This is a genomic window from Candidatus Thorarchaeota archaeon (assembly GCA_021498125.1).
Taxonomy (GTDB): Archaea; Asgardarchaeota; Thorarchaeia; order Thorarchaeales; family Thorarchaeaceae; genus B65-G9.
Genome location: JAIZWL010000005.1, coordinates 115,343 through 173,013 on the forward strand (window position 1 = coordinate 115,343; position 57,671 = coordinate 173,013).

Here is a 57,671-nt window from a genome sequence, read left to right on the forward strand (position 1 = left end):
CGAAGACGGTGGATTGATGTTCGCGTCCCAATTTCTCCAGTGCTTCGATCCAGAGCTTGTGCTGGGTTGTAGATTGGGGGCCGCCCTCGTATCTGAATTTCTCTTCAATGACTTGTAACACCTGTTCTCGCTCAGCAGGGGTGATGTTTACAAACGATGAAAACATTAGCGTAATATAATCTCCAAAGACATTTCGAGCAGCAGTCCGAAACATGAGCCTGCGTACAGTCATATCCTCAGCCTCAAAGAGATCTACCGCCTTTGGTAAGATCCCCTTTCCATTGGGGTATGCCATCATCTTGCCTGCGGCTGAGTACATGACCTTTGCATCAGGAGAGTCAATCGAGGTCCAGATTCCTCGTAACGCACGGATATGCTTCATCTCAAGCTTGTCAATATCAATCTCTTCTGACAGCTCAGGACGCCTCCTTTTCTTTGGTCTTGGACTTTTTCGTGCTACGTCTTTTCTTCGGGGGTCTTTTCTTCGTACTCTTTTTCTTAGTGCCTTTTCTCGTGCCTTTCGTGGAGCCCTCCTTGGAACGGGTTGTCTTGCTCTTCTTTGGTCTCTTCGGGGGTGCGGCCTTATCCTTTGCGATATACTCTGTCAGAGGCACCTGAACATCAGATTCTTCAGAATGTGCCTTTGTTTCAGTTGGCTCCTCCGGTTCTTCTGCCTCGTCAATGATCTCTCCGTTCAAGGTGACCTGCGCGGTCGCTTCGGGATCAATAACATACGAGCTCTCTTCCAACTCCATATCAAGAAGGATATGCGAATGGAGTGTAAGAAGTTCTTCTGCACGAGGATCATCTTTAGCCAGTTTTGTAGCTGTAATGTCAAGTTGGCGTAGCAGCAGGCAACCGAGTAAACATTTTCGTAAGGGCTTTAGATCGTAAGCATCATCTTTGATCTCGGGACGGGCGGCCTCAAAGATCTCCAACCGCTTTCTCATGATATCAGGGACCAGGTATCTGAAACCATCATGTTCCAGTCCTGTGAGTGCAAAAAGTTCCGTCTTTCCAGCATCGATCATTTCTTTGACAAGGGTTGCACAATGGTTTCTGGCAGCCCTTCGACCTGCTTTCCATGATGAATCCTTGAGAACAATGTCGAGTAATTCACGAGTAGTGATGTTCAGAGGTACATTGAGCGAGAGCATATCCAGCGAAGCAAAAAGGCCATCGCGGAGAAGCCCGATGCACTCGGTAATCTCTTTCTCGCTGAGAGTCTTTGGTCCCTTTCGAGCAAGGTCGTTCAAGATACGATGCCATGGATACGCCTTTTTGTCGCGCCAATATCCCTTTAGAGAGTCCACTACCAGATCCATATCGCCTCGTCGGACCATGTCTGCAACCTTGAGGACGAAGGCTATTGTGGCTGGGTGTCGTACTCTCCGGGTGGGCAGAAATTTCATCCTCCACTAATACTGTGGCACATACTTCTATGTTATATTGCTTTTCTGTGGTTATATTGCCCCAGTAATTCTAGCTCTGTTAAACATTGTTGGAACAAGAAACCGCCCTTCAAAAGATTACATTGCTAAATGATTGAGCCACAATCCGTTCAATGGCCTTCGAGTCAAGAGTCAAGTTTGTCAGTGCTCCGTCAGTAGTCCGAAGAACCGGATAGGTCTCGAACAGGTTGTTGGCAAAAGGCGCGTAGCGCGACCATTAACGCGGTATCAGGTTCATCCCCGATTCCAAAAATGCTCACTGAGGCCCGTTTCTCAATGCTTACGACTTTATTCTCGTAATAGATCGAACGAAGAGTCGTGTCCGCTTTTAGAAGGTCGCTGAGTGCTGTCTGCAGGGCCGTAAAGAGCGCAGAGAAGAGCGAGGGATCCTCAAGAGTTGTGGTCTTGAAGTCATACATCAGAACCGGATATCCCGCATCGGTCATCACGAGTAACTTCTCAAACCGACGTTGAGTGAATATCAGATTTAGCGGTCTCCGAAAGGTCAGCAATATCCAGACGGTCCACCCTGCTGCAAAGAAGAAGGGACGGAACTCTCGAACGATCGGTGACGACGTGAATGCAGACATAGCCGCCCATGTCAGGAGAAATATGAGTACTATGAGAAGACTGGCTGCATCCGCCTTCGCCTTTCGATTCTTTGCGAGTCGTATCTTGGTGACGATAGGGAGTAGAAATACAATAATAAATAATACGATGAGGGGAATAACTAGAAAGTTTACTACTGGCGAGTAGGAGGCGGTAAACATTCCCGTGCTGGAATCATAGGACACAGTGAACCAGTCACGATTGATGTAGGCCATCAGGGTCGCTCCACCAAGGATCGATGCGATGTTTGCTCTTCCGGGAAGCTGATTGTATTGAAAGTAAAAGAACGAATAAAAAATGAAAATTATTCCCGAGATTAGGAAAAAGTTTGCTGCACTCCAAGATAATTCTGCTGTCTCCAAGGCAGTAGGATCAATAGTGCTTGTTATCAACCTCATGGCGGAGCTGAATGACAATAAGAGAAATGCACCAATCATATACAGATGCGAAGCGAATTCGTATCGTGAATATGTTCGATACATCAGGACTGCTCCCGAGATGAAAGTTACTTGCTCAAAAATAAATAGAATCAATTCTATCGGTGGTGGAACTGCCATGTTTTATGCCTCTTGTTGTCAAATTCGTAGAGCATTGTGGATTATGAATTTACTGGATAGACAGAGGTATGAACAGGCACGGGCAAATGCCTGTTCAAAGGTCGTAGAAGTGATCGTAGCTTAGAAGAAGGAAGGCTCTTCTTCACTGACTCCCTTGGGAGGCTTCATTTTCATGGTCTCTTCAGGTGAGAGGACCTCTACTAACTCGTATTCCGATGTACCAAGGCCTAACTTCTCAGCGTATCTGACTGCAAGGTATGGATCTTTCATGGGACCATGCAGACGGGCAAAAGGATGCATATCGACCGTTGGGTCAAGATTGGCATTTATGAATGGCGGGATCATCTTCTCGATGAGACCCTCTTTTGCGATAAGGTCCAGTGAGGCCTGCTCAATAGCGACAATGTCGCGGCTTCCCAGTACACCAATGTCATTGACCACATGAGGTTGTCCGAATCCCCAACAGTCACAATATGCCGTGATGTCAAGCAGAAAACTGAGATAGAAGATCTTGTCCTTATCGAATGTATCCAAGACATGTTTTGCACCAAGGGCCATCATCTCTTGGAATACTGAGAAATTCTCTTGTCGGATCTTTAGACAACCCACTCCCTCATCAGCCTTGATACATTCCATGCATTGGTTGCACATGTCAAATGAGATCGTGAGCTTGTGCTTTTCTTCATCGTAACTAATAGCCTTCTGCGGGCAGGATTTGACAAGTTCTTTGGCATGTTTCGGTGTGCACTTGTCAGCATTCCAGTAAGGGATTGATTGACCTACAGTATGATATTTTTTCCAACGAGTCTTTGCTGCGAAACCACCAAGTGCAATGTTCTTGATCGCACCACCGAAACCACATGAGTTGTGACCCTTCACGTGTGACAGGTCAACAAGAACATCGGCATCGTACAGAGCCCCTGCGAGCTCCATCTCAGTCACTCCGTGAAATTCCGTCACGCGAGTGTACGTATAGCCATCCTTTACACCGGAGATGGGAATGATCGGGCATCCGCAGGTCTCCTGAGTGTATCCGCGATAGACTGCATTGTATACTGATGTTGGATTATCTGTGATGAACGGGAACGCGCCTTGTGCCTTTATTGCCTCTACAATCCTTCGCACGAAGAACACGGGTACTGTCTGGTAGCCGTCACCAAAACCAAGGTGCATTTTGACTGCGACCTTTTCCTTTTTCTCAATTGTCGAAAAATCCAGCCTCTTGATGATCTCGTCCACTTTCGCACCGATTGAGGCAAACTTGGCTCTTGCACCATGTTGTATTGAGCCAAAATACACTTTTGCTCGAGAATTGTTCATGTGAAGGACATTCACATTCTTAAATATGGCTCTATCGACTGGCGTAAAAATGCGAACGTGTGCTGCATCACCGGATAATTTTCACGACCGAACTTGGATTTTGGCGTACAAGGATCTCAACGTAGTCGTGACTTCTAATTGCTAAGAGAGCAACGCCTGTTCCGAGATTACCGTCTACGATTCTTATCGATTGACCAAGGCTTGTTGGGCCCAAGAGATACATGACGGCGGCTATTAGAACGATCACTGCTATGAAGACCTGGATCGTAAAGATGTCGAGGGGAAGCCTATCGTACAACCTGAATGCAATATGTGTGGCAATAAGCAGACCGGCTGTAATCGCCAAAAACCCAACTACCACATTTATTGCTGATACATCCTCGTAGCGTCGCATCTCATGCCAGTGATCATCACACACTGAGAGCTTGATCCGGAGTGGTTCGACTGATGGATAGGAGGGCTTCTCAATACCCCAGAGAGTTACACGTGCTGGAGGAGCTTTTGATTTGGTCGATACAGTAAATGGATGAGTTGCAGGTCTGCCACAGACAGGGCAGATATTTGGGAACACGACCTCGTGTAGTTTTACTTTTACAAGAGTGCCTTTCCGTAGAATCAAATGGCTCCACTCCGGTTTACTCTGTAGCGACCTAATTGCGATACAAATAATCTCCTATTCAAGTACGTACGGCCTCAGCAAGCATAGTTACCTTTGACAGTTCTGGACAAGTGATCCGTAGGTCGTGGCACCGCAAGGTTTGGGTCCTGTCGATAATACATGCCTGAGATTGGTCACTCACGTGACACGAGATGCCTCACGATCAGAAGCTATCCAACTCTTTCCACTCTGGAGGAGGTGCAATGTCGTGTGGGAGTATGAAACATTCATGGAGCGTAACACCCGTGGATGAAGTAAGGGATCGCCCCGTCCATAATGCCCCTGGATATTGTCCGATCAAGTAGGCTTGCATGGGGCACGGGAGAACATCCTGAAGAGTGGCGATGTAACTCGTGATCATCTCATACGTTGCTTCTTTGATCTCAGATGTCTCAGTATATTGTCGCAGTCGATCTTTTCTCTTTGGAGTGTCTTTTGCGTCCAAAATAATAACTAAAATACAGATCACGAAAAACACAGCGAATGCGATCAGGAAAGTCATGAGGATTTTGAAATCGGGGGGACCAAAGACTGCTACGAAGAGAGGTAGTCCAAAATAAGATAGAAGCCCAACTATCCCAATAAAAACAAGGACATCATCAATATATGGATTCAGCGGGTTCTCGGCATTGTCAAGAGGGTCTTTAATGACCTGATGCCATTTCTCGAATTCCTCGGGCATTATGATCTTGAGATTTCTAATGGTCAGGTCGATGACAAATGGTTGGTGGAGACCCATGACGTTGCGATCAGATGTTCTCCAGTCTGAGATTCTGGGCAGTCCGTGGTAAAGTTGATCGAGCGTTGAGAGCATCATGGTAAGGGTACTACGGTTCAGGCCTTGATACCCCAACTGCTGGTTCATCTCTGTATACACATTCATACTAAATGCAATCGGTCGGATAACGATCATGGTGACAAGCACAAGTAGTGCCAATATCTCATACGGAAGAAGGTTGGTTGAAGGTTCTTCGAGGTGCATCCCGACAATTATTGCAACAAGTGCTATCAGCCCCAAAAGCAGGAGAGTAAATACAAATGCGACTGGTAGCACATATTTCGGAACTCGTACGGAATTAGACCATGATGTTTCCCCGCAGACGTATTCCTCAAATTCTTTTATGCAATCCTCTCTCTCACTCTTCATCTAATATTCCCCCACTCACGAGAGGGCGCTTTCGAATTTTAGTGTACTGGCGATGAATACAATTGTTCTCACCGAAGTGAACAACTCATAAGGATAATTCTCTACAATTTAATGTACATCATACTTTTAAGATAGATGATGAATGTTTTTTCATTGGTGTTTTGTTATGAGTTCTGAAACGCAATCAATTTATCAATCAATACCACATCTCATTGTATTTGTAGTGTTGTTATTCTATGAGTCTTCATCATTCTCATCATTGATCTTGATGTTATCTTCGAGTGGTAGTGATGTAAATCCCGCATTGATCGTTACGTTCTTACTAGTGATAGTAGTGCTTATTCTTAGTGTTCTTGGTTTATTCTTTATCTGTGCGGATATCTCCAAGTACAAGTTAATCGCTTCAATTAGCTTGATCCTGTTGATGGTACAAATTGCAATTTATGGGATTGGATTAATAATCGCGATGATATCCGGATAGTTTCAAAATATAAGAACAATCTGTTATCTTCCCTCAGGGCTTGGTTAGGCCGCCATAGAAGAATGATGCGGGAAGCTTTGCTTCCCTGAGGGAACTAACGGAATCAAGAAGTAGCAGCAATAAGCCATGTAGAGAGTATATTTAATATAAGATGACTTGGACATTTGTGGACAAAGTGGATAGAAACTTAATTATTCCCATCCTATCTCAAGTAGGATATCTCAAATAGGACCTTTGGCATGATGTGAAGGGAGTTGTTGCCCACAGCCGTTGCTGTGTGAACACGGCGGACGTGACGTCTGTCCAAGACGGCCCATCTTACAATCAACGGTTCATATCACGATAGCAAATAAATATGGCCGTTTGCAATGATATTCAGCAAGACTGGAGGCATACTCTACGAGCGACGACCAAGAGAGCCCCGTACCTTCCCAAGAGAACGATGCTGAACTTGACAACGTTGATGAACGAGATCCCACAATGGTCTTTGGTACTGCTTCATTCTTGAACGATATGGGTTCCGATATGATTGCGCCCATTTGGCCAACGTTTCTCTCTCATCGACTGGGGCTCAATCTCTTTCAGATCGGAATCATTGATGGCATGGCAATCACAATAACTTCTCTGACCAAACTTGCATCAGGGTACGCTTCGGATAAGACCGGAAAGAGAAAGTCCTTCATCACGAGCGGGTATCTATTGTCGCTGATCGGCCGATTCATGTTCATCTTTTCGGCGACCTTCTGGCAGATCCTCTTCTATAAGGCCCTCGACCGAATAGGCAAGATGCGAGGTCCTCCAAGAGATGCGATCGTCGCAGCACATGCTGAGGAAAAGAATCGTGGTCGCGCCTTCGGGGTCCTTAGAGCAATGGACTCGGCGGGTGCAGTGGTCGGAGCAACTCTCAGCTTTTTCCTCTTCATGTACTTGGGATATTTTTGGACATTCATCCTTGCTGCGATTCCTGCCGGTCTCTCAGTCCTCATCATAGTTCTGTTTATCAAGGAACACCACGGGAAAAATGTCTTCAAGGGGGTCTCGTTTCGAGGTCTCAATCGCGACCTAAAGATGTTCCTTGTGGCCTCGATCATGCTGGCACTGGGAACATATAGCTATTCATTCCTGATCCTGTTCAGTGCGGATTTTGGTTACACCGATGTTCAACTTCCATTATTCTATATTTTGTTCACGGCGGTTTACGCAGCCTCCGCGTATCCGTTTGGTCGTGCCTCTGATAGAGTTGGGCGTAGGCCGATCCTCTTGGCTGCGTTTGTCCTTCTAGGAATAACTTCATTGTGGACCCACCTCGTCACCGACTGGTTTACGGCCATCCCACTCATGATCTTCTTTGGGCTGACCAATGGAGCTCTTGACCCAGTTCAGACAAGTTTTGTATCTGACTTGGTAGAGGAAGAGCGACGCGCAAGCATCATTGGCGCATTTCAGATGTCCATCGGATTAAGTGCTCTTCCGGGAGGAATGCTTCTCGGTTGGGCGTGGGATAACATCGGCAAGCTTGCAGCATTTGATCTGTCGCTGTTGCTTTGTGTGTTCGCAACAATATTATTGCTGCTTGTTAGACCAAGGACGATCAAATGAAACAAATCCGGAGCCGTGAGCCCATATTTCAACACAACATCATTCTTGTGTAATCTTTTGACCCAATATGCTAGGATCACAGAACACGAGATGTTTCAACATGATTATGTACTTTGGAAACTTCTGTTGCGAAAAGTTGTAGCTCCGATGGTTCTGCTGGTTTCTACATGACTACGAGCTTCTTAAACCGCTATGTGGAGTGGTGGTGAGCACCCCACATGAGCAGGCCATGCGAACGCCGTGCGCGTCCGCGCCGATTTTTCGACAGGGGCCAGATACCGTTCTTTACCCATTCTAAAAATGCTCACGTTAATAAAGGCCCGGTCATGGTTTCAACACGACAACGTACTTCTGAAACTAGGAAAATACACGAAAACGGTGTCCACAGTCTTTTCTAAGGAGGGGAATAATAGACTAGTAGTAGTAGTGCTCCCGTGTTTTAAAAGGTGTACATAGTAATCGAGATGAATGTAAGGATCAGCCGCAAGATGATCGGATGTATAATTGAAATGGTATATTGTATTGTAATGTACTGCGAATCTCAATGATATTGAAAATTGCAGGTCATCTCATACTTGGTCATCGTCATCCGAATCAATTGGATTGTTTCCTACGGATTCGGAAGGATATTCTTTCTCTTCATTTAGAGCATCGAGAATCGGTCTGGCATCAGCGTGGATTCGTACGAGAAGATGTTCATCTATAAACGCAACAAGGAATATTACAAATAGGATATAGCCAAAAATAGGGGCCGCATACAGAAAAAATGCAATATCTTGAATGATTGGTAATAGGAATATCACTGCAAGTCCTAAAAGTTGCCAGATCCACAAAAATATCACAATAGCACTCCAATTTACGAGAATCACTAGGATTCGCATGTGGCTTTTATATTTGACATAATCATCTTCAACGAATGTGGGCACACCAAGTCTAATTGCAGTAACGTGAGCCGTCTTTTTTATGTATTCGGTACCTGGAATTATCAATATAAAGAGCCCAGCCATGACAAATAGTACGACGCTTCCGGAGCCCACTCCAAATAGCCATACTGACTTTTTCTCCGCAATTGTGAAGAACCAATATGATAAGATTATGCCACCACATATATGCAATAATGCTCCGAAACCATTGAAACGATCTACTGGGTAGCTGTTGGTGTTCTGAGATTGGTCTTCTTTAGTCATGTGATTTCACATGTTCAATTATCATATCAATACGAATCAAAATGGTGATCCTACGGACCCAAGTGTATCAAGGTGTGCCAGTTTTCGGATAAAGCCACCTAAGGATGCGCTCGTTATGAAATACCAGACCCAATAGTAGATTCCGAAGCCGCCCTGTACCGGAACACCAAGCCAACCTACAAAGAAAGGCAAAAGCCTCTGGATGTTGAAGGGAATCACTGCAACAACACTTCCACCAAAGAGTGCTGAGAGAATCCCGAAGATGATCAGGAAGGGAATGTAAAAGATACACATGGGCTTCATGCGTGCACCCATCATCTGTGTCTGGATCCGCATGATACGTTGTTGATCATCCATGACATCTTGCAACAGGACGGGGTTCATAGACTTCCGTGCCTCTTTGAATTTTTGTTGCCACGCTTTGACCTCTTCCATCTGCTCATTTAACTTCTCAACATCTGTGAACTTCTTTGTAGAATATGTCGAGATGAAGACAACAAAGAGGCTCACTATTGTGATGAAGATCATTGACAGAGGCGGGTATAGTAATGGTCCTAGTGCATTGCCTATCGCTGCTATGATGTCTCCGATCAAGTCCATTGCAGGTCAAGATTTCAACTAAATTTCTCGTTTTAAGGTTTCTCCATCAATATGCTTTGCAAAAAATGGGATGTGTCATTGCATTCGGACTTCATGGTCCACCTTGTTATCATTATTTATTTTCTACTTGTGATCATAATGGTCTTCGACTATCGTGAAGCGTATTGTTCTACCTGATTTCTTTAGATGTGCAATACTATTTAATTCACAATTTTGGTGTTCCCGCGTTGACATGATACGATCTCCCTCTTCTTACTCTGAAGCATATGTCAATACGTGTACTCCCTACGATCGAGTACACGTGACAGGCGATATATTATAATTTCTCCTTTTTTTTCCGTATCATACGTGTACTAGTAAACGTGAGACGAAAATCTAGTAAACGTATTCGAAAAATCGAGCTTTCGAAAAATCGGTAGGAGTACACGTATAGGTGTTGCGCGCCAAACGGTGCACGCTCTAGGGGCAGAATTTGATAGTATGATGTACATGTGCCAGAATAACCGAGAATATCGCACAAATTTGCACTAAAATGGAAAATAACGACATTTTTTGCACCTATCATTTTTCATTGAAATCATACGTGTACTCTTTTCGACCTGATGTGTTTATATTTAGGATACGTGTACTCTTTATGTGTCAGCCGCCGGGAGGGCTTGACAGATGCAAATGTTCTCAAGAATGCTAAGAAGACAGGGTTTCTACAGGGTCAAAGGACAAGAGGATCCTGTGTACATGAAACATCACGTTGGAATCGGTGGAATATATGTCCGCATCACGGACAGACGAGCTTTGATCATGGTCCGAGACCTAGGGATCGAAGAGGAGTTCACGCGGGTCAAACGACTCGAGAACTTCATTAACTCGTTAGATGAAGAAGCGTATCGTCAGAAGTGCTTCATTGTATCTAAGATGCGTGCAGGTGGATCATGAGGTTCTCTCAGGGGGTCATACCCCCTCACATTTCTTTTTTATATACATATTCTTCAGTTTACGACTCTTAGTGATCCGACCAAATACGATACGACTGGAGCCAAACTTGCGATGACCAAATCATAGTGTTTCCAGTAATTCTGTATGGTGATCGGGGTTTCATCACGGTTGTGGATCTTACTCTAAGAAGATGTTCACCGCTGATGCAACTGAATAACATATTGTTGAATACAGCTCACTAGTAAGCGAATGATAAAGGTCCTGATCGTTTCCATTGAATGCCAAGTCGTTCCAAGAACCGTTGAATCACCCAGACCGGAATAGCTGTCATTGCCAAGAGGGAACCAATATAGAGTGTGCCCCCAAGTTGGTACGCAATGATCACTCCTGCTGCCACAAGCACCAATGGCATGGCAAGCAATAATGAAAAGTGGCTTGTGGCCTCTTCCTCTTCTATGGGAATTGACATTTTGTAAATGAGTGCGATCAGAGGGAGCACAAAAAAGAGAAACGATAGAAGTGAGAGAGAAAACCATTCCCTGAGCTCGAACAATTGAGCGGAGTAGCCTTCTTGGTGAAAGAGTACCACCGGAACGACCAGCCACACAGTCCAGTGATAGACCTGCAAACAAAATGGATATGATCCTTTACAAGTAGTGGGTTGCTGGGGAACCCCGATCCATGGAACAAATATACTCAGGACCAATAGGACCACAGAGGGGAACCGTGGATCTCTGCTCAGTGACCGCAGGCTACGATGTTCTAATGTTTTTCGTGACCATGCGACCAAAATCACAGCACAATATCCGACCATCAGCATCAGGATGACCTCTCCGAGACCAAGACTCAATCCGAACACTTCGACATAAGGGAGGTTAATCTCAGCACGGAGATTGAATGAACTGTTTGTGTCAGGATCGATGAATGACTTCAGCACTATTGAGTCGGGCCAGATCCGTTGACCTTGTTTAAACGGTTCGACTGGCTCGAGTGGTTCGATCTCTATTCTGAGCGGCCCGGTGAATTCGGGAATGTACAAGGTTCGAACTGGCCAGACATTTGCTAGCATTCCCCACATTTCGTAAAGACGGTTATTAGCAACAGATATGCTCAGTGATGTGAACATGAATTGTGGTGTTCGAGATATATCTATTTTTAATACTTTGAGACCTACAACTACGGATAACTCACGATCGGGAAGAACCACAAGCTTCACCGAGACACGTGATGATTCCAGCCACTTCACATACCCTGTGTAAATACCCGGCGCAAGATAGAATGTCGTCACATTATTCTCTATGAACAAGAGCGAATAGGTCTCATTCACAGTATCATTCTTGATGTATAAGATCGGTGGAGGATAGGCAAAGTATAGAAGCTGATCTTCTAGAAAATTCTCGCCCTCTGAAGTTGTCACCGTGAACGTGACTGGATACAATTCTTTAGTGAACGTTGCTTCTATCAATAGGCTCTCAATGATGATCTCAAATGTATCTGAGGACGTGATCCAGAGGTCTGTCCACACCTTATCTATCCCTGCCAGAGACGAATCACTTATGGGCCCCAATTGTATATTCAAACGGAGAGTTGCTGTCTGATTTTTCTCAACGATCAGATCTTGCCGAATATCTTTATTGTACGTGGGGATACGTACCTCGAAATCGAATTTGGGTGCGCCCGTCTTTACATGGACCTTCAGTGAAGCTGTGACATTATCACAAAACCCGCCTTGGATAAAATTATTAAAATGGAATTGAATATAGTTCCAATCAGTACAACCAGGACACTCTATGTGATACCCATCGTCTTCTGCATGCATTGATGAGATCATGGCCGGTTTAGCAATTACATCTCGCATGTGCAATGGCGCAAAAGGTGTCAAGTTGATCAGCGACACAGTGGTAAAAGCAGGTGAGGTATGAACTTTGGTATGGTAGAATGCAGGTGAGCTAACCTTGGTAGTTGTAACGACCTTTGTATCAATTGGCAGACTGTAACTCAATGACCAAATATATGGCAATTGCACGAGCATGAGCATTAGTACGAGCAACATAGACCATTCACGTTTTCTCCAGACAAAATCACTCTGTCTTGGTACACCATACAATTTTGCGGTATACGTACCGATTCTTCGTACACCATTTCTTGGAAGCCTACATGCTTGACGTACGAACTCGGTGATCCTCTCCTTTGTTATGGTCATTCCCAGCTTAGCCTCCTTTTTATGTTGTCAAACAAGAACTTGGCAATCTCTGTTGGTTGCTTGCCCTGTGGGATCCCAATTTTCCATTCCAAGGCAAGACCCTTGAGAATCTGTTCACACTCATCATGTAATGGGCATGAACTACAATCCCCTTCATGATCGTACCATACTTGGATCTGATATTCAGGAGAATATGTAATGTACGCGGTTGTTTTGTTGGCGGGGCAATATCCTATTGCAAATCCGTATCTCTTACTGATATGCTCCAGCTTTATTCTGTTCATCTTAGCAGTATGAACAAGCAACTTGCTGATCCTCTGCTCAGCTATCCGTTGAGCTTGACTGACAAACGGTCGGGACACTCCTAATTCAACGGCTATTTGAGAGGGCGGAACTTCTTGGCGTCGTTTTAGCCAAATTATGCTCTGGCGCTTTGTGGGATAGCGAAATGAAAACATCAATCATCTCAACCGTTAGTTAATCACTTTCATGCAACTATTAAATCAAAGCCATATAAGTGCTATGCCTTCAAATGTGCTATAAGATCACAAGCATCCCACGCATATCACAAGCTTACGATCAGAGAAGGTACCAATTGTATTATGGGTGCATCAGATTTCAGGCACCAACGAATAAAAAATAAGGAAGGAGAGGCAGGCAGGCCGGAGGGAGGAGAGAGGTGTGTTCTTATGCAGGTAAGAGAGATGGTCCCCGTGGTTTGGTCGCGTGGTGTAAGTTCGGTCTGTTTTGAGATGGGGCCTGCCTTTGCCTCGGATAGTCGAGAGAGAGATCCACGTTGTTGACTGCGGTTCGGAAAGTTTAGTTGACCGGTAAGCAGTCGGTCTCGGATTCGATGCTGCGGTGTTGCGATATTCGCAATTCGGTCCCAACTCATTGCGATTTCTACAAAACCGTCAAGAAATATATGGGAATTCTACAATTTAAGTTCTTTTGTTGTGTATCATTTTTGTTCTCTTTACACACTGCTACCGACTGCTGTTCATAGGTGGCGATTGTATCAGCAATCTTGTTCCTAGGCATCAAGTACACTGCGAATTATGTTCGTAAGACCAGATATCCCAAAGCTGTGATACTTAGAAAGATCCCTGTGGCATAGCTCACGTTAAAGAATAGCAATGATCCCGTCATGCTAGTGCTTAGAAATAACATGGTACTGAGGACCAGAACCCCAAATACCACAAGTACTAGTAACAGACGCTCAATGCGTGATAAGGGTTCGAACTCGGATGAGAAAATACGGATCCAGAGAATAAGAATGACTCCGGCGATCGGTGGGATCATGACGAGAGTCACAGCAAGTAGCGGAAGCAGGACAGCCCCCAAGATCATGCGTAATGAGTCTAAACGGCTCTGATACCTTTCGAACTCACTTGCATATACTACTCCATAGTCTCGATGGATATGAAACTGATACCCTTTCCAGATCTTGTGTGTCCCCTTTGAAATGGCCTCACGCACAGAATCTATTTTCGTCTTTTTTGACTTGGGTTGGTACTGGCCGCGCAACGCAGGTATGACATAGACTGTCAGAAGCAACGACCAGAGACCGTAGATCGCAGTAAGCACTTCGAGGGATGACAATGCTCGTGCATCCATGAGAGTATGCCAGAGAACATACACTGCGTAGGACGCGATCATTATCGCCGGTAGCAAGAGAAAGAGCTTGACCACTTTCAGCCGCCTTTTGTTGCCCTTTAGTGAGGGTCGTGCAACCTTGAAAACAAAAGAACAGAAAGCGGCATAAGTCAGCATAATCCCAAAACCGCTAAGGAACTTGGTCACGGTTCCGGAGATCGTAAGCAAGAGCAGAAGAGTATCGGCGCTCCAAAGTTGCGTGAGTCCACTCTTAATCAGAAAAGGAATCCATGCCAGTATCCCCCCGACAAATCCAATTACATAACTACTCCCTCTATTCTGAGAAACCTTCTTGCACAGACTGGTAATGACTGAACTCATACAGTGCATGATGCAAAACGCACCTGATAAGTTCTCTTGAAAAAACTTGGATAGCAAAAGCTGCAGAAGCAGCATAGCAAAAGCGGATCTCGTTTGGATAAAACCATTAGAGAAGTGACAAAGTACGGCTTCTAGTAGATACATCAGTTGTTTTGATCTTTTTCATGGACGAGATGATGTATAATAATATTTATGAGAGTTCATTTTCAATCAGCCATTCAGGAGGCGCTTCAAAGGTGGATGAAAGAATGAAGCTCTCGTAAACGGTCACTCCCTTCGTGGTAGTAAACTGCTTTCCTGTTCGGTAAATTCGGGGATATTTTCCGATAAGGTTCAACCGGATTGGGCACCGAAGATCCATCTCTAGAACTTGAAGAATAGAATTGATGAGATTCAAAGACTCATTTTGGATGTCAGGATCATTCAATTCGGGTTTCAAACGTTCCTTTGTCGTGTTAGAAAACATAGGCGATGGATTGATCACCGCAGCTACGATAATTGCAATAGAAATGACAACCATGATAATGAGTATTTCAACAGTTGGGGCAAGTTGGATATTTAGCGAGTCCATAATTACAAATCCAAAAAAGATTGTTAGTACAATAATCCAGAATGCAATTGCAACTTTCAGTATATTCTTGCGTCTGGTAGATACTACTGTACCAATATGTGACTCTATTTTGTTCAGCCATGATTTTGATTCGTCCGGAGCGAATACTGAAAGTATCTTCGCATGAGATCTGACAATTTGCGAATCATATAAAGAATGAAATCGTATGTCCTGTCCAATGGCAATTCTACGTTCGACATGCCCGGCCAGGATCATATCGACAAACTCGATTGCATCGGCGATCTGACCACGTGATATATTACGACATCCCCTGTGACCATCTTTGCGCGCCGGGTATTTAAGAATTAATGAACCAGTACCTATCCAGATGAGTGCAGGGATACCAACTGTCAACCATGACAAGATTTCTGAGTCATCAGTAATTGACCTCCCAATGTATCCCAAAATTGGGGATGAAACTAATGCAATAACCAATGAAACTATCATGGAGAAACAGACAAAGGGCACACTAAGTTCATACTCATTACGCCAAGGTTGTTGTCCCTTCAGGTACGCTTCAAATTCCTTGTGGCAGTCATTATCTGCAAAAAACACCATTATCACCGTTATATCCACAATTGGTCAGATAAAATGGTAAAAATATAGATTTAAAGGTTCTGACATTTTGTTGCCATCAGTAATAATTATTGAACTTATGCAATCCTACCTTATTTTATTCAATATTTTTGAACGAACATATGAAGGAGCAATGGCAAAGATCGCCCCTAAAACTGATCTGTTTCCAAGGAGCATCTCAGCGACTATCCGTGAATTTTTCTCTGATGTTAGAAGTGATGCAGCCATCCCCGACGAGTCACCGTGCATGAGGCGTTTCTGGAGCCAAAGACCCCACTTCAGGTCGGATCCAATCTTACGAGACCATGCACGTTCGTAAGAACCGAGCCGTTTTCTTGAGAAATCATTATGCGCCAGTGCGTTGATTGCGGTCTCGGCTGCAAGTTGCCCACCGATCATAGAGTAATAGATTCCTTCTCCAGTTATTGGTGAGCAGTGGGCGGCTGCATCACCCGCAAGCATGATTCTCTCGGAGAAAGAGGGTCTCACAACTCCTGCAAGAGGCATGAGTGCTGCATCACGTTTTATGAGGCGGGCATTTTGTAATTCACTTTTTGCAGGTTCACACTCATAAACGAGGTGGTTCAAATAATCTTCAAGCCTCTTCTCGGACTTTTTTATCTCAGAAACTAGACCTCCGGTTCCGACAACGGTCACATGACCTCGCGGAAAGATCCAAGCATATCCATGTGGTGAGAACTCGGAACCATAATAGAATTCGTTCGTTTGTTCAAATGGGGGCTGGGACGGATCTCTCTCAAAATAAAATTGATTTGCGTAGCCTACAGCATTTGATGGTAGACGGTCTCGTACTAGTGATGTTTTTGTTGATACAGGATTTGCCCCACTACAATCAAGAATCAGTTTACAGGACAGAACGTTCGAACTATCATTGTCCTTGATAGTGACGCGGCAACCGTCCGAGTCAATTGAGATTCCCGTGACCTCTGAGTTCATACGAACATGATCTTGATGGTGTGCTACTCTCTGAAGTAAATGAGTCCCTAGATCACGACGCGCAATATTGTAGCCCTCTACCTCTTCGAATTCTACCGTTATGGCATCCATCGTTGGAAATTTCATTCGTATCGATCGTACTGGAGACCATTCGGGACGGGGTGTGATTCCAAATTCTCTAAGCGCACGCATAGGAAGAAATCCGCCACATGGCTTGTTCTCACCGGGCGCAGAGTCACGATCGATCACAAGGTAGTCAGCATCAATAGTGGATAGGGTCTGGGCCGCCATGAGCCCTGCGGGCCCGGCTCCGATAATGATCACATCAACATCAGTATGCATGTTGCCTATTCACAGGCAGTGACCATAATAAATGGCTGCATTTACTAGTACACGTATGCAAGTTTTGCGATCTATGGTCATTCCGGCATACGTGTACTCATGAGGGTCTAGTACACGTATGATTTTAGAAGTACACGCAAAAATAAGAGCGGGAAATTATGCGTGTACTAGTACACGCATTAATTCAAGAGGTGTGGAGAGTACACGTGTGACGTTGAGAGGTGTTTTTCGTATTTCCCGGCGGAGTGATGTTTTTGGCTTGGTTTTGGAGATTTATACAACGAACGAGCAGTGAGGAGTGATTGTCTGCTGAGCCACGTGTACTAGTACACGTGAGTATTTGGAACCGTGTGATATCCATATTATATCGGGAAATGATTGTGTATCAAGCTACTAGGACCAAGCACATGAAGAGGATCACTAAGAAGATAGGTTGCGGATTTTTTGTGTGGTGCATGATGGATAGTCGTATCACACATCGCATGAATCACATTTAGATCGAGGTGACCTCGGTCCAATTCACAAAGTAGACTGACATTGTGTCACGACCGCAGATCACATTATCATCAAGATGAATATGATATAGAACTGTGTAATGATTTCCGATGGCCAATTTGTAATATATAAATAACTCGTCAAAGAATGCAAAATACGAGCAGTTCTGGCTACGAAGATATCGGAGCGTTTCTGTTCGTGACATATTAGCGTGGAGGATCTCAGGGCTTACGAGACCTGCAAGATCAATGACTCTTCGGCCTGAAAGATAACGAATTGCGCCAACATCATGGGTTGCAATCACCGCATCTTCAGGTGTGTGATCTCGTAACCAATATCCTATGTCAACTTGCATGTCGTTAATATTTTTCACAGAGTTGCCATAGAAATTCGCCTGTTGGATATAGGCTGGAACAATAGGGAGAATCAGAATTCCGATCGTGATAATGACGGTCACTATATTCACGTGGCCAATACGTGGAAGGGACAGATCAGCAAATGCCAATCTATCAAAAACGTTTGCAACACAAATGACTGCGCAGATCATGAACATATCAAAGATTGGAACCAGATATCGAGAATTGTTTATGAGCGCCAAATATGGCATTACCAATCGATATACGAGAGTCAGGACCACAGGATAGGTCCACAGATACGGTTTTGCATGCTTGACTAGAACCAGCCCAAGGAAGATTGCAATCAGCAGAAACGGCCAACTGGCTAGCCAATAGGTCCACCACCAGTCCCACACCGCGATCTCGGCGGGGCCATTCTGATGCACCTTCGCATAGAATGTATCTGGAAGCGGAAGCCCTGTTACACTAAGACAATGAAGAATCCATGGAAGAGCAATAAGCCCTGCGATAATTACTGCGATTGCTACAGTCTTCAAGACATGCCTATACGATTCATGGCCAGTCAGATAGACTGCCCAGATCAAGAAACCAATACCAACTAGTAGTATGCCTTCAGGCCGTGCCAGATAAGAGAGACCCAATAATGCTCCCACGATGTAGCGATCACCAGTTTGGGAACGTTCGTAGACAAAGATGGACCCGAGAAGAAGAAACAAAAAGATCGGGAATTCCATTCCGGATAGCATGAGCCATGTGGTCTTGGGGACGATGACAAATGCGATCATACCGAGAATGGAGTAAATCCCCCTCTCAGTGTGTCGAAGAATCAAGAGACCTACAATAAACGTACAGAGGATATAGAAAAATATTGATATTATATATACCCCTATGATCAGTCCATCTACATCGCTAGCAAGATAAAACAGAGGCACTAGAATGATCGACCAGAGAGGGCTGGTGGAACCTGTGGACGGATGGCCAGGGGAGTATTCCCAAGGTGTTCCCTCATAGATCGTTCGGGCATATTGAAGGTGAATCCACGAATCATCCAGAGAAAAGCCGATAGTAGACCAGGTAGCTAGAGTGGTGAGATAATGGAGTGATGTGAGCAGAGTAATGATGCAAGCGGCGATGAACACATGCCCCTCGGTCGTTCTAAGAAAAGCTAGGGCCTGTCTAATGTAAGAAACAGTTCTACCTATGAAGACCTTTGCAAAAACGCTGATCCTACTTGACATCTATGTTGCTACTCCCTTCTAACACGATGCGGGTCAAATAGAAATAAGTTAAACTTTTCTTAACAGAGAACACTTGGATTGGTTCATGTGATAGGAAATGGTCTGAGCAAGAATATCAAGTCCCACGTAATTTTGGATCACTGATGCCTTCGTTCGACCCGAATGCGGATGTAACGTCATTAAAATACATGTGTGAACTGGGATTTATGAGAATAGTAGATGACTCATTCCATCGAATAATTGTCGGGACATGATGCCTTCTTAACTAAGGGAGATTTTCAGATGCCAGTAGTAGAGGTTCAAAACTATACAAAGTCATTTGGTAGCACTGTAGCTGTCAATAATGTGTCTTTTGAAGTTCGTGAGGGAGAAGTATACGGGATCTTAGGTCCCAACGGCGCAGGAAAGACTACGACCCTCAAGTTGCTCATGGGCTTGTTAGAACCCGACTCTGGAACAGGAAAGATCTTTGGCATGGATTGTATAGAAGACCCCATTGAGGTCAAGAAACTGGTGGGATACGTACCAGAGGAACACATGTTATACGATTCGTTAACGCCACGCGAGTTATACGAGTTCATCGCCTCAATTCGTGATCTTCCGGATATCAAGACCAACAACAAGATTCGAAAGATGGTCAAGGCACTCTCTCTTGACAAGTATTTTGATCAGATGATCCTCACGCTCTCTCAGGGGAACCAGCAGAAAGTACTCCTGATCTCAGCACTCCTCCACTCTCCCAAATTATTGATCCTTGACGAGCCGTTCTCAGGGCTTGATGTCAAGAGTGTACGGATCATGAAGGACATCATTGCGATCCACAAGGAAAATGGTGGAGCAGTTCTGCTAAGCACACATATCATGGAGGTCGCACAGGGTCTCTGTGACCGGATTGGGATTTTGAATAATGGGCGGTTGATCGCTGAAGGAACCCTTGAGCAGCTGAGAAGCCAAGCAGAGCAAGAGGGGGCAACCCTTGAACAGTTGTTCCTCCGGCTCACAAATCAGGAAGATGATGTGGCTCAAGGCGTAGATGCACTTAGGGAGGCCCTCTCGGAGTGAAGTTCACAGAACGTTGGCGGCTCTCAGGGACGATCCTTGCAGAGGCCAGATTTACGGGATATCTTGACTCCAATCCCATGTACCGGACCAGCCTCAAGGAAAACCCCGATAAGATAATTCAATCGATCAAAAGCAACGTGAAGATCAACAATATCTTCCTGATCATACTTCTAATTGGAATGGCTATATCGTCGTTCGCCGCAGGAATGCAAGCGCACCCAGGAGTAGAACCAACCTTTGGGATATCGATCTCGTTTGCAACATACTTGGGATTGATGTATGCCACTCTCTTCTTTCTGAACTTGCTTGCGACAACTGGTTTCTTCAATGCTGAACTGTATACACTCCCTGCGATCCAACCTCTGTCCCGAAGAGAGAGCACAGAACTCTTTATGCTCGCGTTTGTACGAATCTTCTTCTGGCCAGTCATTGCAGCCGTCGCCACGTATCCGCTTCTATTGTTCTTCTCACACGGCATATTGGCTGCACTCATCGCCGTGGTTGCCTGTGCATCAACAGCGATCTTGTCGATCGGATCACTTATTCTTACTTCAAGATGGTTTTACAGAAAAGCCCATAGCTCGACTCAGAGCAAGGCTACTACAGTACTCCGCTTTGTCGCAGGACTGGGACTGGTCTTGGGCATGATGGCAATTTACAGCATGATGTCGGTCATTCCTAGGATCATAGAGTTCATTTTCCAAGCTACGTCTTCATCGTCGACCCTGTCCAATTTCATGATCGTCTTGAGTGTGATGTTCCCCTTCTCCTATGGTCAATTGCTTGCAGTAGTGATCAACCCAAGCGCCCTAGACCCATTGATGATCATTATGACACTTCTCGGGTCGGCACTCTATACAGGCTTGGCTTATGTCGCATATCGCAGAGGAGGAGGCATCTTGGAGTCCGCAACCATCGGAGGTCTGGTCGCGGAGACCACGAGTAAAAGAAAACAAATTGGGATTCGTATTCGGAGACGATTGTTCGCCATTATTTTCAAAGATGTTCGTATCGCCTCTCGAAGCCTCGGCTCTACAATTATTTTCGTGCTTCCGATCTTGATGATTCTCGTTTTTGTTCCTGCAAGCCAAATCTGGGTCGGGTCCTATCTCCGAAGCTCCTTTGTATTGATGGAGATAGTATATGTGCAAATGTTGTCCGGCCTGATCGTTCTCTCACTCCTAGCATATGACACTCAAGGCTCTTCAATAATGGAAGGCTTACCATTGGGATCAACGGACATGGTGTATGCAAAAACAATATTATTTTTCACTATTCAGAGCTCGGCATTCATTGTCATCTCGGTCTTGATTGCCTTTTCAAATCCTATTACGCCCCTGCTCATGCTACTCCCTCTATTTCAGATCCCAGTGAGCTTTGCAATGTGCGCTATTACAATCGTTGGGGTCTATCGACTTAGAGGAAATGGGAGATCTGTTGCGGTATCAATGACGGGGGACGCTCCAATAGTAGTGTTTACAGTTATATTAGCAGGATTAATCGGCAGTATCCCTCTTCTAGTCTATGTAGTTCTACTGTTGCAGTATCATGTGCATCTAATTGCACTCCTTGGACAAGTAGGCATAGGTGTTCTACTTGTACTGTTGGCCGTCAAAGCCACACCACATTTGCTAAAGGATTGAGGTGCCGATTTCTGACCATGTGTCGTTGATCGCAAGTTATCCATTCTTGGCAAAACAAGTGTACATCTTAAATTGTCGGAGTGATGCGGATGCATCATCGTTGTGTGTGTTGTGTCCACATATTTTTAACTTCAGGGTGCATTATATGATTATATTCTGTGCTAATATACGATTACATTCCCTCCTGTAAAATTGGTGTTGATAGTAGTGAAATCCTTGACTCTTGATATGATACTAAAATTATTTGAAGAGAACAAACAGGTATTACAGAGAGAATTTGGAGTCAAGAAGATTGGAGTCTTTGGATCATATGCCCGTGGTGAGGGGACCAAACACAGTGATATAGATGTGATTGTTGTGTTTGAGGAGGGACAAAAGACCTTCGATAATTATATGGGTCTTGCATTCTTCCTTGAGCGACTCTTTGGAAAAAAAGTAGATTTGCTAACACCTGAGGGAATCAGCCCGTATATCTTACCGTACATAGAAAAGGAGATAGTGTATGAAGAACTATAGACCATATCTTCTCCATATACTACAAGAGATCGAGTACATCGAACAGGCATCAAAAGATCTGGACTTTGATGGGTTGATCTCTAATGAACACCTAAAACGTTCGATTGTTCGAAGTCTGGAGATAATTGGAGAAGCATCTAAACATCTACCTCAAAGCCTTAAGACACAGTATGACGCTATTGAATGGCGAAAGATTTCGGGAATGCGGGATAAATTGATTCATGGGTATTTTGGGATAGATTACTCAATTATTTGGGATGTAATACATCATTATATTCCAAATCTAAAGAAAACCGTGATTCGTATTCTGGAAAAAAACAACACCGATACATGATTTAGTTTTTTATTTTCTCTCAACCGTTGATTGTAAGTTGGACAGTAGGCCCAGAGTCCGCCCACCAACGGCAGTGTGCAACAACAACAACAACAACCTCACCATCATGACAAAGATCATACGTGAGATGTCGTTGGGAGTATTTTATCGCCCATCTTCAATGTCCCGGAATGTCCAAGTCTTCTGTAGCTGTTGGCAACCCGAGTCGCCACATACCCAATGAGTCGTTCGACCTGTATAGTCTTCTCAGTCTAAGGCTATGACGTTCATTCATGGGACCAACACGACCAGCACAACACCAATGACCGTAGCTATAACTCCAAGCGCAGTCTTGCGTGTTGGTTGCTCGTGGAGATAGTGAATCGAGATCGGAACTGCAAACAGAGGAGCAGTAGAGGCCACTACGGAAGAGATCGCAGCACCAGCATATTGGATTGCATAGACATACAACAGGGCCCCAATGGCCATTCCGAAAAATCCTGCGATTGCCACCAGCTTTGTCACACGGCGTGATGGAATAGCCATGCCCTGTTTATGCGCTATTAGAAAGATAGGTATGAAGATCGCGCCCCCGAAGACCATTCGAATGAAGTTTGCAGTGATCGAGTCGACATTGTAATCTCGAAGGCCGACTTGGATAAGCGTGGTACCAAGAGCGTAGAGAACGGAAGTGATGACGGCAAGGAGAATTCCCCATACATCTATTGATCGATTCTCCTTTTTTTGCTCAGCAGTCTGATTCTGTTCAAGCGCTAAGACAATAGTGCCAGCTACTGCAATTACTGCTCCTATGATCCGTAACGGGACCACAGGTTCGTTAAGGAACGTGATAGTAAAGATGAAGGTGAGTATCGGAAAGGTCATTGCGATCGGAAATGCATAGGTGACTCCAATTCTCTCCTGACTCATGAGATAGAGTGTGTCCCCGACTACAGCACCTAAAAATATTGAGAGTGCGAGAATAATGACAGCCTCTGTTGGTACAGCAAAAGGATTCAGTCCAAGAGGAAGCAGAATTAACAGGGTCATGAACACGACTGAGACCCACATCTTGATCGAACTGACCGCAATTGGATGGATATCATTGCTCTGAGACCTATAGAGTACTACTGATATTGCATATAGGATCGACGCGAGAAGACCTGCTGCCGAGCCAATAAAAATATCCAATCCGGTCTGCATGATTGCTGTATGGTAACGTCTTGATTAAAGAAGGTGCTCCTTGCTGCTATGCTTATAGATTAGGGATGCACCATGCTAACAAGACAAGATTGGGAATGCTTCGATATCTTGGTAGTCAGAACTGCTCGTACTTTGCATTCTTTGGAAAATAATCGTTATATTATACTATGACACTCGAAACTATTACTTCAAAATATACTCGGTTCATCTAGATACTAATGTAGTCTGTGAACAGGATACCATGTCATTCTTTTTGAGAATTGGATTAAAAATTCAAAATATTAGACCTTTATAGTTTATTCAAACGTAGCGCGGGATATATTTAAATTAAAGTGTTCCTAACTTAAGTAGAATTCTGAATTTTTACGTAGTATTAATATCCAAGAAGATAATAGATTAGTGAATGCTTCTAAAAGGTTTATAGATTGTAATTCCGAAGACAATTGGTGGTGTTATCTTAGTGGGCCGCTCTATGGAGATCAGAATTTCACCGGAAATTATGGCTGTTCTTAGAAATAAATGTGGATATACAGTTGAGGAAATAGCAAAAAAATTACGAATTCCTGTTGAAAAGTTAGAAGAGATGGAAGCGAGCAAAAGGAATTATACGTGGTCACAGATAAAAAAACTTGCAGACATCTATAAGGTTCCTTTAATCATCTTTTTTTCTGAGAAAATTGACGATGTGCCATCGGTTCCAGATTATCGGATTAATAGGGATAAACAATTAAAATCGGGAGTATTTTTGGCAATTAGACGCGCAAACTTTCTTTCGGATGAAATTAGTAGGATTTCCAATATCGAAAGTACCATTCCTACTTTTGAAGACATGCCCCCAGATGAATTAGCCATTCGATTTCGGGCCTTTTTAGAACCCGAACCTCCTACTACAAAATCAACTTCAGAAATACTTGAATATTACAAAAACCTACTTGAAAAACGGCTACAAATTATTATTATAGAATATCCTCTAAAAGCAAATGATGTAAGAGCTTTCAGTATACTTTCCAGAGTATCACTTATTGTTCTAAATGAGTCAGATAGACCACAGGTCCGTCTATTTTCGCTATTCCACGAAGTGGCCCATCTTCTTTTGAGAAAACATGGTATTTGTTCTATAGATCCAACTCACGAAATTGACGCAACAGAAAAGTACTGTAATAAATTTGCGGCAGAGTTTTTGGTTCCCACTGCCAAGATCACTGATTCAATTGCAGACAAAGAATATTTCGTGGATCAAGAAATTACAAAACTTGCAAGGAAATATCATGTCAGTACTCAAGTTATGATGCTTAAACTCCTTAATCTAGAATATATCTCCACAAGACAATATAGAGAATTCAAATCACGGTTTGATGTGAAGAAAATAAAAAAATCGGGGGGTCGTAGAAACTGGGAACAGACATATGCGAAAAGAGTGGGCAATCTTGTGTTAGATAAGGTATATGACGCATACAGAGCAGGGGTCATCTCCTTCTTCGAATCAACGAAAATACTTGATGTGAGCCTAAAATATGCGGCTATCCTTCTTGGGTGAGATCTTTGGCTGGTGTAATTTACGTCATAGATGCTAGCTCGATAGTTGAATTGTTTATTCGATATCCTGTTGACAAAAGACATTTTCAAGTGATCTGGCAATCAACTAATAATTTGGTTATTTCGGAACAATTAATGTCGCACTATGAAGTATACCGTGAGCTCACTGAGCACCAGACCCAAGTCAGCATATGGTGTAAGCAGCATCGTGGATTATTCATAGAACTTGATTCTGATCAAATTAACCTGTTACCCGATGTTCAAGCACAATATGACCCAGAATATTGGAGACGTAACCAACTACAAACCGGACCTTGGGCCGATCCATGGATAATTGTACTTGCAATTCTATTGAGAATACGAATGAAATCAATTGATGAAACTATAGACGTAAAAATCGTGACTGAGGAGAATCCTACAAAAACAAATAACATCCCTAAAATCGCAAATCACTTCGGTATTCAATCATTAAAAATTCTAGACTTATTTGACGAAATATGTTAACCATATCAGAGACGATTCGGAATCGATTGTGGCCCTATGTAAAAGGTCGATGAACATGAATGTATTAGGGCCAATTGTTTTGTTTTGTTATCGTATGCTTGCTATATCTGAATGTCCAATGACAAAGAAATGCATGAGATGGCTATTGTAATATCTCGCGTGGGCATATAGTTCAGGCAATTGAGTGTGTGGAGATGGTCGCACATGATTTCAAGGCAAATATGAACCTATATACTTGACAGAACATGTTCCACGATCTTCAACATAGATCGTACTTTTTCATCACTATGCACACGTGACTCTAGTATATTCCGAACCTCCGCAAAACAAGGTCTTGCATCAGGTCCTAGCTCAGCAGGGTTAACAAGTTTACCAAGTTCAACCATGTTCGTGATGTGCCGATCCTGAGCCTCCGGAGGCAGATCATTCAGTCGAAGAACCCATTTTCGAAGGCGCTCAAGATATTCGATGTTTGCTTCAAGCAGCGCCCTATCGGATTGTACAGGATCGTGTCCAGTCACGAGATAGTCCCAGTCCATTGAACGGTATTCTACGAGTGTGGCGATATATTGATCAAGGTCCCCATCGGAGATGTAAGGTATTGGCGATTCCACATTGTCGCCTACGAAGAGGACCTTGTCCACATGATCAAAACAAGATGAAGAATCATAGGTATGGCCGGGAGAATGAAAGAGTTCTATGGCCCCGTTATCTAGAAAGACCACATCTGTGAAGATCTGATTCGGAAGGACAAGTTCGATATCACCGCACTTGTGTGAACTGAACTGGACAAGATCACGTTCTCCATTCTTCTCAAGTGCTTCATAACACGACTTGTGCGCATAGATGCTATCTGTTGAAAAAACACTGTTTCCCCAAACATGATCATAGTGGTGATGTGAGTTAAAGACTATAATCTGCTGATCATTGTTTCTGTGTGCTTCAACAAATCTCTTGACATGTTCCATGGGCTCGGGGCCACACGATGTGTCACAGATGACAATCTGATCCGAACCTATGATGAGGTATGTGTTGTGAAAATACGGATCAGTGAATGAAAAAAGATGACCACGAGATCCAATTGAGCTCTGTTTCACTGGAGATCACGCTTCCTTTGATTACAATGTAATTGGCAGGTATTTACATATTCCTCGAAAGAGCCACCAAAAGAAATTTCGTCGCACAATGCCAAATTACTCGTCTTTTGAATAGTGATTGAATCTTCAGAGATTACAAACGAGTTGCATATTGAAAAATACGGAAGTCATAGAAACGGTTTCGACAGCCCGTTCGAGTTCGGAATAATAGATTAGGTCCTATTTTAGACAGTTGTAATTTATGATAAATACCGCTCTAATCAGAGGAGCCTTTACATTCATCAAAAATGTTATACAGCTTTGCTAGAACGACTAAATGAGGAATAATGCGATCAGGTATATGTCCAAAATGTGGCAGTACGAGAATTGCAGGGCCACACAACCTCCATGCAAGTGACGACCATCTCAAGATTGACCTTCCGGGAATCCGCACGGCAACGCTGCTTGCTCTAACATGCATGGAGTGTGGATATACGGAGTTGTACAGCGATAAGTATGGCCTTGAGAATATTCGAAGTGCGGGTAGGGTCTATAGAAGTTCCAATCCGCCTATGACAAAGTGCCCACATTGTGGCGCACCAATTCATCTTGGAGAAACAATGTGCAAAGAATGTGGGTATGAGTTTTAGGTTTAACTGGCGGTGAAGACGAAGAGGCACAAAATGTGATTAGCGGGGATAACGAGGAGGATTCTGAACCTTCTTCAACAGGCTTTGAAGAATTTCAGCAAGATCTCAAGAAACGACAGAGGAACCAAATGATCCGTGGCATGTTTCTCCTATTAGGGATGTTTTTGCCATTCACGCTAGTGATCCTCAATGTGTCAGATTTTGTTCTGCGTGCTGCTTCACTCGTTGTGGGAATAGGAATTTCATTTATTGGAGTCCTACTGATAGGAATGTCTTTTCATATGGATTCGCCTGTTTTCAGAATCAGGCTACTTTACAAAATAAATCCGAATGTCTTCATCTCTGACAAGTTTGCTGTAACAAAGTATAACGAAGTAATTATTTTTGTACTCTTATCCGGGAATAATAATATTTACCTTGCATCGCTCGACTTGCTGAATGCCGTTCGAGCAGATAAAATAAAAATACCTACAAATGTGTCCCCAAGATACGGAAGCATGTATGCAGGGTTTCAGATCGTAAAACGGAACGGTTTATTCGCGATTCCGACTCCGGAGGGCGTGATTGTTGCTGGGGAATGTAGATTGATCATTGTCCCAGTCATGGCAAATATCCGACATTTGAACCTTCAAAGTTTCTCAAGAATGCACTTCCTTGAATTAGCTGACCTGACAGAGGCAGATGACCAATGAAGAAAAAACATACTGAAGACTTTCAACCAATAGCAATGTCCGAGAGTGAGATCATCGAGAGGCTCGACAGGAATAAAGACAGGCTAATCGCTTTGAGTATTGTCACCGGTGTTGTTTCACCTCTTTGCTTATGGTATTGTATCAGTACAAACTTATTACAAATGGGGGATTCGTGGAACGCTTATTTTGCAGGATTAGTTTTTGTTTCCTTTGAAGTTGTGTTATTGCAGAGAGTCTTCAGGATCAAATCGATCAAAACACGAATTAAGATACTCCAGCATATCAGCACTGATGTTGTGATTATGGACAACTACGCTGTAACAAGATTCGGGGACGGAGTGATTTTCTGTTTCCTGTCTAAAATTAATATGATATATATTACTCAACTCGACTGGCAAAATACAGGTCCTTCTGAGAGAGTTCAGGTTCCAACTGTATTCTTAGGTTCTGAATTTAGAGAAGCGGCGGGATTCACAGTTGCGGTTCGATTGGGGAAATTCTCAATCCCAACTCCTGAAGGTGTAATTAATTCAGATGCAAGTATGCTCATTGCAATTCCAATTCGGATGAACAAATCACAGATAGATCGCAGCAATTTCACACGAACACGAATCCTTGAGATAATTACTAGTCTCGCAAAAGAGACCTAATTGACGTACTTTGATTGCATTATGTCAAGACATAGTTGGTATTACTCATCGTGAATAATCACAGAAACAAATAGTTAACAAAAAGCGGTGTAATTAATTACACCGATTTTCTTGAAGTCTAGTTTCTCAGTGTCTGGGAAATAAAAAGAACAGATAGTCAAGAAGGAATACTCCCTCTTGACTTGTCAATTAGATAGTGAATTTTACACCACAGTTCTCACATTCAACAACATCACCAATAACAAATGACTTTGTGAATGGAGCTCCACAATTCGGGCATCAAGGTAGATCAAGTTCCGCTGAGGCATCTTTACGAAGTTCACGACCTGCTGCAGAGGCGGAGACCGAAGTGAACTCGTCAGTATCTTTGTCAAAAGTTCCTTTTATTTCACCCGAAGCTATCAGAAACAGAGTGGCTCGCCTTACAACGTCAGTAGGAATATTCAAGATTTCTGATAATTCGTTCATACTCACACGTGGATATGATTTCAGAGCACCCAACACAAGTTCCCTGGTTGTCCCTGTTGAAGACGGAATCTCTTCGGGCATTTCTTCTGCACCGATCATACCTGACGGTTCGTGTTTACTAGTCATTTTCCATAGTCCACAAATGACTGCTAATCCTGCAAGCGCCACTATACCGATAATAGTGGTGGCACCAAGTACTTGAGGGGTATCAGGCGTTGTTGAACTGACATATGCCGAAGTTGTGGTTGTAGTTGTAGTTGATCCACCAATTCCAGATGTATCAATGTTGATCCCATAAGAGAAAGTTACTGTATCTACTTCATCTTCAGCTGAAAATACTATGTACCAGTCCCCTGAAGAAGGAATTGTGAAAGAGTCAATAATTGCAATGTGATAACCGTCTTTGCGATCGAACTTGGTTGCATAGCCTCCAGATTTCCACGAGTTGTAGTTGGTCTCGTCACAGATAAAAAATTGAGTCCATCATTTGAGAAGAATGTAGAGAAGTGCCCTGATAGTACGGTCCCCTTTTGGAAATACCCATGAAGCGCAAAATATTCATCTGGTTCCAAAACCTTAGCATAGCCTGTTTCGTCATAGGTTGAGGAAGAATAGTAGGGGGAATTATCATCGTTGATATCGACGCCTAAATCAAATGAAACAGTACTTGAACCGTCTTTGTTGCTGTATACTAAATACCATGAGTCAGTATAGGGGGTAGTGAAAGAAATCCACATAGTATGCATGTTGTCTTTTTTATTATATACAATTGCACTGTAACCTGCTTCCCATTCGCTGTAATTATCTGCATCACAAATGAAGAAATCTAGACCCATAGTATCTTCATCAGTTTCGATGTACCCTGAAACAGTATCGCCTTTTGATAGGTCGAGTTGCTGGTATAACCATGATCCTGCTGGAACACTTTGATCCGTGTGTTCTCCGTCCCATGGTAATGCCTGTGCTGGAGATGGACTTGCCGCTAAAAAAATAGTGAAAAAAAAGCAAAAGCCAATAGGACAGTTTTATGCATTATATGCAAACCTCCTGAAAGAAAATATGGTATAAATTAACAAATGATAAACATATACCTTTCTGTATACGGCGATTCGTGATTTAAATCGCAGAATCGTTAATCGTTCTACTGTTCCTCTTATAAATTTGCTGGGCGGGCGCGATCCACACGATTTCACCAATTTTATTAAAACAAATAGGTAGAATTTTATGTCAAAAGAAAAACTCCTTCTTACAACGCATTATAAATTTACAATTGTTTAGAGATAGTAGGATATATTAAACTCAATCTTAGTATATTATCATGGAATTTAGGAACATCAATCGGCGCTGAGAAAGAATGGCACGAACACATTGGACCAGTATTATTGGAATCCCCATCATGCTACTGGCAGTATATGGCTTTTATCTGAGCGGTCCTCCTTGGAACACAGCACGTGGTGCAGCAGCCATATATTCAGTATTGGCATTTCTATTTGTCACTTTGACGGCCTCACTCGGTTATCTCCAACGAATCGATGATTCACCGGCTCACATTATTTACTCCATGGCAACAGGGTATTCTGCGGTCGTGTTCGCAGGCGCCGCAGTCTTCTACACGTTTCAAGCACAATCAATTGCGATACACACACGATCAGCAGGAATTTTTCTCAATCTAGTAGCGTTTGCAAACGCCGGACTATTGGTCTTGGGATATGCCTACCGGCTGCAGAAAGCCGTGGCTGAAGATTCAAGACGCTATAGTAAGACTACTAATTCGATCATAGTCTTTGTACTTGCAGGTATTTTCGTAATGTTCATGTTCATTGCGAGGTCACCGCTGCCAGAGATCTATTTTCTCATAGGTGGCTATGTCGCAGGGGCAATTGCTACAGGATCATTTCTAATATCAGCGTTAATTTTCTTTCAAAAGCGTAATGAGATGCAACTTCCAGATCCTGTACGACTGTCCAAGTCAATTGTCTTCATCAGCGCAGCATCATTTGTTCTTGTGTTAATCCTACCCGGACCCTCATCGATATGGGTCTTCTCGATGGGTTTTATGGCAATAGGACTCATCTATGCTACTGTCGCAGTTGTACATCCCTATCTTCTAGAAACAGGAGTGAAAAAACGGATTGCATACTTCTTTGCCATAGGTATCAACCTGATTGTTGTACTTCCGTTTTTGGTGGCATATTATATTGAAGGGCTGGTCCCGGGATTCGTATTTATTGACATCGGATTTTCAACCGTTAATCATATTGGGCTGGCACTTCTTGCTGGGGGATCCGCCTACCTTCTACATTCACGATCCGCGAAAAGTCCTGCACCATGGCGGTCACCAATAGTATTATTATTTATATTCTGGTGTGTTGCCGAGTTCGCAGTGGGGGTATCTCCATTTATCACATCAGTCTATCAGAATAGTGAGACCGTAGTGCCATATATTATTGGAGCAATTGTTTCCACATTGCTACTCACGATCGCGTATGGTCGCACACTAGTTCCGAAGCAGGACGTTAATCTTCAACCCACCATGACAACGTATCTATCCATGGTTGCTATTAGCTTTCTTTTACTCATCGGTGGGGAACTCATTAGTTCCATAGGATCGGTGATCATTCCGATTCAGTATCACACACCTCTTGCAGCCGCATTCATGTTGCTCTTTGGATATGCTGCACTATTTGCTCTCCTCAACCTCTCCTTTGCACTTGTAGGCATATATGGGGGACATTTGACTATTGATAGCAATCTTGCAGGACTTAATACAGTGTGGATCATTGGTATTCTATTACGTGCCAATTTCACTGTTTGGACTGCGGGCTGGTGGATGAGCGAACTTGTCTTTTTAGGAGCCACTATGATCAGCATTCTCTATCTTGTCAAGACCTATGTTGAAGTTATCGAGAGGCGAAATGATTTCGAGAGTAGAATGAGAATTCAAAAGAACATCTTGACCTCCGAATTGCTCTCGCGACTGAATGTATCTACTGAGATCATTGAACGACTGGGAACCGAGAGAATGGTTGACAAACGGCTTGATCTTGTATCAAAATCTCTGAGCGAGCTCTCGAGAGCGGAGGATATTGTCCGTTACATGAATGTCATACTTCTTGGCAAGAAATTTGCCCCCGAGGACTTGTCAAATATCGGCCTTGCTGAGATGATCCAGTCAGTGATCACTCAAGAAATCTATGGCGTCACTCCCACTATTGAAACGATCGATGATGATTGTTACATTGCCGCCAATACGTTACTTATCGATGCCATCAAGAGCCTCCTCAAGATTACTATATTGCGCGTAGGAACGGCCAAGGCCATAGAGGTTGTCGTCCAACGTGACGATGACACGACGACATGTATCGCGGATATTTCTATGCGGATCGAGACTGAAAACGCAGTAACAAAACGTGATCTTATCTCGCGGTACGTTCAAGGCCCAACAATTGAAGCCACTGAAATATCATATGCCAAGCGTTTGATCGATCTCTTTGATGCTACGATTCAGTTCACTACGGAGGCAATAGGCGAAGACCAGTTAGAGACCACGATCATCATGCGATTCCCTCTTGCCAAGAATCATGTGCCATAAGAGAGTTTCATAATCTCTTACAAGACTATGATGTTTTTTCGACCAGCCCCTGGAAGATAATAGATGATAGGTAATGTACCTACACAATACTTTTCTTTATGATTTTCTCCATACTTGAGTTGGTTAACAATATTGGAAAGTAATCACAAAGGAAGCATTCTTGGACTCCCCCTCATGCTTCTTTATGTCTGGGCGTTCTACGTGAGTGGACCTCCATGGAACTCCGCTCTAGGTACCACGGCAATCTACTCTGCAATAGCATTTCTCAGTGTGACTCTTACAGTTTCTTTAGTCAATCTCTTACGTACTCAAAATACTATTGCAAACCAGATTCTGACGGGTGTCACCACGTATGGATTCTTGATCTTTGCAGGCTCTGCGATCTCAAACATATGGCGCACAAATAACACCGTTGTTCATGCTCACACATCCGGAGTATTTCTTAACCTGATTGCCCTGATGGTAGCCGGAATTCTATTGTTGGCATATAGTGTTCTAGTAGATAGGCCGGTACAAGGCGAAACCCGCGGGGTCACCAGATACTTGGTGAAGATAATCGTACTAGTTGGCGTCAGTATCTCCATAATCTTCACGTTGATCATACAGGCAGAAATAGTAGAGAGCATCTTCCTTGTAGGAGGATATCTTATTGCGGCAATCGCATCTGTTTCATATCTTAGTGCAGGTCTCCTGATCTTTCGAAAACGACGGACGATTACGGTAAATGATCCTGTCCGCTTGTCTATCGCAATCTGGTTTCTTGGCATCTCGACTATTATTCACGCATTGATATTATCTGCACCATCAGGACTATGGTTACTTTCGATGGGGTTCATTGCGATGGGGTTCATATATGCAATCACAGGCATCACTGTACCCTATCTCATTTCAATCGGGGTCGATTCTAAAAGATCCTATCTCTTCGCTATAGGAATCAATGTAGTCGTCTTGGTCCCATTTCTCGTAGCATACCTGCTCGATTATCTTACTATCGGGTTCTCATTTATTGACGTTGGCCTGACGATGAGCATTCACATCTCTGCTGCATTTCTTGCTGCAGGAGCTGGATTTATCCTCTACATGAGAGCGAGAAAATCACCAGCGGCTTGGCATACTCCAATAATCTTGCTGTTACTATTCTGGGCAGTTGCAGAGATCGAGGTTGGCATTTCACCTATTACTCCAGGATATGCCAATACAGAAACGCTGGTTCCGTACATTACTGGTTCAGTCATCGCTACGTTGCTTCTCATCTTTTCATACAAGAATACGTTCTCGCCCCGACTGAGCGAAAACCTGTGCAGATCAAAATTATTTTTCGGAATGATGGCCATCGTCTTTGTCTTTTTGCTGGGGTTCGCCCAATTCGTCCGCGATCTGATTTTTCTGTTACTTCCAAATCTATCCCAAGCAACATTCGTTCAATCTGCATTAGCCACATCATTTATGATTTCATTCAGTTACCTCTCACTATTTGCGCTCCTCAATCTTTTCTTCGCATTGATTACTATGTCTGGAGGCAAGTTCACATTTGATATGAATATTGCAGGTTTCTCGGCAATCTGGGTCGTAGTCGTGATCTTGCGAGCGAACTTCACTATCTGGTCAACGGGGTGGTGGCTGACCGAGTTTCTCCTCTTCGCAACCGCAATATTATGCATTATGATAGTTCTGAAGAGATATGTTTACGAAGTCAAGACCACCAAAGAATTCGAAAAGCGAGTACTCATCCAGAAGGAATTGCTCTCATCAAATCTTCTCTCTCAGATCCAGACAGTTGCAAAATCAATTGAACTGCTTGGGCGAACGGAGGACATAGACACTCGTCTTGATATTATGTCACAGGCATTGAGCGATCTCTCTCGGGCCGAGAGTATTACCCGGAATATTGATATCCTTCTCTCAGAGGAAAGATTCTCACCGGATAGCCTGCTGCCTGTCGATTTTGTTGACGCCCTCAAATTCGTGATCACTCCAAAATTCTGTGGGTGCGCTCCAGAAATCAGTCAAGTCCGCGGAGAGTATTTTGTCTTAGCTAATGACCTACTCGTTGATGCGATATCTAATGTGATTGGACTCATCGTTACAAGAATTGGATTAATCAACTCTGCTAACATAGAACTCGCTCAAAGGTCATGGAAAGGGATCACTTATGTCGTAGCTAATATGGACTTGACGGTTCTGACCAAAGATGCGACTAAGAAACAAAATCTGCTTCTTCGCTATACTAGTACAACCCTACATGAAGCTGTAGAGATAGCTTACGCTCGGCGCTTGATCTCCCTTTTCGGAGGATCCATTATAATCACCCCAAACACTCTCGACGAGACCCGCCTCTCAATAAAAATAGAAATTTCGCTTATCGCGGCCTCCAAGGAATAGCACGTAAGGTCTTATTCTCTCATATGAGAGTTAAGAAAATCTATTCACTGCAACCAACATCTTGCTGCGAAGACTTGTTATAGAACGAACAGCGTGTAACGACATTAAAGACAATCACAAGGGAGATACCGAAAATTATCAACATGAATAGATCACGTGAGCCGATCAGATCAATGATGCTTGGTAATGTTACCACAATGAGTTGAGTAACAATCAGTGCTACAACAAGTGCAAGTAGTACACTGCTCGAAATTACCAATAGCACGAGCAAAGTCGATCTCGGAGTGGACTGTTGATCATCCTCATCCTTACGGATATTTTTTTCTTCAGTAGAAGTCGGCGGTGCGCCTCTGAAGACGTGGATTTTTGCAGCATCGGGATGAATTCCATATATCTCCATCACAGGATTCGTTTTCTGCTGAATAGTTGGTCTTACCTCTCGTATGAAAGTACAGGGGATAGATACGCCGACTATCACGAGGAGAAAGATCATTTTTACTGGAACGGGTGTGATAAACCACCACAGCATTAGAATAATTGGGCCAATATACAATGATAGGGGAATCCAAATTCGTGATCTCCTATTCTGTTCTAGGTCCAGTAATGCATCGGCCAAAATAGCCTCACCCTCCTCGGGTCGCGTTAGCATGTCTGTGCAAGCAGAGGTTGAGATCACAATAACATTAGAGAGAACTGTTGCGAAATGTACGAATATTGGTTTTGTGGACTCGTAAGACCAGACTTCAACTTCGTCACTGTATCCGATTTTTGTAGCCGCATTATGTAATAGATACTGAAACTCTTCATCCTGACAAGGAATTTTATACCGTATTATTTGATAGAGTTGAATAATTAATATAAACGTCGCCCCAGCAATGAGCTCGCCAATCATAAGTAGGACAAGATCAGCAATGTTTGTATCCAGCAGATATTTTAAATAAAATGGGCTCGGCAAAATGGCCAGACAAAAAGCAGACGATAAGGTCAGAACTATATCTTGATGCAGAAATAGAGGGGCATTATTCGGCCGCGCTGCTGTGCCTTCATCTCCCAAAGTGTACAACTTATCCAGGGCTCATCACTAACACGTGATAACGCGAATCAATGGTTATTACTTTTTCCCGAATAATATATAATAATGCTCTATCTCTTTACTCGCTATAAAGACCCTTGAGGAATAATAATGGCCTCTCGAAATTCGACACCTTCGGTTGTGACAAACGACCGGCCAGTATACACAACTTCGGGGTATGAATTGATCACATAGATACGCAATGGGAAGGGAAACTGCGACTTGAGCAGACGAATTAATTCGATTAGTGTGTCTTGATTTGTGGAATCGTGACGTGAAGGTTCTTGAAGAATGTCAGCAAGCCGCCTCTTGTCGTGATAGTAAAATACTATGGATAAAATAGCGAGCACAAAAAGAAACCCGATTAATAATTCAAAAAGTAATTTTGGTGAGATCGGAAATATATCCGAGTCCAAGACTGAAAAGTCATTATGTATAACTATCAGGAGCATAGATACTATAAAGACACCAACTAGTTCTAGTTTTGGATAAGAAGACCGTGATTTCCACACACGATCAAGTAGGGACTTTGGCCAAGTGACAAGATTTCCCAGGTGGATAATTGCAGTTCTCAACACCATTATGGACTGTATTCTATTAATCATAAGCGCCCGGATCTCGTACGGGACATATGGATCAGAGACCCTTCCGATCTCAGTATCACCAATCTCCCTCAAGTCAAGGAATCCAAGAACATTCCCCAAATTTCTTCGGGAGAGACCATGAAATCTGTAATTCTGAAATTCAATGACAGAGTTATAGACTCCATACAAGAGGGCGGGGATTCCAATTATCAACGCTGCATATGAATATATTAATAGAAACATGGATAGACCATTCAAAGGGAATGGCATAAGAAATAACATGCTTCCAAAGATAACCGTGGTAAAACCAAGAGCAAGAGGCATCGAGCGTTTTTTCATGTCACCATAGACATCAGATGCATTACTCTCGACTCGATCAACAAAGTCATCATGACCTTTGGCACGTAGCAGTTGCTGCCAATCTTCAGAGACCTCGCTATCCTGTGAAGGCGACACAATTGTCTCCTCCTCTGGTAAAGAAACATCAACTTCCATGGATTCAACGGATTGTTCCTTGTCTCTCTTTAGACCAAGAAACTGGATACTGCGCTCAAATGCAGTATCGAACGATAAGCGGACTGCTCTGATAGTGTGATCGTGTCTGACCAAATAGAAGGCGACTGCGATTGTGCCCAGAGCTATCGCGCCCCAAAAATACGATATTTGGCCAGTTGCAGCAAGAACTACCATAGCACCAAGAACTACAATGTTCATCACGAACAGAAATCTATCGCGTATGACCCGACGGCGGAACTCATCATCAAAGAGCATAAATGAATGGTATTGCGGAATACCCGGCCGACCGTAGCGATTTACTCCGAACTGACTCGACTCTGATTCCAAGGCATAGATGATTACGGCCAGAATGACGACCGGAATGACAAACAAGTATCCAAAAAAGAAACGGAGATGAATTGATACACCTAGAGCCAGTAGAGATCCCAGAATGATGATTTTGAAAATTGTCGTGCGATCGTGAAGATTCTTTGACAGCATACCGAACTGGCCAGTGACAGGTTTCAGGATGTCTTGGGCCATCAGGAGATCATGGTCGTGAATAAGATCTTTAAAATCGAACCCAATGACGTTGCCCGCTTGTCCCAGTAGATTTTTTGTGAGATCGTTGAACAGGTAGGACTGGCGTAGTAGTCGAAGCGAGTCTTCATGATTTTCCAAGACCACTCTCCGACCAAGATTGATACATAACCAAAAGGCATTGCTTAATGATGGTTCACCAGTCTGATGACTCTGTGATTCGTTTTTGCCCTTAGTTGCTTCATCTTGAGTAATGCATTTTTCACTAACAAATACTAGCAGCATTAATCCGAAAAGTATTGCAAATAATTGTGTCAGTAGAGTGGTAATTGATTCAACGATGAATGGTATCACCGGTTGAAGCCAACCTATGAGTTCTATATACAACAAAAGACCAAAGACTATTGTTACAGATGACAGGCTGATCGAGACCCCATAGGTCTCCCATAGAATGGATAGAATAAGATAGGAAAATGCCCCCGATATGAGTAAGGGAATGATCGATGAAATAATATTACTTATACGTAGTAACGTTTCAACAAGTGTTGCATAAGGGCCCAGCACAGGATTGAACCATGTGTATACTAGAAAGATCGGGCCTACAATAATAATATTAAAACCGAATAGTACAGCTAGCAGTGAGCGATCAAACTTGGTTAGCTCGTGATGAAAGTGGAAATAGTCTCTTCGACGTAATCCGTCAATTAAGGCACTTGTCAAAAAGGATAATAAAAATAAATGGGCCACCCAAGGCAGTACTGAACTGTCAAAGACCACAATACACACCACTTTATTCTTATAATTGAACGCGGTCAACGAGACTTGAAGTGTTGAGATTGATGAGGATATGTTTCAATCATTCACATAGTATGAGTGTTATACCTACTAGTGATCAGTATCACTCCCGCTCCTTTGATCGCTATGGCCAGTCTTACTTAGTCTATTAAAAAGTATTTCCAACTATAGGTGAGTGATGCATTACTGAACGGACCATTATTTACGTCAGTACGTCTCCCGAGTTTCCAAGACGAGTCGTATCACTACACGGAGTCCTATACCAACCACGGAGCGATCTTTCCCATCGTCCCACAATACTCACATTGGAAAATGCGGTCCTGACCAACCTTCCTCAAGTCGATGGAACCTCCACATCTCGGACATGTTGCTATGGGACACATTCGCTCTTCAAGAATCACAATATGTTCTCGGATATCGTACATGACATCTACAAAGAAACCGCTGAGAATCCGCGGGTCATCAGAATAGATGCTGATCGTGAGAACACCCCCGCGTGCCGAACCCGTCACCTGCATCTCCGCGGCAAACTGATACTTGCCATACCTCGTCTGACCAACATAGCACGCATACCCGAGATAGACCCCATCGTCATACGTCTCCTCAGAGTGATCCACAGGTACAAGTCCGCTTAGTCGTGCCTCGGCCATGTGGAGTACGACGCGCGGCGCGCCAGTGAATTCAAAAGACGAACAATTTCGAGAGAGAGAACCGCTCTTTAACCGTGCAAAGACCTCGTCAGCCCGTTCGGTCGCTGTGAGCATTGGGCAAATATTGACGATCCGTTTGGGTGGAATCTTGACATAGCGGATGACCTCGTTCTTATTCACATAACGAACGGTGCCAGTATATTCACCATCAACACATCGAAGAGGTCTCAGCCAAAAGATCGCGCTCTGAAAACCGTTTGGTTGGATGCGCCCAAGCTTTTGACTCCGCGATGTCTTTCGCACGAACTCAAAACCATCCGGGACATCGACGAAAACCGTCACGTTAGTGATCTGATACGATCCCGTGTTCGTCACTTTTATTGCGAGCTTGAGATATTCGCCAGCAGTATCAAATCCACTCTCTACGTCTATTGGACCACTAACTTGATCTTGCGTCATCTCTGTTGCGAGCACTCTGGGAGCAGTTCTTGATGCTGACACAGATTCAACTCGTGAATGCTTCTCACAAGCCAATAGTTCTTGACCTTCTTGTGTTGTCACTAATCCATAGGGCGATACAATCGAGTCCTCGAAGAGACCATCCAAGTCCGGAAGATCGGGGAATCGTGTAGAATGTTCAGAATTAATATTATAAAATACAGACTTGCCACCATAGAGAATTAGAGCCACAGCCATGAGTGACGCACTAACAACTAAGATTAGTCCAAGAGTTCGCCCTCCAGCCAAAGAGGTCTCACTAGTTGTACTAGTTGTGTTTGGTATAATATAGGTCGGTTCTTGAGTTATGTCCGAACTTGGTGAATACGTCTCTAATGTGACAGAGGCAATTCGTGGTGCTTGTTGGGCAAATTTTGTAATAAATAAGTCATCAATGTACACGATACTATCAGAGAGTGAGAGGAACTTCCAAAATCTAGTGTTGTGGCCATATGAAGCATTCGTGCCAGTGAATGTCCAATTTGACAATCCCTGAAGAACCGAAACGTATGCATATCCATTATCAACACACATCTCTATTGTGGCCCACTTGCAAGGATCCCACGTCAGTGATCTATTACCACCTCCGCCATACCCAATTTCGGCATGAAACCCTTGGACCGAGTCATTAGAACTTGAGAACAAGGTGTATGAAGCGGTCTCCTGTATTGTTGCAGTCTGATTTGAAAAAGACTGATAAAACGAATATGCACTTGCGTTCCGTACACGGATCTTATAGAACACTCTTGCTCGCTCGCTTACCGGATATTTTGTATATAAAAATCCGCTATCTACACCAGGCGCATTACATATTAGTTGACCCTCCACGATCGCATAACTTCCTTGAGAAGTTGATGCCCATTTGTTCGTCCAATCAAGAGAGGATTCGTTAAAATCATCGAATAGCAAGAATGTGTTCTCTCCTGATGACGTTGTTCCAAGATAGTCATCAGTGCCAAAATACATATAAATTATTTTAGAGGTCTCTAAATTGTCGATCACCTTTACCCAGAATGTTGCATTGTCCTTGGGTCTCAAATTCTGAATCCAGTAACTTAACAGGGTGATCCCATCTCTCCGTGTAAAACGAATATCTCCAAAATCGGGCTGACAGAGCCGATTACAAAATACATCATTCCCTTGAAAGGAACCGTTACTGTAATGGACAGTTATTCGGATCTGATAGTTTGACCCGACCCCCTTAGATCCAGTGATGTTAATGGCACGTCTATAGTTCCAGCCTTTGAGCCAGTAAGTGGTATCTGCTATGCCAAAGTTTCCTTGAACATCATGTGTTTTGTTATCAACAGTCAATGAATTAGAAGTCAGGATCACAAATGATGGAATAGCAAGCATTCCCGGAAAAAGAAGTATTATTGCTACCAAACAGAGACTTTTACCCATCTGTTGCCCCTCTATTCGAGACCATTCTACATTCACATGTAAATGGTATCGTCATGAGTTCACTCAATACTATGTTGGCTAAATTTGTATATCTCCTTTTCTCTCATGGTCATGGAATATTTATTTATAAATAATATGTACGAGTCATATCGATGTATATGACGATTGAGGTTGAGTGGTAATGCGTATACTACTCCATTGATCGAGACATGAGACCTGTAAAGTGTGATCTCCTGCCGCGATCTTGAGTCAGGCTCCGAATAACTTGGGTTGTGAGCAGCCTCTGGATTTTGATCCCTTTGCCGTTCTTGGCGCATCTATGATCGTATTCCTTCTACGTCAGATCATATTGAACGGTGACAACGTTTGATGCATGAACTAAGGAACTACCAATTCTTTAGGCCATCTAATCTAGCCATGGTGAGGCCTTGCCCATAGTCCCACAGTACTCACACCTGTAGATCCTATCGGGCCCCACCTTTGTGAGATCAATAGGTGCACCACACTTGGAACAGGTCGCAAGAGGACACATCTTCTCCTTGATGATCTCAATGTGTTGGCGAATATCATACATGATGTCCACAAAGAACCCGCTCAAGATCCTCTCGTCATCTGAGTATATGCTGACCGTGAGCACTCCGCCCTGGGGAGTTCCACTGACCTGAATCTCAGCAGCGAACTGGCTCTCACCATATTTGGTCTGACCAACATAACAGGCATACCCTAGATACATCCCGTCCTCGTATTCGTGTTCGGAATGATCCACTGGTGTGAGACCGCTTAATCGGGCTTCTGCCATCTTGAGCACTGCACGAGCATTTCCTGAAAACTCGAAGGAGGAGCAGTTGCGTGCAAGGGCACCGCTCTTTAATCGAGAGAATACCTCATCGGCCCGTTCAGTGGCTGTGAGCATAGGGCAGATGTTCACCAACCGCTTTGTGGGGATCTTGACGACCTGCTGCGTTCCATGCGCGTCCACATACAAGACAGTTCCACCATATTCACTGTCCACACAGCGAAGTGGCCGCAACCAGAATATCGCACTCTGGAAGCTGTGCCCTGCAATATTCCCCAGCTTTTGCATTTGTGAAGTATCTCTCGCAAATTCGAAGCCATCGGGAACATTCAGAATCACTTGAACATCAGTGATGATGAGATCGCTTGTGTTTTCCACTTTGACAGCTAACTTGAGATATTCTCCAACAACATCAAATCCACTTTTTACTTGGATGGGATCATTTGAGGTGGATTTGGTCATAATTTTCTCAAACACACGTGGTACTCTTCTGGTGGCGATGACATCTTGAACAATGGCATCCATTTGAGGCGATTGCGGAGATATCTCTCGTGGTACGTGATCGGTAATTCTTTCACCGGGCGATTCTAAAAGTGATTGGGGTTCTTTACGTTCCTCTGCCTTCGATGAACGATCAAAGGTGAGATGTATTTTCTCAGAATATTTACGAAACACCAAGACTGCAACCACAATAATGCAAATTCCTAATCCAAAGAGGGAAAAACCAGCTATTTGGTAGAGCAAGGCAGGATTGTATGAACCACCATAATCACCGTTATATTCTTCATTACCAAACGAAGAGATGCTCGGCTCATTAGTCACAAAGTTCCGTAAATATACCCAGTCAACCTTTCCATGAACATCCGCAGGACCATTACCGATCAAGGTAATGCGAAATTGAGTGTCAGTTGCACCAGTACCGGATTCCAGAGTGGTTCCATCGTAGGATAAACTGATGAAAGTGGATGTGACTTTTGTCTCAAAATTATGATATGATCCCGCCCAAGTAAATGCATCAACTGTGGGAGTCGAGGCATGAATAGTATGGGCTATCTTTTGAGACCCATCGGCATCGCGTCTAAATCCAATGAAATTATGAAGACCGTTCGTGTAAGTGTCTTCATTGTTGTTAGCGGCATCGTCCAAAGCCAGCCCCCATGTCATTCCATATCCTGATGTTGGCCAATCAGAATACAGTCTGGCTCCAACCGCATAACCACTAGCATATAGCCAACGTTGATCGGTCCCTATACCTTGATTATACGAATTATCCTGCGGCTGGTCATATTGCCCATTATTTTCAGTACCATCAGGAGATCCTACGTGATCCCATTTTGTAGTATCCAATACTCCATCATTGAAATCATCAAAGAACAGAAATGTCGATTGACCACTACTTGTTGTAGCGGTCTCTATGTTAGTGCCATAATATAAATAAATCTTCTGATCGGAACTCAAATCATCTGTAACTTTGATCCAAAACACTGCACTATCAGAATCTACTTTCTCTTGCATCCAATAGTTAAGGAGTGTCTGGCCATCATCGTCTACAAACCGGATATCACCAAAATCTGCTTGGCAGTGGCTTGCCGCAAACACATTATTTCCAGTATTAGTCCCAGTACCATAATGCACCTTCAGCATGATCTGATAGTTAGTACCCGCACCAGTCGCACCATCAATATTAATACATATTCTATATTTCCAGCCATATAACCAAGGAGAATTATGAATATTGATATTTTCCTCTTCGCCTACCGATGATACAGCCGGCTCGCCTTGGGAGGCATAGACCCATTTCCTGACAAAAATATCGTCAACATACGCAGAGTGCTTGCGCCATCGATTAGAATACATCGGTCTTATTGCATCAACATAGTTTGTATTGCGATCGTAAGTCGTCGCAAGACTGATCGTATGTGTGGATCCACTCGTGTAATCCTCAAGTATTGCGGTACTTCCATCGTGAAATTTGAACTCCCAATTTTGCCATGTAAAGGAAGTACCCTCAGTCCAGTCGGGAGTCGGTTGCTTGTAGTCGGTGCCATCATAAAACTGGGGATCATTATACCCTGTAGAATATTTCCAGACCCCATGAATGAGGACATTACCACTTGTACCTTGGACATTATCATACGTATATTCATCGGTCACTCGTTGGACCAACATATTTACAGCCACACCAGGGAGACCTCCAGGTAGTCCGAGGGACTTTGTCTGCACATACGTCTCTGCATCATCGGCTCCATCATTGTGTACCTCAAGGCATTTTCCGTCGCGGTCAGGATCATTGATGATTCGTATTCCATCATCATCAACAGGCGGATCCCAATAGGTCGTGGATGGATCCGCACCAACCACATCATTCTCAAAATCATAGAACCAAAGAAACGTATTTCGCCCATTACTAGTTGTTGTCTGGAATGCATTGTTGCCATAATAAACATAAATTACCTGATCCGAATCAAGATTGTTCAAGACCTCGACCCAGAAAACTGCATCATTGCTATCGGTCTTGCTTGCGATCCAATAATCCAGTTGTGTGAGACCATCATTACTTGTGAATCGCACATCCCCAAAATCTTCTTGGCAATGAGATAAAAGATAAATATTATTCCCGGAATCTGTACCTGAACCATAATGAAGAATTAACTTGATCTGGTAATTCGTTCCAGCATCTTCTACACCAGTGATAGTGATGGCCTTTCTATAGGTCCATTCTGCAAGCCAGTTTGTCGCTTGCGCGGGTGAAGCAGCATCGCTTAAAGAATTGGTGTCCGCCATGGCATGAATAGATGCTGTATTGGGAGTGATGATGGGAAACGCAAACGAACTTCCAATGAGTATCGTAATCACAAGTAGATAATACCCTCTCACAGGTTTGCCTCCATTTACTTGAAAGTAATCAATGATCTCGAGTGCTATAGTGCGTGCAACCGCATTTTATTCTATGTTTCAATTTATCCCGAAGTATTAAAACTTCGTATAAATTGCTAAGTTTACCTTTTGGGTTTTAATCCAGCCATGGAGAGGCCTTTCCCATGGTCCCACAATATTCACACCTGTGGTTCCGGTCAGGCCCCATCCTCGTGAGATCGATGACTATCCATGGAACAGTCGGTCTGCATGGCCAGAACCTGACACTCAGGTAGACAGATTGTATTATGAATGAGGGATCTATTCAAATCGTCCCTCCGCATATTTTTATGTGCATTCCTGTTTGCGTTGACAAATTTTGTTTATTATAGTTGGCACCCACAATAATGCCCACTCCATGAAGATATCATTTCCACCTTGTCACCCGTTCAGATCTTGGCCGAAAGGCACCGGACAGAGAATGGTTCCGTGCACGAACTAGAATTGCACGACCCTCCGAATTTCGGGTGTAGACATAGGACATCGCTCCGACATATTTGCGCCACATCTCAGCGAAATACTCGACATTCTTTTTTCTCATACCAATTAGTGATGGGACTGTATGATAATCTACACGCTCAAAGAACAGTAAATGGGATTTACGAATGAATAAATACCGTGGATTATCAATTGGCTCTAGTAGTTCTTGAAGAGCGTCCAAATACACCTACTTCTCCCGATTCGACCCGCCCTCAAGGTGACAATACACATATCCCGGCATACCTTCAATCTCTTCAACAACGACTCGTAGAGAACCAATATCTGTTCTGATCTCGCCCATGAATCGCAATGTCTTGAGAAGTGCCATTCCCACCTGTGACAGGCTCGACTTGATAGGACCATGTCTGACAAACAACAACAGAGCTTTGATCACGTGAGGCAACATCACAATAGCAGTGATAATTAGACCGATGCCAAATGCAAACCAAAACTGTTCATATATTGCTAGCTTAACTAAGCCTCGTAAGTATTCCGTAAAAGTGAACAGTCCCCAGAAGACCCCCTCCCAAAATAGAGCCGCGACAGTATTATAGAAGACAAAACCTCGTGGAAGATGCAGTCTATGAAACCGGACATCTTCAACTAATCGGACTCCCTCATCACCCCGGTGGAGTGCAGCCTCCCACTCTTCACGAACTTCTGCTCGATTCCGTGCCCGTTCAAACATCCGCTCATTCGATTTCTTAATTTCTTTTTTCTTGATCGGAGCACGTGGGATACCCAATCGAGTAAAACCATTTTCAATTACAGGTTCAATAAAGCTGATCCCCACAAAGGCTCTGAATCTGCGTTCCATCAGTTCATAGTCTTCGCCAGCCGAGTCCGCACCGGTCTCAACACAGACAAGATGCCATATGTTTGAGGTCTTGTCCGGATTCCCGTGCTGTGTCCGAATTGCTCGTCCTCTCATCTGATTCGAGAGCATATACGAGCCGACAAAACTTGCGATCACAAGAGAATTGATCGACGGTGCATCCCAGCCTTCACCTAACAGGGACTTTGTTCCGACCAGTACTTGGATCGCCCCACTGTTGAAGACCTCGGTGATGAGCCGGACGACAAGGTCTCGATCGGATCCAGTGAGCTGGACCTCAAGATACTCTGTAGAGAACGGAAGCGCACGAAGACGGAGACCATGAGGATCTATCCCCATCTTGTAGGCATGATCACGGATCGAGTCGGCAGCTGAGGCAGGTATGATAACTAGAGAACCGCTTAGTACACCTAACTGTAGTCCTTGGATCTTCGCCCTTCTAATAATCTCAAAGATCGGAGCGACACCAATCTTGTTGAGCGGGGTCTCATCATCAGAAGTGCGCGGCAAAGACTCTTTCCGAATATAGTCTGTCAGGATGACCATTCGCAATTGATTCCCAAGTGATCCGTATTCTATGCGAACAATGTCTACTACATTCACCATCTTTGAGAGGCTCTGCTTGAGTAACTTCTCGATACGCTTGTTTTTCCGAAGGCTGATCCGTCGTCGTTCTATGGCTCCAATCTTTCGAAGGTGATCGCGTATCTCCTCCAAAGTAATTGGAAGATTAGGTCTCTGGACTCCGGGCGGAAAGAGCAGTCCGGTCAGCAAAATCTCGAGCCACTCGAGATTAAGAGCAGGAATTGATTTGACTGAACCAGCCACTAATCGTACAGCCTGTTTCGGAAGTTTGATTTTTTTATGATTAAGAAATATTAGTATGCTTGAATAGAATGAAGGTTGATTGAGGATCTCCTCCTCATAGAGTTCTGGGTTCAATACCCAATTGTGTGAGTACAGATATTGCAGAAAGGATTCATTCATGTATAGTCGTTCAACAAATTCCTTGACTTCGCCCCTGAATTTTTTAATCTCCTTGTTCTCCTCCTTAGAAGGTGTTGAGAGAACAACAAGGTCCTGATGAGGACATAGGTCTCCTTCGGCCACCAGCTCAGGAACGGGAACCTCTGCATCCACCGGACCACAGAGATCTATGTAGCGTTGCCACTCAAATTCGGGCACATCATATGGAGGAGTTGCTGTCAGAGCGATAATTTTAATATTTGCGAGGCGATCTATCACAGAAGTCAGACTCTTCCACCAGCTGCTCCTAAGGTGATGTGCCTCGTCCAAGACCAGAGTACCGATCCCCGCATTTTGAAGGGCCTCAACAAGATCATTGACAACCATAGGAATCACAGGCTTACTCGCCTGAGTCTGGCCAAGAACATTTACAATTCCCAAATCAGATGCATCATCTGCATCCTCATTCAAAACAGTATCTTCATCCTCATCAACATCTTCGTCCTCACCCATATTATATGCCGAATGAAGTGCCTGATACGTTGAGACCGTAAAGAATCTAGGATTCCGAATATCCTTTGAAACCCAAGGGGGAACAGTAGAACCTGCGGGAAGAAAGTATTCAACAAGTCGTTGGACCCATTGGTCCCGAATCGCAATTGTTGGGGCAAGAACCAGAGTAGGACGATTAAAACGACTGACTACCTCCAGACCCAAAATAGTCTTACCCGAACCCGGAGCCGCAACAATGTGTAATCGATCATCATCGAGATGTGACTGTAGTTCGTCTAGAATTCGCTTCTGATACGATCGCCATTTCTTAGTGAACTCAAGATGGGGTCTCCCGCTCAAGCATCAAAACGCTCCTATCATGGCGTCTGAAAACGTGATAAAAAATGAGATGGTTTCTTTTGCATAGTCACCACTGAAATACACGGACTCGTAATAGAGTTTTATTAATAATCTCAGCGAGATCATTGTTCACTGCCAATCATCATTTCCTTATGCCATCTAATCTAGCCATGGTGAAGCCTTCCCCATCGTACCACAATAGTCGCATTTGTAGATCCGATCAGGCCCTACTTTCGTGAGATCAATGGGGGCTCCACACTTGGGACAGGTTGCAATTGGACACATCTTTTCCTTGATGATCTCAATGTGCTCACGAATGTCGTACATGATGTCCACAAAGAACCCGCTCAGAATGCGCTCGTCATCGGAATAGATGCTGATCGTGAGAACTCCGCCCTGTGGGGTTCCACTGACCTGTATCTCGGCGGCGAATTGGCTCTCACCATACTTGGTCTGACCAACGTAACATGCGTAGCCAAGATACGTGCCGTCTTCAAATTCCTGATCTGAGCGATCTACCGGAGTGAGACCGCTTAGTCGAGCCTCCGCCATCTTGAGAACTACATGTGCGTTTCCGGAGAACTCAAAGGAGGAACAGTTACGTGCGAGGGCACCGCTCTTCAGTCGAGAGAATACTTCATCTGCTCGTTCGGTGGCTGTGAGCATAGGACAGATGTTTACCAACCGCTTTGTGGGAATCTTGACGACCTGTTGCTCACCATGTGCGTCCACATAAAGAATGGTCCCACCATATTCACTATCAACACAGCGAAGTGGTCGCAACCAAAAGATCGCACTCTCAAAGCTATGCCCCGCAATATTCCCAAGGGCCTGTGTTCGTGATGTATTCCTCACAAACTCAAAAGCGTCAGGAATATTGAGGACAACTTCTACATCCGTAATGATCAAATCAGTTGTATTTTCCACTTTGATGGCCAGCTTGAGATATTCTCCAACGACATCAAATCCGCTGGCAACTTTGATCGGCCCTTTTCCTGTGTCCGATTGAGCCTTTGCTTCAAAGACACGTGGCTGATCTTTCGCGGCGAGGAGATTCCCTATCATGACCTCATCATCAACAGCAGACTGACGAATGGATGGAATTTCTCCCGAACCACCGGAGCGTAATCTTCCTCTATCAAGTTCTAGTGAGTGTGATTCTTCCGAATCGGCACGGTCACCATCTCTGCGAAATAGTGAGAACTGGCTGGAACGTAGTTTCAAGATACCGATGGTCCCACATATCAGGATCGCTCCCAGAACAACAAAGGCGTGACCGATAGTAGCAGGATTCACCAAGATAACAAAGAGATCACTAAGAGGGGTCGATTCCTCATTACCAAATGAGACGATGGACGGGCCATCGTAGACAAATTTAGTAATATATATACTATCAATATGAGCCTCAAACATTGACCAATACAAAAATTTCCAATACCGTTGGTTGCTTCCGTAAGATGCATCAAAACCTGAAATAGTCCATTGGGATGCTCCTTGTGACACCGTGATACTGGCGTATGCATCATCAACCTGGATCTCTACAGTTGCCCAGACATTCGGGGTCCACCCAACTGATCCATTCGTATGTTTACCGCCGTAAGAGATTGAACTACGTACATCTTTATCATAATAGCTGGAAAAGGCAGTATAGGTCGTTCCTCCCTGCCAAGAGTCGGTTTCATTTGTGAAATATTGATAAAATTGGTGGATGTCAGTAAAAGCGGTTCTGACTCTGTATATCACTCGTGAATGTTCAGGTACTGGTTCCTTTGTACGAATAAATCCTGAATCTAGCGCGGGCTTGGTGCACTTCAAATAGCCAAACTCTTGGCTATAACTCGCATGAGATGAAGAAGTCCATTTATGAGTCCAATCAACTACCGTAGATTCAAAGTCATCAAAGAAGACAAATGTGGCATCACCTGATGCAGCCGATTCAGTAGTAGTGTATGCACCATAATAAATATAAATTATCTGATCCGAATCAAGATTACCAGCGACCCTCACCCAGAATATTGCCACACTTGATCGGGTCATTGATTCAATCCAATAAGATAACAACAGAGACCCATTAGAATTTGTAAATCGTACATCACCAAAATCTTCTTGACAGTGCTCTGAAAGATATACCTCGTTTCCACTGTCAGTCCCCTCCCCATAGTGAACTACTATTTTGATCTGGTAGTTCGTTCCTGCGCCCTTAGTTCCGGAAATACTGATGGTCTTACGATATTGCCACTCGGCTAACCATTGATCTACATCATCAGCGACATGAAACGCCGTATTGTACGGATTATTGCTATTGGGCTGTAATGCCATTAGGGGCATGACTGTAAATAGTGTAAGAAAATATACAACAATAAAAATCCCGAGTAAATTATGACGGCGTGCCAACTTTTTTCCTCCTGCTCAAGATTCGTCAGTTTGGTGCTGTCGTATAAAGTCAGGTACAACCTGTTAAATTTCACGTGGCCATTCGAAAATAGGGTTATTACCTTTTCGACAACTGTAACCAATAAAAAATATAATGAACAAGTTCTACAGTTCCGTAATTTACGTCCGAGTAAATGGATCGGACTTCGCTTTCTGCCTGTGCTCGTATAATTAATATTTCTTGGAAAACAGATCGAAAATATTAATCAAATATGGACCTGTATGTCTTCGTAGTTGCTAATAAAGTGCAATCTTTTGAGTGGTCTATTGTCGTTAGTTATGCTATTCGTTGCACATTTTCTGGAGCAGTCTGGATGCTGCTTTTTGTACAGCTTGAAGCATGAAAAACACAATTAGATTGTGTGATTAACATGACGAACACAGAAAACCAACCTGGCATGGAACCAGACTATCCGTGGGCGGGAAACCAACCTGGCATGGAACCAGACTATCCATGGTAAGTCGATCCAGATGTGGATGAGGCGTTTCTTGTCGCTTCATCCACACATACTTCTGTTTTTTCTATTTTAAACATTTCAGACCGATAGGTAATTGCAATCATGTTTTTATCTGCAATTAAAATCATAATATTATACAGCCTGAATAGGATGCACAGTCCCAAATATTATATAAATAAACCTGAAAAATTTAATTCTTCGGGATTTGTCATAATCATTGCGGTGTATTTTTTATATAAAACCATAAGTTGATATATGTTTGATTTCAATTTCGGGCACAATTTGTCATAGTGACAAAAAATGAGAGAGGTTCAAGTTTTACTAAACAAAAATGTCTTTGTCCCTGGTGAAACCATCGAGGGAACAATGACTGTAACAACGGACAAGGAATTCAAATGCAACAAGGTTGTTATGACCATTGTAGCAGAATTAACGGCAATAACAACATATACCGATAAACACCACCATACTCGTCAAAACAAAAAGACCCGGAAGATTTTGGAAGACCATATTGTGTTAGCTAAAAAGACAACAATAGCAGAGGGAACCACTTCTTTTGATTTCAAATATACGCTTCCATCGAATGCACTTCCAAGTTGTTCAGTGTTCTTGGGGGGTGTTACGTACTATGCCAAAGGAAATGTAGATGTTTCATGGTCTATCGATCCTTCAGATAAGACCAAGTTTACTGTCCTACCAGTACTCCAAAAGATGAAACCTCAGACTCAGACTGAGACCGTAAAACTCAAGGGTGGCGCAGAGATAATTTTTGAGATTCCTAACGATGTTCTTACTCCTAGACAACCAATCATCGTGCGAACAAGGATTATGGGTGATCCGTCAATACGCGGCATCAGATACAAGCTCATAGGATATCAGAGAAGTAAGATCAGTCTTTCAAAAGAGAGGAATGATCTGATCCTTGCTGAAAATGAGGTACCAGTTGAAGACCTGATTGGTGGTCAAATGTCTGAGATTGTATTTAGTTTAGATGATGATTATCCAATTCAACTGGATACTAACGCCTTGAAATTGTGGTATGGTATAAAAATAACAGTGGATATTCCGCGTCGTTTAGATAAGACCGTGGAGATACCACTGATAGTTGGTATTCCAGCAGTGGATACCGATATGATGTAGCAGGTTCTCTATTCCTTCAAAAGTTGTGGCTGGTTGAATCCAGTCGCAACAACTTATTTTTTTATGGCTCACGATCTTTTTGATATGCTAGTGTCGCAAAAGACGGATGAGTTAGTTAGCGGATGAGGCCACACCACACTATAGACCATCAATGTACAAAAATGTACAATTTTGCTTGATTAGATACATAGCTTTATATTGGGTCTGAATGGGCTGCATACTTGGTAATCACTATGACGAGGCGAAACATCCTCCATCACAGGCGGGATTGCGTTTGGACACAATCACGAAGATGAGATCATTGATGTAAGCGAGATTTTTATCGGCTGCAAGTTGCGGAAGATACGGCCACCAGCCTCTGATCCTTTGCAAGTCTATCATAACCTGAAGGAAGAGTATGGCGGTGAGAGTTTTCTTATTGAGTCAATGGATCCGATACGGAAGACTTCCCGATACACGATCTTAGGTTTTAACCCAGTATTCACGTTCACTGCAAAGGATAATGAAGTTGGGATAAATGAGAGTCATGCAAAGGTAGAACGCCCATATGACTATCTTCAAACCTTCTACCACCGATTGAAAAAGCAGACTCAGAACAAAGCCAACTTTGCGAACCAGCTGGTAGGCTATCTCTCGTATGATCTCGTGAAACAATTTGAAACGGTTCCAACACTGACAAATGATGATTTACTCTTCCCCGATGCTCACCTCATAGTTCCGTCAGTGGTTCTGTACTTCGACCATATCAAACGTGAAGTGTACAGCAGCGTCCCAGAGGCTGAGATACAACACCTGCTGAAACGAGAAGAACCGCTGGAGCATATCACGGTTGGTAAAAGCAGATCGAACATAGGAAAGAGAGAGTATGAAAGAGCAGTTGAACAGGCGATCGAGCATATCTATGATGGCGACATCTTTCAAATAGTGCTCTCCCGACGAAAACAAGCTTCGTTCAAAGGGGAACATCTCCGGATTTAAGAAATCCTACGAGCGACCAATCCGTCACCATATATGTTCCTTCTCGAGTTCGACGAGACCTGTCTTGTTGGGTCATCACCTGAAATGCTGGTCAAACTTGAACAAGATGTACTCACTACAAAACCAATTGCTGGAACTAGACCTCGTTCCCCGAACATCGAGGAAGATGAGAAACTCAAAGTCGAATTGCTTCTTGATGACAAAGAGCGAGCCGAACACGTTATGCTGGTAGACTTGCACCGGAACGATCTTGGTCGAGTGGCGAAGTACGGGACTATCAAAGTTGACCAGTTCATGAACGTTGAGAAATTTTCTCATGTACAACATATCGTGTCACGGGTTCGAGGTATTCTAAGAGCAAATTGCGATCAATTTGATGTGCTGCGCGCGGTGTTTCCAGCTGGCACGGTCACAGGTGCTCCGAAGCCCCGAGCAATGGAACTGATCGAACAATTCGAATCAACTCGAAGAGGGCCCTATGCGGGAGTGGTTGGCCATTTTGATTTTAATGGGAACATGGACTTTGCGATCACAATTCGCTCATTGGTCATTAAGAGCGATCAAGTGTACGTGCAGGCTGGAGCTGGTATTGTAGCGGACTCTATTCCTGAACGAGAGTTTTTCGAGACCGAGCACAAGATGCAAGCAATGATCCAAGCTCTGGGAGGGGATGTTCATGAGTAGAGTGGTGATCATCGATAATGTGGATTCGTTTGTTTACAATATTGCTCAGTACCTAGGAGAGCTCGGTGCCGACATTGTTGTTCTTAGGAACCATGTATCACTTGCTGATATACTGCAAAAGAACCCCGACAAAATAGTTCTCTCTCCGGGGCCGGGGCATCCCAAAGATTCGAGAGTGACCCTTGATGTGATCCGTTCGGCCGAGGTTCCCGTCTTAGGAGTCTGTCTAGGTCATCAAGCAATTGGATACATATTCGGAGCGGAAGTTGTACGTGCAGAGAGACCTATCCATGGCAAGACCTCTCTAATCACACATACTGGAAATGGGCTCTTCACAAATCTACCTAACCCCATCAGGGCTACAAGGTATCACTCCTTAGTCATCGATGAGACCACTCTCCCGCAGGAATTGCAAGTGACAGCACGAACTGACGACGGTCTCATCATGGCGATCCGACACCGCTCTAGACCGCTTTTTGGTGTTCAGTTTCATCCCGAATCAATACTGACTCAAGGAGGACGGACCTTGTTGTCAAACTTTCTGACTATGTGAGGAGGGGTTTGAATGAAGTCTATTGACACAAAACAGAGAACACCAGAATTCAGGATCGGACGAGACCTGCTTAGCGATCCTGATACATTTCGATCCGTTCTCCAAGGGCAAGTATTTGTAATCACTGAAGACAATGTGGCACGACATCATCTTGACCGTTTCCTGAGAGGGATAGCACCACTCGATCTCAAAATACACACCATGATGATCGAGGGGGGAGAGGAACATAAGACGCTGGAAACAGTGGTCTCTCTCTACTCATTTCTCTCCAAGACCAAGGCAACACGATCTGATACGATCGTTGCATTTGGGGGAGGCGTAGTTGGTGACGTGGCTGGTTTTGTTGCGTCAACGTTCAAGCGTGGAATGAACTTTGTTCAGGTTCCCACGACGCTACTAGCACAGGTTGATGCAGCAATTGGTGGTAAGACCGGGTTCAACCTTCCCGAGGGCAAGAATCTGGTGGGCACATTCTACCGACCACAGGGAATAATCTGTGATACTGGTACACTTGAGACCTTGGCCGAAGAAGTCTACAAGAGTGGTCTTGCCGAGGTGGTCAAGTATGGTCTCATCATAGATCCAGAAATCATTGATATTCTTCGGGCCTCGAAAAAAGAAATTCTCGAGAGAGATCATTTTATTTTAATTGGCTTGATAGCGAGATGTTACAAGTGTAAGAACCAGATCATCTCAGTTGATGAGAGAGAAGAGCTCGGGCTGCGGGAACTGCTAAACTATGGACACACAATTGGACATGCATTAGAAGCGGCCTCACACTTTGATCTGACCCATGGCGAAGCGGTCTCATTGGGTATGGTCCTTGAGACAAAATGTGCTGTTGATGAAGGCATAGTATCCACGGATATCTTGGACATGGTTGTATCCATTCTTTCTTCTCTCGGATTACCAACTGTTCTCCCTACTGCACTTTACACCGAAGACATTCGGCCGTTTCTTCTTCAGGATAAGAAGATGCGGGGCGGAACGTTACGAGCACCACTTCTCGTAGGACTTGGAAAGGCCAAGGTGCGAGAAGTGAGACCAACTTACTTTTTGAAGCAATTCAATGGAGGCGATGCACTTGCTTGTTGTAATGTACAAGAATGCGACTAGAAAACAGATCGAGAAAGTGATCTCGACAATAGAAAAAATGGGACTTGTATCCCACATTATACCTGGGCGATCACGAGTCGCCATCGGAGTCACTGGAAATACGGGAAGAGTTGATGCGGGACAAATCGAAGTTCTTCCGGGAGTCATGGAAGTAGTCCACATCACGAAACGGTACAAGTTGACAAGTATTGAGATGAAACCCGATCGTACAGTTATTGAGGTCGATGGGATTGAGATTGGCGGTTCACGACCCGTGATCATTGCCGGGCCTTGTGCTGTAGAATCTCACGAACAACTTGTAGAGATCGCCCAGAGTGTTAGAGACGAAGGGGCAGATATGCTTCGTGGCGGGGCCTACAAACCAAGAAGCTCGCCATATGCATTTCAGGGTCTCGGGCTTGCGGGTCTCAAGATCCTCGCAGATGCAAAGAAACGCACGGGACTACCGATCGTATCCGAGGCTCTCAATATCGAGACCTTTTCGCTCGTGGAAAAGTATGTGGACATCATACAGATCGGCGCACGAAATATGCAGAATGTGGAGTTGCTCAAACGTGCGGGTCGTTCAAAGAGACCAATTCTTCTGAAGCGTGGCCTCTCAGCGACTCTCGAAGAGCTCCTCTTGGCCGCGGAATACATTATGTCCGAAGGGAACTACAACGTGATCTTATGCGAGCGGGGAATTCGGACGTACAACAGACACACGCGATTTACTCTTGACCTAGGAGCGATCCCGGTACTGCGAACGCTCACGCATCTCCCACTCCTTGTTGATCCGAGCCATGCTGCTGGGAGGCGAGACCTTGTACTGCCACTTGCACGAGCCGGATTAGCGGTCGGTTCTGACGGTCTCATAATCGAGGTGCATTCGAGACCTGAAGAGGCTCTTTCTGACGGCCCGCAGGCACTCACTCCAGAGATGTTTGCAAAGTTCATGCGAGAACTGGGGAGAGACCGACATCAGACGACTCAACTCATTGCGGAGGTGTACTAGATGATCCAAGAGACCTTACACAAGATAGTGGACCGAACTGATCTCTCCTCAAAAGAAGCGGCTTCTGCGATGTCAAACATTATGAGCGGCACGACCAGTGCACCACAGATCGCAGCATTTCTCGCAGCGATACAGATGAAGGGCGTCACCCCTGACGAGCTCTATGGGTTTGCAAAAGTCATGCGCGAAAAGGCTGTACGTATTGAGGTCCCACCAAACACGATGGACACTTGCGGGACAGGTGGCGATGGTCTTGAGACCTTCAATGTATCAACTGCTGCTGCGTTTGTCATTGCTGGAGCCGGAGTACCAGTGGCGAAGCATGGCAACAGAGGGGTCTCAAGCAGATGCGGGTCAGCGGATCTTCTAGAAGAGGCGGGCATATCAATCAACCTGACACCCTATCAGGTGGAGAAGTGTGTCAATGATGTTGGAATCGGGTTTCTCTTTGCGCCACTATTTCATAAAGCCATGAAATACGCAATGGGTCCACGTCAAGAACTTGGAATGCGAACGGTCTTCAATATCCTTGGTCCTTTGACGAATCCTGCACGTGTCAACTATCAGATCATTGGAGTCTACGACCAGTCGCTTACCGAACTACTGGCAGAGGTTCTAAAGAAGCTAGGACTAAAACACGCCTTGGTGGTTCATGGTGCTGGTCTGGACGAGATCACCACTACGGGTTCCACCAAACTATCAGAAGTACACCGGGGTAGAGTAAGGACCTACACCATCGAACCGGAGGACTTTGCTCTTACTAAAACATCTCTTCAAGACATCAAAGGTGGTACACCACAAGAAAACGCCAAGATACTTAACAGAGTACTGGATGGTGATCCCTCACCG

General features: G+C 43.9%; 45 protein-coding genes (2 of these 45 running past the window's edge). 20 read left to right on the forward strand and 25 right to left on the reverse strand.

The annotated features are described in order from the left end of the window. The 6 genes from K9W43_11490 to K9W43_11515 form a co-directional block, all read right to left on the reverse strand. On the reverse strand, positions 1–382 hold the 5' portion of the coding sequence (locus K9W43_11490; GenBank protein ID MCF2137844.1) for a hypothetical protein. Its footprint begins 1,046 nt before the window's first position; 382 of the gene's 1,428 nt are visible here — the first part of the coding sequence; its start codon is at positions 380–382; the stop codon falls past the left edge of the window. 34 nt (positions 383–416) lie between these two features. Further along, positions 417–1,412: a hypothetical protein gene (locus tag K9W43_11495; GenBank protein MCF2137845.1), complete on the reverse strand. Its 996-nt coding sequence runs from the start codon at positions 1,410–1,412 to the stop codon at positions 417–419. A 191-nt stretch (positions 1,413–1,603) separates the two neighbouring features. Next, positions 1,604–2,617 (reverse strand): hypothetical protein, encoded by a 1,014-nt coding sequence (locus K9W43_11500; GenBank protein ID MCF2137846.1) that lies wholly within the window; start codon positions 2,615–2,617, stop codon positions 1,604–1,606. Between the two features lie 120 nt (positions 2,618–2,737). Continuing rightward, positions 2,738–3,937 carry a DUF362 domain-containing protein gene (locus tag K9W43_11505; protein ID MCF2137847.1) on the reverse strand — a complete coding sequence of 400 codons (1,200 nt, stop codon included), beginning with the start codon at positions 3,935–3,937 and terminating at the stop codon, positions 2,738–2,740. A 67-nt stretch (positions 3,938–4,004) separates the two neighbouring features. After that, positions 4,005–4,556 carry a hypothetical protein gene (locus tag K9W43_11510; GenBank protein ID MCF2137848.1) on the reverse strand — a complete coding sequence of 184 codons (552 nt, stop codon included), beginning with the start codon at positions 4,554–4,556 and terminating at the stop codon, positions 4,005–4,007. A 202-nt stretch (positions 4,557–4,758) separates the two neighbouring features. Next, complete coding sequence (locus tag K9W43_11515) at positions 4,759–5,742, reverse strand: hypothetical protein (GenBank protein MCF2137849.1); 984 nt, start codon at positions 5,740–5,742, stop codon at positions 4,759–4,761. A 961-nt stretch (positions 5,743–6,703) separates the two neighbouring features. On the opposite strand from K9W43_11515, the gene K9W43_11520 reads away from it, so the two are divergent. Next, positions 6,704–7,822, forward strand: a complete 1,119-nt coding sequence (locus K9W43_11520) for an MFS transporter (GenBank protein ID MCF2137850.1) — start codon at positions 6,704–6,706, stop codon at positions 7,820–7,822. Positions 7,823–8,391: 569 nt separating this feature from the next. Here the strand turns inward: K9W43_11520 and K9W43_11525 are convergent. Continuing rightward, a complete protein-coding gene (locus tag K9W43_11525; GenBank protein ID MCF2137851.1) occupies positions 8,392–9,009 on the reverse strand; it encodes a hypothetical protein in 618 nt (205 codons plus the stop codon). Between the two features lie 36 nt (positions 9,010–9,045). Then, positions 9,046–9,609 (reverse strand): EMC3/TMCO1 family protein, encoded by a 564-nt coding sequence (locus K9W43_11530; GenBank protein MCF2137852.1) that lies wholly within the window; start codon positions 9,607–9,609, stop codon positions 9,046–9,048. A 663-nt stretch (positions 9,610–10,272) separates the two neighbouring features. Between K9W43_11530 and K9W43_11535 the strand changes: the two genes are divergently transcribed. Beyond that, positions 10,273–10,542, forward strand: a complete 270-nt coding sequence (locus K9W43_11535) for a hypothetical protein (GenBank protein MCF2137853.1) — start codon at positions 10,273–10,275, stop codon at positions 10,540–10,542. Between the two features lie 238 nt (positions 10,543–10,780). On the opposite strand, the gene K9W43_11540 is transcribed toward K9W43_11535, so the two are convergent. From K9W43_11540 to K9W43_11565, 6 genes are all read right to left on the reverse strand, one after another. Next, positions 10,781–12,745, reverse strand: a complete 1,965-nt coding sequence (locus tag K9W43_11540) for a hypothetical protein (protein ID MCF2137854.1) — start codon at positions 12,743–12,745, stop codon at positions 10,781–10,783. After that, positions 12,742–13,203 (reverse strand): hypothetical protein, encoded by a 462-nt coding sequence (locus K9W43_11545; protein MCF2137855.1) that lies wholly within the window; start codon positions 13,201–13,203, stop codon positions 12,742–12,744. The genes K9W43_11540 and K9W43_11545 overlap by 4 nt, the downstream gene beginning before the upstream one ends. 598 nt (positions 13,204–13,801) lie before the next feature. Further along, positions 13,802–14,722 (reverse strand): hypothetical protein, encoded by a 921-nt coding sequence (locus K9W43_11550; protein ID MCF2137856.1) that lies wholly within the window; start codon positions 14,720–14,722, stop codon positions 13,802–13,804. Positions 14,723–14,912: 190 nt separating this feature from the next. Then, positions 14,913–15,890, reverse strand: a complete 978-nt coding sequence (locus tag K9W43_11555) for a hypothetical protein (protein ID MCF2137857.1) — start codon at positions 15,888–15,890, stop codon at positions 14,913–14,915. Positions 15,891–15,995: 105 nt separating this feature from the next. Continuing rightward, positions 15,996–17,207, reverse strand: a complete 1,212-nt coding sequence (locus K9W43_11560) for an NAD(P)/FAD-dependent oxidoreductase (protein MCF2137858.1) — start codon at positions 17,205–17,207, stop codon at positions 15,996–15,998. Positions 17,208–17,700: 493 nt separating this feature from the next. Beyond that, positions 17,701–19,296, reverse strand: coding sequence for a hypothetical protein (locus tag K9W43_11565; GenBank protein MCF2137859.1), 1,596 nt, complete (start codon positions 19,294–19,296; stop codon positions 17,701–17,703). A 282-nt stretch (positions 19,297–19,578) separates the two neighbouring features. Between K9W43_11565 and K9W43_11570 the strand changes: the two genes are divergently transcribed. The 4 genes from K9W43_11570 (at position 19,579) to K9W43_11585 (ending at position 22,851) form a co-directional block, all read left to right on the forward strand. After that, a complete protein-coding gene (locus tag K9W43_11570) occupies positions 19,579–20,358 on the forward strand; it encodes an ABC transporter ATP-binding protein (GenBank protein MCF2137860.1) in 780 nt (259 codons plus the stop codon). After that, the gene (locus K9W43_11575; protein MCF2137861.1) at positions 20,355–22,001 is read left to right on the forward strand and encodes a hypothetical protein; all 1,647 of its coding nucleotides are present in this window, start codon (positions 20,355–20,357) and stop codon (positions 21,999–22,001) included. The genes K9W43_11570 and K9W43_11575 overlap by 4 nt, the downstream gene beginning before the upstream one ends. Before the next feature lie 228 nt (positions 22,002–22,229). Next, the gene (locus K9W43_11580) at positions 22,230–22,517 is read left to right on the forward strand and encodes a nucleotidyltransferase family protein (GenBank protein ID MCF2137862.1); all 288 of its coding nucleotides are present in this window, start codon (positions 22,230–22,232) and stop codon (positions 22,515–22,517) included. Further along, positions 22,504–22,851 carry a DUF86 domain-containing protein gene (locus K9W43_11585; GenBank protein MCF2137863.1) on the forward strand — a complete coding sequence of 116 codons (348 nt, stop codon included), beginning with the start codon at positions 22,504–22,506 and terminating at the stop codon, positions 22,849–22,851. The genes K9W43_11580 and K9W43_11585 overlap by 14 nt, the downstream gene beginning before the upstream one ends. 270 nt (positions 22,852–23,121) lie before the next feature. Here the strand turns inward: K9W43_11585 and K9W43_11590 are convergent, their stop codons facing one another. Continuing rightward, complete coding sequence (locus K9W43_11590) at positions 23,122–24,033, reverse strand: DMT family transporter (protein MCF2137864.1); 912 nt, start codon at positions 24,031–24,033, stop codon at positions 23,122–23,124. Positions 24,034–24,505: 472 nt separating this feature from the next. Here K9W43_11590 and K9W43_11595 point away from each other — a divergent pair, with 472 nt between their 5' ends. Further along, entirely contained in the window at positions 24,506–25,570 is a 1,065-nt protein-coding gene (locus K9W43_11595) for an XRE family transcriptional regulator (GenBank protein MCF2137865.1), read from the forward strand. A 5-nt stretch (positions 25,571–25,575) separates the two neighbouring features. Continuing rightward, positions 25,576–26,073, forward strand: coding sequence for a DUF4411 family protein (locus K9W43_11600; protein MCF2137866.1), 498 nt, complete (start codon positions 25,576–25,578; stop codon positions 26,071–26,073). A 227-nt stretch (positions 26,074–26,300) separates the two neighbouring features. On the opposite strand, the gene K9W43_11605 is transcribed toward K9W43_11600, so the two are convergent. Next, positions 26,301–27,170, reverse strand: a complete 870-nt coding sequence (locus K9W43_11605; protein ID MCF2137867.1) for an MBL fold metallo-hydrolase — start codon at positions 27,168–27,170, stop codon at positions 26,301–26,303. A gap of 326 nt (positions 27,171–27,496) precedes the next feature. Between K9W43_11605 and K9W43_11610 the strand changes: the two genes are divergently transcribed. From K9W43_11610 to K9W43_11620, 3 genes are all read left to right on the forward strand, one after another. After that, positions 27,497–27,799, forward strand: coding sequence for a zinc ribbon domain-containing protein (locus tag K9W43_11610; GenBank protein MCF2137868.1), 303 nt, complete (start codon positions 27,497–27,499; stop codon positions 27,797–27,799). Positions 27,800–27,927: 128 nt separating this feature from the next. Further along, positions 27,928–28,491: a hypothetical protein gene (locus tag K9W43_11615; protein MCF2137869.1), complete on the forward strand. Its 564-nt coding sequence runs from the start codon at positions 27,928–27,930 to the stop codon at positions 28,489–28,491. Next, the gene (locus tag K9W43_11620) at positions 28,488–29,141 is read left to right on the forward strand and encodes a hypothetical protein (protein MCF2137870.1); all 654 of its coding nucleotides are present in this window, start codon (positions 28,488–28,490) and stop codon (positions 29,139–29,141) included. The genes K9W43_11615 and K9W43_11620 overlap by 4 nt, the downstream gene beginning before the upstream one ends. 279 nt (positions 29,142–29,420) lie before the next feature. On the opposite strand, the gene K9W43_11625 is transcribed toward K9W43_11620, so the two are convergent. Next, on the reverse strand, positions 29,421–29,735 hold the full coding sequence (locus K9W43_11625) for a hypothetical protein (protein ID MCF2137871.1): 315 nt from the start codon (positions 29,733–29,735) through the stop codon (positions 29,421–29,423). 212 nt (positions 29,736–29,947) lie between these two features. After that, positions 29,948–30,445 carry a hypothetical protein gene (locus tag K9W43_11630; protein MCF2137872.1) on the reverse strand — a complete coding sequence of 166 codons (498 nt, stop codon included), beginning with the start codon at positions 30,443–30,445 and terminating at the stop codon, positions 29,948–29,950. A 518-nt stretch (positions 30,446–30,963) separates the two neighbouring features. Here K9W43_11630 and K9W43_11635 point away from each other — a divergent pair. Next, a complete protein-coding gene (locus K9W43_11635) occupies positions 30,964–33,201 on the forward strand; it encodes a hypothetical protein (protein ID MCF2137873.1) in 2,238 nt (745 codons plus the stop codon). Between the two features lie 132 nt (positions 33,202–33,333). Next, positions 33,334–35,583 (forward strand): hypothetical protein, encoded by a 2,250-nt coding sequence (locus tag K9W43_11640; protein MCF2137874.1) that lies wholly within the window; start codon positions 33,334–33,336, stop codon positions 35,581–35,583. 40 nt (positions 35,584–35,623) lie between these two features. Here K9W43_11640 and K9W43_11645 read toward each other — a convergent pair whose 3' ends face one another. From K9W43_11645 to K9W43_11675, 7 genes are all read right to left on the reverse strand, one after another. Next, positions 35,624–36,538 carry a hypothetical protein gene (locus K9W43_11645; GenBank protein ID MCF2137875.1) on the reverse strand — a complete coding sequence of 305 codons (915 nt, stop codon included), beginning with the start codon at positions 36,536–36,538 and terminating at the stop codon, positions 35,624–35,626. Positions 36,539–36,741: 203 nt separating this feature from the next. Next, the gene (locus K9W43_11650) at positions 36,742–39,051 is read right to left on the reverse strand and encodes a hypothetical protein (protein MCF2137876.1); all 2,310 of its coding nucleotides are present in this window, start codon (positions 39,049–39,051) and stop codon (positions 36,742–36,744) included. 275 nt (positions 39,052–39,326) lie between these two features. After that, the gene (locus K9W43_11655; protein ID MCF2137877.1) at positions 39,327–41,621 is read right to left on the reverse strand and encodes a DUF2341 domain-containing protein; all 2,295 of its coding nucleotides are present in this window, start codon (positions 41,619–41,621) and stop codon (positions 39,327–39,329) included. A gap of 406 nt (positions 41,622–42,027) precedes the next feature. After that, on the reverse strand, positions 42,028–45,294 hold the full coding sequence (locus K9W43_11660) for a DUF2341 domain-containing protein (GenBank protein MCF2137878.1): 3,267 nt from the start codon (positions 45,292–45,294) through the stop codon (positions 42,028–42,030). Positions 45,295–45,700: 406 nt separating this feature from the next. Beyond that, the gene (locus tag K9W43_11665; protein ID MCF2137879.1) at positions 45,701–46,000 is read right to left on the reverse strand and encodes a hypothetical protein; all 300 of its coding nucleotides are present in this window, start codon (positions 45,998–46,000) and stop codon (positions 45,701–45,703) included. Continuing rightward, complete coding sequence (locus K9W43_11670) at positions 46,001–48,466, reverse strand: DEAD/DEAH box helicase family protein (GenBank protein MCF2137880.1); 2,466 nt, start codon at positions 48,464–48,466, stop codon at positions 46,001–46,003. 159 nt (positions 48,467–48,625) lie between these two features. Continuing rightward, entirely contained in the window at positions 48,626–50,860 is a 2,235-nt protein-coding gene (locus K9W43_11675) for a DUF2341 domain-containing protein (GenBank protein ID MCF2137881.1), read from the reverse strand. A 797-nt stretch (positions 50,861–51,657) separates the two neighbouring features. On the opposite strand from K9W43_11675, the gene K9W43_11680 reads away from it, so the two are divergent. From K9W43_11680 to trpD, 7 genes are all read left to right on the forward strand, one after another. Beyond that, the gene (locus tag K9W43_11680) at positions 51,658–52,497 is read left to right on the forward strand and encodes a sporulation protein (GenBank protein ID MCF2137882.1); all 840 of its coding nucleotides are present in this window, start codon (positions 51,658–51,660) and stop codon (positions 52,495–52,497) included. A 333-nt stretch (positions 52,498–52,830) separates the two neighbouring features. Next, positions 52,831–53,475 carry a hypothetical protein gene (locus tag K9W43_11685; GenBank protein ID MCF2137883.1) on the forward strand — a complete coding sequence of 215 codons (645 nt, stop codon included), beginning with the start codon at positions 52,831–52,833 and terminating at the stop codon, positions 53,473–53,475. Between the two features lie 3 nt (positions 53,476–53,478). Further along, positions 53,479–54,159 (forward strand): anthranilate synthase component I family protein, encoded by a 681-nt coding sequence (locus K9W43_11690; protein MCF2137884.1) that lies wholly within the window; start codon positions 53,479–53,481, stop codon positions 54,157–54,159. Then, positions 54,152–54,712: an aminodeoxychorismate/anthranilate synthase component II gene (locus tag K9W43_11695; protein MCF2137885.1), complete on the forward strand. Its 561-nt coding sequence runs from the start codon at positions 54,152–54,154 to the stop codon at positions 54,710–54,712. The genes K9W43_11690 and K9W43_11695 overlap by 8 nt, the downstream gene beginning before the upstream one ends. A 12-nt stretch (positions 54,713–54,724) precedes the next feature. Beyond that, complete coding sequence (gene aroB / locus K9W43_11700) at positions 54,725–55,828, forward strand: 3-dehydroquinate synthase (GenBank protein ID MCF2137886.1); 1,104 nt, start codon at positions 54,725–54,727, stop codon at positions 55,826–55,828. Then, entirely contained in the window at positions 55,797–56,822 is a 1,026-nt protein-coding gene (aroF, locus tag K9W43_11705; GenBank protein MCF2137887.1) for a 3-deoxy-7-phosphoheptulonate synthase, read from the forward strand. The genes aroB and aroF overlap by 32 nt, the downstream gene beginning before the upstream one ends. Next, on the forward strand, positions 56,823–57,671 hold the 5' portion of the coding sequence (gene trpD, locus K9W43_11710; GenBank protein ID MCF2137888.1) for an anthranilate phosphoribosyltransferase. Its footprint extends 171 nt past the window's final position; 849 of the gene's 1,020 nt are visible here — the first part of the coding sequence; it begins with the start codon at positions 56,823–56,825; its stop codon lies off the right edge, out of view. It begins immediately after the preceding gene.

Excerpts from the sequence above, each read along its gene's own strand:
- K9W43_11495 (MCF2137845.1), bottom strand. The coding sequence starts at position 1,412 with ATGAAATTTCTGCCCACCCGGAGAGTACGACACCCAGCCACAATAGCC.
- K9W43_11500 (MCF2137846.1), bottom strand. The coding sequence starts at position 2,617 with ATGGCAGTTCCACCACCGATAGAATTGATTCTATTTATTTTTGAGCAA.
- K9W43_11505 (MCF2137847.1), bottom strand. The coding sequence starts at position 3,937 with ATGAACAATTCTCGAGCAAAAGTGTATTTTGGCTCAATACAACATGGT.
- K9W43_11515 (MCF2137849.1), bottom strand. The coding sequence starts at position 5,742 with ATGAAGAGTGAGAGAGAGGATTGCATAAAAGAATTTGAGGAATACGTC.
- K9W43_11520 (MCF2137850.1), top strand. The coding sequence starts at position 6,704 with ATGGTCTTTGGTACTGCTTCATTCTTGAACGATATGGGTTCCGATATG.
- K9W43_11525 (MCF2137851.1), bottom strand. The coding sequence starts at position 9,009 with ATGACTAAAGAAGACCAATCTCAGAACACCAACAGCTACCCAGTAGAT.
- K9W43_11530 (MCF2137852.1), bottom strand. The coding sequence starts at position 9,609 with ATGGACTTGATCGGAGACATCATAGCAGCGATAGGCAATGCACTAGGA.
- K9W43_11535 (MCF2137853.1), top strand. The coding sequence starts at position 10,273 with ATGCAAATGTTCTCAAGAATGCTAAGAAGACAGGGTTTCTACAGGGTC.
- K9W43_11540 (MCF2137854.1), bottom strand. The coding sequence starts at position 12,745 with ATGACCATAACAAAGGAGAGGATCACCGAGTTCGTACGTCAAGCATGT.
- K9W43_11545 (MCF2137855.1), bottom strand. The coding sequence starts at position 13,203 with ATGTTTTCATTTCGCTATCCCACAAAGCGCCAGAGCATAATTTGGCTA.
- K9W43_11550 (MCF2137856.1), bottom strand. The coding sequence starts at position 14,722 with ATGAGTTCAGTCATTACCAGTCTGTGCAAGAAGGTTTCTCAGAATAGA.
- K9W43_11555 (MCF2137857.1), bottom strand. The coding sequence starts at position 15,890 with ATGGTGTTTTTTGCAGATAATGACTGCCACAAGGAATTTGAAGCGTAC.
- K9W43_11560 (MCF2137858.1), bottom strand. The coding sequence starts at position 17,207 with ATGCATACTGATGTTGATGTGATCATTATCGGAGCCGGGCCCGCAGGG.
- K9W43_11565 (MCF2137859.1), bottom strand. The coding sequence starts at position 19,296 with ATGTCAAGTAGGATCAGCGTTTTTGCAAAGGTCTTCATAGGTAGAACT.
- K9W43_11570 (MCF2137860.1), top strand. The coding sequence starts at position 19,579 with ATGCCAGTAGTAGAGGTTCAAAACTATACAAAGTCATTTGGTAGCACT.
- K9W43_11580 (MCF2137862.1), top strand. The coding sequence starts at position 22,230 with ATGATACTAAAATTATTTGAAGAGAACAAACAGGTATTACAGAGAGAA.
- K9W43_11585 (MCF2137863.1), top strand. The coding sequence starts at position 22,504 with ATGAAGAACTATAGACCATATCTTCTCCATATACTACAAGAGATCGAG.
- K9W43_11590 (MCF2137864.1), bottom strand. The coding sequence starts at position 24,033 with ATGCAGACCGGATTGGATATTTTTATTGGCTCGGCAGCAGGTCTTCTC.
- K9W43_11595 (MCF2137865.1), top strand. The coding sequence starts at position 24,506 with ATGGAGATCAGAATTTCACCGGAAATTATGGCTGTTCTTAGAAATAAA.
- K9W43_11610 (MCF2137868.1), top strand. The coding sequence starts at position 27,497 with ATGCGATCAGGTATATGTCCAAAATGTGGCAGTACGAGAATTGCAGGG.
- K9W43_11615 (MCF2137869.1), top strand. The coding sequence starts at position 27,928 with ATGATCCGTGGCATGTTTCTCCTATTAGGGATGTTTTTGCCATTCACG.
- K9W43_11620 (MCF2137870.1), top strand. The coding sequence starts at position 28,488 with ATGAAGAAAAAACATACTGAAGACTTTCAACCAATAGCAATGTCCGAG.
- K9W43_11625 (MCF2137871.1), bottom strand. The coding sequence starts at position 29,735 with ATGACTAGTAAACACGAACCGTCAGGTATGATCGGTGCAGAAGAAATG.
- K9W43_11630 (MCF2137872.1), bottom strand. The coding sequence starts at position 30,445 with ATGGGTCTAGATTTCTTCATTTGTGATGCAGATAATTACAGCGAATGG.
- K9W43_11635 (MCF2137873.1), top strand. The coding sequence starts at position 30,964 with ATGGCACGAACACATTGGACCAGTATTATTGGAATCCCCATCATGCTA.
- K9W43_11655 (MCF2137877.1), bottom strand. The coding sequence starts at position 41,621 with ATGGGTAAAAGTCTCTGTTTGGTAGCAATAATACTTCTTTTTCCGGGA.
- K9W43_11680 (MCF2137882.1), top strand. The coding sequence starts at position 51,658 with ATGAGAGAGGTTCAAGTTTTACTAAACAAAAATGTCTTTGTCCCTGGT.
- K9W43_11695 (MCF2137885.1), top strand. The coding sequence starts at position 54,152 with ATGAGTAGAGTGGTGATCATCGATAATGTGGATTCGTTTGTTTACAAT.
- aroB (MCF2137886.1), top strand. The coding sequence starts at position 54,725 with ATGAAGTCTATTGACACAAAACAGAGAACACCAGAATTCAGGATCGGA.